Consider the following 53,473-nt stretch of genomic DNA (forward strand, 5'->3'; position numbering starts at 1 on the left):
AACAAGTTGGATAGCAATATGAGTATCCGTACATGAGATGACCTCCTTTATCATTTCCCGCTAATACTGCGGTTACTATAATGTATGGAAGAGAGGGTAGAAATGTATAGGTATTTACCTAAAAAAGGAAGAGTAGTTTGTATATTTTTGTTACGAAGAGAGAAAAACTAAAGAGAATTAAATCGTTTACATATTATTCTAAGAGAAAAATAAGTGAAAAAGGGAATAATATAACAGTAGGTCAATGCTTACTAATACAGATGTAAAAATAAAAACACGTTTGTGTAGTAGAAACCTGCATATTATTTATAAAAAAACGTATTCAAAGTAATTGACATCGTAATTAGAATAGTTGTAAACTAAAAAACGTGATCAAGATTGTATTAATATGTTTCTGAAAAAACATTAGTACAGATTGTTAGGTACACAAAATTATTCTCAACCGACATACAAACATGTTGGTTTACATCGTTGCGCTTTTTAAACTGGAAAATAGCCAGTGAAAGCGTTTCAGAATATGGTTCAAGAGAGGAAGAGGTGAACGGAATGGGTACTAAAACAAAAAAGACCCTATTTAATGTTGATGAGCAAATGAAAGCTATCGCAGCTCAATTTGAAACATTACAAATTTTAAATGAAAACGGTGAAGTTGTGAATGAAGCAGCTATGCCTGAATTATCTGATGATCAATTAAAAGAATTAATGCGTCGTATGGTGTATACTCGCGTATTAGATCAACGTTCTATTTCTTTAAACCGTCAAGGACGTTTAGGTTTCTACGCACCTACAGCTGGACAAGAAGCTTCTCAATTAGCAAGTCATTTCGCACTTGAAGCAGAAGACTTCATCTTACCAGGATACCGTGATGTACCACAATTAGTATGGCACGGATTACCATTATACCAAGCATTCTTATTCTCTCGTGGACACTTCATGGGTAACCAAATGCCTGAGAATGTAAATGCATTAGCTCCACAGATCATTATCGGTGCGCAAATCATCCAAACTGCTGGTGTTGCGTTAGGTATGAAACTACGTGGTAAAAAATCTGTTGCAATTACTTACACTGGTGACGGTGGTGCTTCACAAGGTGACTTCTACGAAGGTATGAACTTTGCAGGTGCATTCAAAGCTCCAGCAATCTTCGTTGTTCAAAACAACCGTTATGCAATCTCTACTCCAGTAGAAAAGCAATCTGCAGCTAAAACTGTAGCACAAAAAGCAGTAGCAGCAGGTATTTACGGAATTCAAGTAGACGGTATGGATCCATTAGCTGTATACGCAGCAACTGCTTTCGCTCGTGAGCGCGCAGTAAATGGCGAAGGCCCTACTTTAATCGAGACTTTAACATTCCGTTACGGTCCACATACAATGGCTGGTGATGACCCAACTCGTTACCGTACAAAAGATATCGAAAACGAATGGGAACAAAAAGACCCAATCGTACGCTTCCGTAAGTTCTTAGAAGCTAAAGGCCTATGGTCTCAAGAAGTTGAAGAGACAGTAATCGAAGAAGCAAAAGAAGATATCAAACAAGCAATTGCTAAGGCTGACCAAGCTCCAAAACAAAAAGTAACTGATTTAATGGAAATCATGTACGAAAAAATGCCTTACAACTTAGCTGAACAATATGAAATCTACAAAGAAAAGGAGTCGAAGTAAGCCATGGCTCAAATGACAATGATTCAAGCAATCACTGATGCTTTACGCGTTGAAATGAAAAATGACCCTAACGTACTTGTATTTGGTGAAGACGTTGGTGTAAACGGCGGTGTATTCCGTGCTACTGAAGGTTTACAAGCTGAATTTGGTGAAGATCGTGTAATGGATACTCCACTTGCAGAGTCTGGTATTGGTGGACTTGCAGTTGGTCTTGCACTTGAAGGATTCCGTCCAGTTCCAGAAATCCAATTCTTCGGTTTCGTTTATGAAGTAATGGATTCAATTTCTGGTCAATTAGCTCGTATGCGTTACCGTTCTGGTGGACGTTGGACTGCTCCAGTAACAGTTCGTTCTCCATTCGGTGGTGGTGTTCATACTCCTGAACTTCATGCTGATAGCTTAGAAGGATTAGTGGCTCAACAACCTGGTCTAAAAGTTGTTATTCCATCTACTCCATACGATGCTAAAGGTCTTTTAATCTCTGCGATTCGTGACAACGATCCAGTTATCTACTTAGAGCATATGAAATTGTACCGTTCATTCCGTCAAGAGGTACCAGAAGGTGATTACACAATTGATTTAGGTAAAGCTGATATCAAACGTGAAGGTACAGATGTATCTGTTATCGCTTACGGTGCTATGGTTCACGCTGCATTAAAAGCTGCTGAAGAACTTGAAAAAGAAGGTATCTCTTTAGAGGTTGTTGACTTACGTACAGTTCAACCATTAGATATCGAAACAATCATCGCTTCTGTTGAAAAAACAGGTCGCGTAGTTGTAGTTCAAGAAGCTCAAAAACAAGCTGGTATTGCAGCTAACGTTGTAGCGGAAATTAACGACCGTGCAATCTTAAACTTAGAAGCTCCAGTTGTACGTGTTGCAGCTGCTGATACAGTATTCCCATTCTCTCAAGCAGAGAGCGTATGGTTACCAAACCACAAAGATATTGTTGAAGCTGTAAACAAAGTAATGAACTTCTAATTTTTAGCTTTTCATGTGCAAAAGAAATCAGCACATGCTGGTTTCTTTTGTACATATTCCATAATAATGAAATGAATCAGGGGGCTGAATTCCGTGGCATTTGAATTTAAACTACCAGATATCGGTGAAGGTATCCACGAAGGTGAAATCGTAAAATGGTTTATTAAACCAGGCGATGAAGTAAACGAAGACGATGTACTTCTTGAAGTACAAAATGATAAAGCAGTAGTAGAAATCCCTTCTCCTGTTAAAGGTAAAGTACTTGAAGTACTTGTAGAAGAAGGAACAGTTGCAATCGTAGGAGATACATTAATTAAATTTGATGCTCCTGGATACGAAAACCTTAAATTTAAAGGTGACGATCATGATGAAGCTCCAAAAGCTGAAGAAGCAGCAGTAGAAGCTCCAGCAGCGGAAGCTACTCCAGCAGCAACTGCAGAAGTAGTAAATGAGCGCGTAATCGCTATGCCATCTGTTCGTAAATACGCTCGTGAAAAAGGTGTAGACATTCATAAAGTAGCTGGTACTGGTAAGAATGGCCGTATCGTAAAAGCTGACATCGATGCATTTGCAAATGGTGGACAAACTGTAGCAGCAACTGAGGCTCCAGCAGCAGTAGAAGCTACTCCAGCAGCAGCGAAAGAAGAAGCACCAAAAGCACAACCAATCCCAGCTGGTGAATATCCAGAAACTCGTGAGAAAATGAGTGGTATCCGTAAAGCGATTGCGAAAGCAATGGTTAACTCTAAACACACAGCTCCTCACGTAACATTAATGGACGAAGTAGATGTAACAGAACTTGTTGCTCACCGTAAGAAGTTCAAAGCAGTAGCAGCTGACAAAGGTATTAAATTAACTTACCTTCCGTACGTTGTTAAAGCTTTAACATCTGCATTACGTGAATACCCAATGTTAAACACTTCTTTAGACGATGCATCTCAAGAAGTAGTTCATAAACATTACTTCAATATCGGTATCGCAGCTGATACAGACAAAGGTCTATTAGTACCAGTTGTTAAAGATACAGATCGTAAGTCTATCTTCACAATCTCTAACGAGATCAATGATCTTGCTGGTAAAGCACGTGAAGGTCGTCTAGCTCCAGCTGAAATGAAAGGTGCTTCTTGCACAATTACAAACATTGGTTCTGCAGGTGGACAATGGTTCACTCCAGTTATCAACCACCCAGAAGTAGCAATCCTTGGTATCGGCCGTATCGCTGAAAAACCAGTTGTGAAAAACGGTGAGATCGTTGCAGCTCCAGTATTAGCATTATCTCTAAGCTTTGACCATCGTTTAATTGACGGTGCAACTGCTCAAAAAGCGTTAAACCAAATTAAACGTCTATTGAATGACCCACAATTATTAGTAATGGAGGCGTAATAACAATGGTAGTAGGAGATTTCCCAATTGAATTAGATACAGTCGTTGTTGGTGCAGGTCCTGGTGGATACGTTGCGGCAATTCGTGCAGCACAATTAGGTCAAAAGGTAGCAATCATTGAAAAAGCTAACCTTGGTGGCGTATGCTTAAACGTTGGATGTATTCCTTCAAAAGCGTTAATCAATGCAGGTCATCGTTATGAGAATGCAATGCATTCTGATGACATGGGTATTACTGCAGAAAACGTAAAAGTTGACTTTACAAAAGTTCAAGAATGGAAAAACGGCGTAGTTAAGAAATTAACTGGCGGTGTTGAAGGCCTTCTTAAAGGTAACAAAGTTGAAATCATTCGCGGTGAAGCTTACTTCGTAGATGCTAATACATTACGCGTTATGACTGAAGATGCAGCTCAAACTTATACGTTTAAAAATGCTGTTCTTGCAACTGGTTCTACACCAATCGAAATTCCAGGATTCAAATACTCTAAACGTGTTATCAACTCTACAGGTGCTTTAAGCTTACCTGAAATTCCTAAAAAACTTGTTGTAATCGGCGGCGGTTACATCGGTATGGAATTAGGTACTGCATATGCTAACTTCGGTACAGAAGTTACTGTAGTAGAAGCTGGCGACGAAATCTTAGCTGGTTTCGAAAAAGCTATGAGCTCTGTTGTTAAACGTGCTCTACAGAAAAAAGGTAACGTAAATATCCATACAAAAGCTATGGCTAAAGGCGTTGAAGAAACAGAAACTGGCGTAAAAGTTAGCTTTGAAGTTAAAGGTGAAATCCAAACTGTAGAAGCAGATTACGTATTAGTAACTGTAGGTCGTCGTCCAAACACTCAAGAAATCGGTCTTGAGCAAGTTGGAGTTAAAATGACTGACCGCGGCATCATCGAAATCGATGAGCAATGTCGTACAAATGTACCAAACATCTATGCAATCGGTGATATCGTTCCTGGACCACCATTAGCTCACAAAGCTTCTTACGAAGGTAAAGTAGCTGTAGAAGCAATTAGTGGCCATGCATCAGCTATCGATTACATCGGAATTCCTGCAGTATGCTTCACTGATCCAGAATTAGCATCTGTTGGTTACACTAAAAAACAAGCTGAAGAAGCTGGAATGACTGTAACTGTATCTAAGTTCCCATTCGCTGCTAACGGTCGTGCATTATCATTAAACAGCACTGACGGTTTCTTACAACTTGTAACACGTAAAGAAGATGGTCTTCTTGTAGGTGCTCAAGTTGCAGGTGCAGGTGCTTCTGATATTATCTCTGAGATTGGTTTAGCTATCGAAGCTGGAATGACAGCTGAAGATATCGCTCAAACAATCCATGCTCACCCAACATTAGGTGAAATCACAATGGAAGCAGCTGAAGTTGCTCTTGGAATGCCAATTCACATTGTAAAATAATTTAAGTAATGTAAATAGCCCTTCTCTTATTGTAAGAGAGGGGCTATTTTTATTTTCATCAAATGACTTGCAAGGTCTTTAAACGTACTTGTCGAATGAATATATAATACTTTAACAAATGATTCCGGCTTAACTTACTTCAAAGGTAATATATATCATCCTATAATATGTAATTGATTCAAACGTACCCCATATATTAATAAAATAGAGCATGTCAAAGGAGAAGGTTCCATGAAAATATTACATGTTATATTTTATCATTTACTACTATGGAGTGGCTTTTCCACTGTATTAACATTATCGAATGGTGATAAGTTTCATTATAAAGTTATTCTTTTTTCGTATTTCTATATTTAGCCTATGTAATAGCATATTTTGTATTGCATGTAAGAAAGCAAGCTTTATTTCTTACATGTTCGAATTGTATATTATTTTTAATCATATTATCTATTTTTTAAATTAGCGTTTATAAAAATACATTGTTCGTCCATTAAATAATTGTAACTCTCCTTCTAATTTCTTCGCTAAAAAACGGCAAAATTCATTTGCTTTCCCTTTGTCACCAAATGTTGCATTAGGTGGTAAAGAAACTTGGATGAAAGATTGTTCATTTTCTATACCAACACCAATATAAATTGAGTCATACCGGTCGTGATTGGATTGAAGTTTTAATGTTGTTGTAGATGTATCTAAAATTTCATAAGGAAAAGCGGTATTTGTATACGTGTAATTAATTTGGGCACCAGTTTTAGAAGTAACTGTTTTATAATAATGAAAAAGTTGTTTTATATCATCTATTGAAACTGATTGTTGGTTGGATTTCGGTACAAGCGTAATAAAGGCGTGTTGCATATAAGTTCCCCCTAACTTAGTAGAATACTATCATTCTACATCCTACTGAATTTTTTGACAATTAAAAGGAGTATTACATGTTTTGTTTAATATACTATTAATGAAACGTGATGTAGAAAGGTGGAAACCAATGTTTGAAAAATTGTATGATGAGCATGAAAGTGTGAAGGTACGATTTTTAGGGTTTATGACACATGATACACGTTATGATTTTGGTGTTATTTATACAAATATGTTTTTTGGAAAGCCGCTCATTGTTTGTATGCAAACAGGAAGGTCTACTTTACTCGGACGAGATGATGTAGAGAATGTTCAATATATACAGGAGATTTTTAAATTAGGATCAGAAGAGGAAGCAAAGGAGTTAGCTCAGTTTTTCAAATTTCTAGTTCCGTCAACTTCTTTACATGCGGAATATGAAGAATAATTAATGTGAAACAGTCGTACTTATAAATATGGCTGTTTTTTATTTGAATATCGCATACTAATTTAAATTTAAAATATTTAATGTGTTATACTAAAAACCTATTGACGTAAAAAGTATAACATATTAAAATAAAGACAGAAAGTTAAGCGGTTACAAAAAGTTTTTGGGATTATAAACTTAGGGGGAAATGAAAAATGGGAACAATCGTATGTCAAGATTGTGAAGGTACAATTGCACACTTCGAAGATGAGAAAGTAACGGTACTTTACGGGAAATGTGGATCTTGCGGATGTGATCACACAGAGCATACAAAAGCCCAATAATTGATAGGAAATGGACAGCTAAAAGTTTTTAGGACCATAAACTTAGGGGGAAATGAAAAATGGGAACAATCGTATGCCAAGTATGTGAAGGAACAATCGGACATTTTGAAGATGAGAAAACGACGGTACTTTACGGAAAATGCGGAACAAATTGTGACTGTGCTAGAAAAGATAATGCGAAAGCTTAATGATAAATAAATAGATTACTATTGAAACTCAGGGGGAAATGAAAATGGGAACAATCGTATGCCAAGTGTGTGAAGGAACAATTGGACATTTTGAAGATGAAAAATCAACAGTACTATACGGGAAATGTGGATCTCATTGCGAATGTGACCATAAAGAACATACAAAAGCTTAATAATAAGAAAAAGCGCCTACATGTGTAGGCGCTTTTTTAATAAATTGTAGTTGTATGACCAACTGTTGCAACGATTGCATCATCCCTAATCGGAATAAAGCTTATGGAGGTCTGTGGTGTACTAGAAGAAGCGTATTGGCTCATTATACGACTATCGATACGGGTAATAGTATCGGTCAAGAAAGCTGAAATAAAAGCGTAAGGGACTCGTCGTTCATTTAATGAATAAATAATTTCTTCTTTTGTTTTTACACCTACGCCATGCCCGTAAAAAAAGAAATTTCCTAAATAGATTGTATTTTCTCCTTGCCATTCAATCGTAGCTGGATTTACTTGTGGGTTTTTAAAGTAAACGAGGTCACCTGGAACAAGATCGCCACCGTTTTTTGTTATGAGCCTTAGATCTTGGTCGTAGTCCCATGTATAAAGTAAAAGGTTTGCAAATAGACGATTGAAAGTTTCTTCCTCATACAATGATAGTAAAGCTTTATAAAAAATAATGATCATAGCGGTTGCGCATTCAGTTCCATATAGTTTTCCGTTTTTGAAAATATCCTGTATGGCAATAGAAGGTGGTATGTTTGGAAGAAGCTCGAATCCTCCAAGAGACGTTCTTTTCCAATACTGGGGGTTGCAAAAGGATTGCTGAAATGTACGAAACTGAAATCCACTTTGAAAAAGCTCTAGTGCAGAGATAATAATATTAACTCGTAAATTGAGATCAAAGCTGAGTTCATCAGCTGTTCGGAAGGAATAAACTTCTTGATTTCCTGCCATTATTGATAAAATTTGTTGTTTCTCTGCTGCAAATGGCTCGTATTCATTTGTAATATAAGGATGTACAATAGAACGGCCTATTACAATCATAATAGTATCCCCACCTATACGTTACATTCTTAAGTATCGTATGAAGAAAAGGAAAAAAGGTGAAAAAAAAGCCTATCAACTGATAGGCTTGTACTCTTTAATAACACGTAATGTTTGTAATGTCATATCTTCAGGACCTTGTACAGGTAAACCTGCTTCTAAGTTTTTACGAATATACTCTAAGTTTTCTTGTGTAATAATTTCCCCCGGAGTAAAGATTGGAATCCCTGGCGGATAAACCATAACAAAATCAGCTATAATACGACCCGCTGCATTTTCAAATGGAATGACTTCTGTTTCCGAATAAAAAGCATCTCGAGGAGAAAGTGCTAGCACTGGAATTTCTGGAATCTCTACTTGTACTTGAACACCTTTATCTGCCCTATTTCTAAATGTTGCTGCTAAATCTTGTAATGCTGCAATAAGTGTATTTGTATCACTTTCTGTATCTCCCAAAGTGATAAGACATAGTATGTTGTATAGATCTGAGAGTTCTACTTCAATGTTATATTGCTCTCTAAGCCATACTTCAGCTTGGTGGCCGGTAATACCTAAATCTTTTACAGATACAATTATCTTTGTAGGATCATAGTTAAAGGTAGCATCTGTACCTAACATTTCTTTTCCAGGACAGTAAAGATGCTCAATAGAATTTATGGCATCACGAACATGCTCAGCTAATTGTATTGTTTGTTCTATGAGTGCTGTTCCTTCTGTAGCAAGACGTTTTCTCGCAACATCAAGGGATGCTAACAAGATGTAAGAAGTTGATGTGGTTGTAAGCATGCTAATAATAGATTGGACATGCTTTACATTCACTAAGCCTTCTTTCACATTAAGAATAGAACTTTGAGTTAAAGAGCCTCCTAATTTGTGAACACTTGTTGCTGCCATATCCGCACCAGCTTGCATCGCTGACATAGGTAATTCATCGTGAAAATGAATATGAACACCATGAGCTTCGTCGACTAGTACAGGGATGTCATAAGAATGTGCTAATTGTACAATCTGTTCTAAGTCTGCAGCAAACCCAAAGTACGTTGGGTTAATAACAAGTAAGCCCTTTGCATCTGAGTGCTCTTCAAGTGCTTTTTTGACAGATTGAATTGTGATTCCATGAGAAATACCGAGCTTCGGATCGATTTCAGGATGCATGAAAATCGGTTTTGCACCTGAGAAAATAATAGCTGACATTACTGATTTATGCACGTTTCGTGGTACTAGGATTTTGTCACCAGGACCGCAAACGCTCATCACCATTGTCATAATAGCGCCACTTGTACCTTGAATAGAAAAGAAAGTATGATCTGCACCGAATGCGGCTGCTGCTAAATCTTGTGCTTCTTTAATCATACCTTTTGGATGATGTAAATCATCGAGTGGCGCAATATTAATTAAATCAATTGCTAATGCATTATGCCCAATAAATTCGCGAAATGTAGGATCCATGCCCTGTCCTTTTTTATGACCAGGAATATGGAATTGAATTGGATTTCGCTTACTGTGCTCAACTAAAGCGGTAAACAATGGTGTTTCGTATTGGGACAATCTATACACCCCTTCTTCTTCATAATATTTAGTGTAATTTGTTTTATATAATCCTGCTCTAAAAAAGTGTAGCCCTTTTTAGAATAAGGCTTGTTTTTCTGCCATTCAAAAAATCGTTTTTGAGATGGTAGCTTTACTTTATTTTCTATAAAACAAAAGCATTATATCACCAATAATTATAGATGTATAGAAAAAATCTTTTAAGGTGAGTATGTTTAATAGTTAGCCTCAACTAATGAATAGAGGAAGGCAATTCCATTAAAATGAATAAATAGTGTATAATGCAGAGTGGCTATAATGAAGAATAAAATATTCTCTTTAAGATAGCATAATGAAACAAGAAGAAATGATAAATGAGGTGCAAAATGGAATATCAATATCCGTTAGATTATGATTGGTCAAATGAGGAAATGGTTACAATGGTGAAGTTTTATGAAGCGATTGAGAAAGCTTATGAAAAAGGAATTATAAGAGAAGAGTTAATGGGTTTATATCGTCGTTTTAAAGAGATTGTTCCATCGAAAGCAGAAGAAAAGAAAATTGATAAAGAATTTCAAGAAGTAAGTGGATACTCTATATATCGTGCTATTCAAAGGGCAAAAGAAGTCGAAGAACAAAAGCTTGTAAAAATGTAAAAAATATTTTGAAAAATAAAAACTGAAGTGATATAATGTGATAACAACTAAAAACGGACAATATAAATTGTCCGTTTTCTACTATCGATTACAAAGTGCATATAAAGGAAGGAGTGATTGCATCGTAGATTCAATCTTAGCAAGGAATTGTTCGTTGGTCATTGCTGAAAACTCCTCTGGTGATATATGAATACCAACTAATAATTCTGCTTTTTTTACAGTAGCTAATCGTTCAATCATCTTTTGTAAGTCTTCGGTTTCAAGTGTTTTATGTAATTTCACACTTGGTTTAGTATGGTCAATGGACCAAACGAAGTCATTTGGAATATTTGTTTTTAAATCATTTAAATGTTCTAAGAAGGCATGAGCCGTCTCAACTTTTTGTGGACACTCATAGATTAAACCAAAGTATATGAAGGCATGAGTACCCCATAAGCCGATTTGGAAATGCGGTAGCATTTTATATCCTCGTTTATTTGTTGAAAAAGCAACCCAAGTATCGTTTGGTGGATTGACTTTGCGGCGTGCGTGTTTTGCAACATGATAAAAAAAGTTCTCATCAGTTTGTTTGGATAAGTATTCTGCAAATTGTTCCCCTAAAGCTTCTAGCTTAGGATGAATGTTCGTTTTAATTGCACTCATTCGTTCTTCGAGACCATCAACTGTAAAGACATCAAAATCAGTTGACTTGAATGTTTGTATTGTCATGATTGTTCCTCCAACTCCTATTTTGCTTTTATTTTAGCATAGCTTGTACTATTCATAAAAAAAACAGCACAAAAAAATTTAAATAAAAAAATATAATTTTGTTGCATAGATGATTTATCCAACATAGTATAGTATAAAACAAAAAATCAGAAAATTGAATTAATTCTAGTCCGAGGGCAGACGAATATTGGGAGGAGGCAAATAATATGAGACAGGTGATTAATGCGTTAAAGAGAACAGATGCTGAAAAGAGAATACCGGTGCTACGTTTGGAGCTAGATTATGAATTAGCAACTTTATATGATGCGATGATGGAAGATGATAACCAGAAAAAAGAAGAGTGTGTACAAAAGTTAGAAGTATTAAGACTTGAAATGATTCGTTTAGAAGCGTAATAATAGTATATGTATAAAAAATTAGTTGGTGCGAACCTTATAAAGGGTTCGTTTTTTCTGTGAACAGTATAGATCGGAGTGTTTAAACATGCAAGAAGTATGGAAAGACATCGATGCACACGCCAAACGGTGGATTCGGGATGCAGGAGAGCATTTAATGGCATCAATGAAAAAAGCACTTATTATAGAAACAAAATCAAATGCAGCTGACTTAGTTACAAATATGGACCGAGAGATAGAACAGTTTTTAATTGGGAAAATTAAAGAAACATTCCCGAATCATAATATTTTAGGAGAAGAGGGTTATGGAGACGAGATAACGTCTTCTGACGGGGTTGTTTGGTTAATTGATCCAATTGACGGCACGATGAACTTTGTTCATCAAAAAAGAAATTTTGCGATTTCAATTGGGATTTATGAGAACGGTATCGGAAAGATTGGACTTATATATGATCCAGTGCATGATGAGCTATATCATGCAGTCAAGGGATCTGGAGCTTTTTGTAATGATATATCAATTCCTCCATTGGAAAAAGGAACTGTAGAGCAAGGTATTGTAGCTTTAAATGCGATATGGCTTACAGATAATCCATTGCTTAATATGGAAAGTATGATGGCACTTGTTAAGAAAGCAAGGGGCACAAGGTCATATGGCTGTGCAGCATTAGAGATGGTATACGTTGCAACAGGAAGAATAGATGCATATGTAACGCCGAGATTATCACCATGGGATTTTGGCGGAGGGCAGATAATTGTAGAAGAAGTTGGAGGTAAGGTGACGACATTCTCTGGAGCGCCACTTTCTATCATAGAGAAGAGCAGTGTGTTAGTTGCAAAACCAGGAGTGTATGAAGAAGTGTTATCGTTTATATGAGAGCAACAAAAAAAGTAAGAGGCTGTGTATAAGCTTCTTACTTTTTAGCGTTATTGTGATTTACGCATTTTTCTTTTTGTTACAAAACCGTATCCAACTGTAACAAATGTGCCGATAATGCAAATAATAATACCGATTGGACTATTTTCAGCAATCATAATGCCGATACCGATTAAGAAAATAACACCGATAATTGCAGTTAATAAAAAGCGATATTGAATGTGTTCCATTTCTTCACCCTCCAATCTCATTTTACTTTCACAAAAGTAAGAATACAACTATATTTTCATTCTTGCTTTTATTTTAATTGCTATTGTATCCCCTTCGCTCTTATAATAGAGAAGGATTAAAAAGACATTAGGAGTTGGACATGTTGAAAAAACGACAAGATTTACGTAATATAGCAATTATTGCCCACGTTGACCATGGTAAAACAACACTTGTTGACCAGTTATTACGTCAAGCGGGGACTTTCCGTGCGAACGAACACGTTGAAGAACGCGCAATGGATTCAAATGATCTAGAAAGAGAACGCGGTATTACAATTTTAGCGAAAAATACAGCGATTCACTATGAAGATAAAAGAATTAACATTTTAGATACACCTGGTCACGCTGACTTCGGTGGAGAAGTAGAACGTATCATGAAAATGGTTGATGGTGTTTTACTTGTTGTTGATGCATATGAAGGTTGTATGCCACAAACACGATTTGTTTTAAAGAAAGCTCTTGAGCAAAACTTAACTCCAATCGTAGTTGTAAACAAAATTGACCGTGACTTCGCTCGTCCAGATGAAGTAGTTGATGAAGTAATCGACTTATTCATTGAGCTTGGTGCAAACGAAGATCAATTAGAGTTCCCAGTTGTATTTGCATCAGCAATGAACGGAACAGCAAGCTTAGATTCAAATCCAGCAAATCAAGAAGAGAATATGAAATCATTATTCGATACAATTATCGAACATATTCCAGCACCAATTGATAACAGCGAAGAGCCACTTCAATTCCAAGTAGCACTTCTTGATTACAACGACTACGTTGGACGTATTGGAGTTGGTCGCGTATTCCGCGGTACAATGAAGGTTGGACAACAAGTTGCTTTAATGAAAGTAGACGGAAGCGTGAAGCAATTCCGCGTAACGAAATTATTCGGTTACATGGGATTAAAACGTCAAGAAATTGAAGAAGCAAAAGCAGGGGACTTAGTAGCCGTTTCTGGTATGGAAGACATTAACGTAGGTGAAACAGTATGTCCAGTTGAACATCAAGATGCGTTACCATTATTACGTATTGATGAGCCAACACTACAAATGACGTTCCTTGTAAATAACAGCCCATTTGCAGGTCGTGAAGGTAAATACATTACATCTCGTAAAATTGAAGAGCGTCTTCGTTCACAATTAGAAACAGATGTAAGTTTACGTGTAGATAATACAGATTCTCCTGATGCGTGGATCGTATCTGGACGTGGGGAACTACATTTATCTATCTTAATTGAAAACATGCGTCGTGAAGGTTATGAATTACAAGTATCTAAGCCAGAAGTAATCATTAAAGAAGTTGATGGCGTAAGATGTGAGCCTGTAGAGCGCGTACAAATCGATGTACCTGAAGAATACACTGGTTCTATTATGGAATCTATGGGTGCACGTAAAGGTGAAATGTTAGATATGGTGAATAACGGAAACGGTCAAGTTCGTCTTACTTTCATGGTTCCAGCACGTGGTTTAATTGGTTACACAACAGAATTCTTAACATTAACTCGTGGTTACGGTATTTTAAACCATACATTCGATTGCTACCAACCAGTACACGCTGGACAAGTTGGTGGACGTCGCCAAGGTGTTCTAGTTTCACTTGAAACAGGAAAAGCATCACAATACGGTATTATGCAAGTTGAAGACCGTGGTGTAATCTTCGTTGAACCAGGTACAGAAGTATATGCTGGTATGATTGTCGGAGAACACACTCGTGAGAACGACTTAACAGTTAACGTTGTGAAAATGAAACAACAAACTAACATTCGTTCTGCGACGAAAGATCAAACTTCAACAATGAAGAAACCACGCCTAATGACTTTAGAAGAATCATTAGAGTACTTAAACGATGACGAGTTCTGTGAAGTAACTCCAGAATCAATTCGTCTACGTAAAAAGATTCTTGATAAGAGTGAGCGCGAAAGAGCTGCTAAGAAAAAGAAATCTGTTGAAGCGTAAAAATAAAAAAACAACGCCCTTTATAAAGGGCGTTGTTTTTTTATTTTGTTTATTTTTTTAGAATATTTACTCTTTTTTGTGGACAGTATTTTTTTTGCGAGTTACTCTTGTATTAAGTGTATAAAGAAAATTGCATTTTACTGCTAGGGGGGGAAGAGTGTGTTAGAAAGGATGTCTTTTTTTGCAAAATTGTGTAAGGTAGATGAAAATCCAGAGTTAGGAATGTGGTTACTTTATGGGACGATTATTATATTAAGTGCTCTCGTTTATAATTTAGGGTTTGCTAGAAAGTTGTCTGTACTAAAAAATATTGTGATATACATATCATTAGCAATTGGATGCACAGTATTAACCTTTTTTGCTGTGTTTTTACCTGTTGGAGAAGGACTTGTTGTAGCGGCAATTGTACTTGGAATTTATAGACTGCGTTTGCGTCAAGCGAAACAACAAAAAGCAGGATAAGAAAGGGGAGTTTTCATGCGTTCAGTACAAGATGCACTATATAATTGGTTAACAATTAAAACAGTTGCGGAAGCACGTCCAGATGATAGTGCTGCAAAAGAAACATATTTGTTATTTCAAAATATGGTATATGAAGAACATAAATTAAGAAATGTGGAAGTCGAAAAGAACGAGGAAATGTATTTAATTACATATGAAATAAATGGAGAACGGAAATCTGCAAGGTTTCCGTTAGAAGCCATTGATTGTTTTTTGGATCAGATGAATCGTGAACCAGAAAAATATAAATAAGTCCTTATCTATATGAGTAAGGACTTATTTACATTTTACCAATCATCTTCGATTTTTTTATCACGATATAATCGGAAATTACCACTTGCATGACGTTCCATTGTACGCTCTGCAATTCGTTCCGAACATTCCATGCACATATATGTATGAATAGGGCGATTACGCAGTTTTTTTGCCATAGGATTTTCATCATCTAACATATCTTTTTTATCACAAATCATACATTTGACTCTCATTTCGTCACCTCAATACGAATTCTATCAGTATAAGTATATCATGGAAGTATAATGTTTTTGAATAATAGTGGGAAAAAATAATATTTTCGCAATTCAAAAAATAAGTTATGATAAGGATATACCAAGTATATTTGGAGGTGAAAATATGGCGAATGTAGTAGAGCCTACCTTAACAGAGGATTTAGTACAAACGTTGCGTAAAGAGTGTATTGTTATGATAGCAACGACAGATTTCGAAAAACAAGTTCCTAACGTAAGTGCTATTTCTTGGGTGTATGCAGTGAGTGAAACTAGTATTCGATTTGCAGTAGATCAACGTTCACGTATTGTGGAAAATATACGTCATAATACAGGTGTGGTATTGACTATAATGGCGAATGAATCCGTATTTTCTATAAGTGGTGCAGGTGAAATTTTGACAGATAGAATGGAAGGTATTTCTCTAAAATTAACTGTAATAGAAGTAAAGGTGCAAGAAGTGCGTGATGTTATGTTTTATGGAGCGAAACTTGCAATTGAACCAACATATGAAAAAACATATGATCTTCGGGCAGCGAAAAAGCTGGATAACGAAGTGTTAGTAGGGATAAGAGAATTATAAAGATGCTAAATAAGAAATTCGTTTATTCACTTTTGTAGTCGGTTATTGTGATTTAACGTTAATAATTATAATAAAAAGTAATATATTGAATAGAAATGAATAAAGAATAAATAAAAGGTTTAATGACTATGATTTTCGATTCTACCTCGTTTACACGGTACATATAATTATAACAATGGTTCGTCCATATTTTATGGATGAAACCCTTGTTCTACAAATTTAAAAGTGGAGTCAGGGGGTAACAGGTTGGATAAAATTTATGTGTTAGATACGAATGTACTTTTGCAGGATCCTTTATCTATTTTTTCATTTGAAACCAATGAAGTAGTGATTCCAGCAGTTGTATTAGAAGAGGTTGATTCGAAAAAACGTTATATGGATGAAGTAGGAAGAAACGCTCGTTATGTATCTAAGTTAATAGATAAATTTCGTGAAATAGGAAAGCTGCATGAAAGTATCCCGCTAGAAAACGGCGGAACATTTCGTATTGAATTGAACCATCGTTCATTTGTGCAACTACAAGATATTTTTGTAGAAAAAACAAATGATAATCGAATTTTAGCTGTAGCAAAAAATCTATCTTTAGAAGAACAGGAAAAAGAGGACGGGAAGTCTGTTATTTTAGTAAGTAAAGATGTACTCGTAAGGGTAAAAGCTGATGCAATTGGTTTGAAGGCTGAAGATTATTTAAGTGATCGCGTAATTGAAGTAGAAAATATATATTCTGGTTTTTTAGAAGGATATATATCAAAAGAACAATTGGATTATTTTTATGAGAAAGGTGAATTGCCTCTATCTGAAATTGCGAATCATCCTTTTTACCCAAATCAATTTGTAGTAATGAAAGATGCATTAGGGGGCTCTAGTTCTGCGCTTGGCATTGTGGATCACTTAGGGAAGAAGGTAAAGAAACTTATTTTTCACAATGAACAAGTGTGGGGGATACGACCACGAAACGTGCAGCAAATTATGGGATTAGAATTGTTGCTTCGTGAAGATATTCCGCTTGTAACGTTAACGGGGAAAGCCGGAACAGGAAAAACGTTACTTGCGTTAGCTTCGGGACTTATGCAAACAGAAGACTTAGGGTTATATAAAAAATTACTTGTGGCAAGACCAATTGTTCCAGTCGGAAAAGATATCGGTTATTTACCAGGAGAAAAAGAAGAAAAATTAAGACCATGGATGCAGCCAATTTTTGATAACCTAGAGTATTTATTTAATACGAAAAAGCCAGGAGAGTTAGATGCTATTTTAGCTGGAATGGGTTCGATTGAAGTAGAAGCCCTTACTTATATACGCGGGAGAAGTATTCCAGATCAGTTCATTATCATTGACGAAGCACAAAATTTAACAAAGCATGAAGTGAAGACGATATTAACTAGGGTAGGGGAAAAGAGTAAGATTGTATTGATGGGAGATCCTCAGCAAATTGATCACCCATATTTAGATGAATATAATAATGGCTTAACGTATGTTGTAGAGAAGTTTAAAGAACAGCGTATTAGTGGTCATGTGAAGTTTGTTAAAGGGGAGCGATCTAATTTAGCTCAACTAGCAGCAGATTTATTGTAAAAAGGAGTGAGCTTAAGCTCACTCCTTTTCTTTAAATAATTGTAAATTTACGGATGTTACGGATTGGATTTTGTTGATTAGATCCATCGTTGAAATAGAGATGAACAGGCCCGTCTTCTTTTAATGGTTTTCCTTCTTTTGAAAAGCCTAGTATAGCATTTTTGACAGTTTCTAATGGAAGTGTCATTGTATGATCTACCGTTTCAATTTCAACTTGCGTAGCGTCCTCTAAAATTTCAGCGTTAGCAAGGAATGGATGAAATGGTATACCAAATGTTCCAGTAATCAGCTGTTCTTTTTTATATTTCTTCACACTTTGTTGTATTGGAGGAAAAGCGGCACCATCACGGATTTCGCGATCCCAATGTTCAGAAGTGTTTTTTAAATAAGTTTCTAGTTCAGACGTGTTTTCTCTAGTTTCATCAAAGTAAGTTGTCAAATCTACTTTTCGATCATCAAAGATCCAAACAGTTGGATCAATAGTGATTGGAAAACGTACTTTTCCGTTAATAAATAAAATTTCGCTCATTGTTGTTCCCCCATTTGTGTTATACTCCCACTTTTCAGTATAATAGTATTAGACACTGTTGTCACAAAAAATGTTTCTATTGCAATTTATTAAAACTATCGCTAATATTAATAGATAGGATAGAGGAGAGTAGGACGGAAACGGAGGGAATCAATTTGGCGTCTGAGACAGTAGCAAATCATCAGGAAAAGGCACTAGCCCTTCTACAAGCGGATGCAGAGAAGATTTTAAGACTTATTAAGGTGCAAATGGACCATCTTACAATGCCGCAATGTCCATTATATGAAGAAGTGTTAGACACACAAATGTTTGGACTATCCCGCGAGGTCGATTTTGCAGTTCGCCTTGGTCTTATTGCAGAAGAACAAGGGAAAGCAATGTTAGGTGAGCTCGAACGTGAGTTATCTGCACTTCATGAAGCATTTACAAACAAACAACAATAACGGGTTCAAATAAGGGGGCTCAAACTAAATTAGTTTGAGCTTTTTATTTGTATAATAAAGCAGGAAGAATCAATGTACATATGGAATACAACAATAATTAAATTGAAACAGAAAGAGGAAATGAAATGAAAAAAGTATGGAAATCAATGGATTATTCATTGTTACTTCCTCTTGTTATCTTATGTGTGCTGGGAGTAATAATGGTATATAGTTCTAGTTCCATTGTTGCGATTTCGCGATTTGATAAACCAGCAAATTTCTTTTTTAAAAGACAATTAATTACTTTAGTTGTTGGGACAATAGTATTAATAATTATTGCTACTATCCCATATAAAGTTTGGAGAAAACGAATTTTTTTGTTGGGGAGTTACGGTGCTAGTGTTGCTTTATTAGCTGCAGCTGCCTTTTTCACTAAGTCAGTAAACGGTGCAAACGGATGGATATTTGGAATACAGCCTGCGGAATTTGTAAAGATAACGGTTATCCTCATATTAGCTCATTTTTTTGCGAAAAGACAAGAAACGAATACACCTGTTTTCAAAGGGTCAGGTCCAGTACTCATTGGTGTTGGTATAATCATGTTTTTAATATTAAAGCAAAATGATTTAGGTACTGATTTGTTAATTGCAGGAACAGTAGGAATTATGTTCCTTTGTTCGGGAGTACAGGTTAACTTATGGATTAAACGAATTGCTTTAACTTCTATAGTATGGATTCCGGCACTATATCTTCTTGGCAATTATGCATTAAATCCATATCAAAAGGCACGTTTTTCTGTTTTCCTTGATCCGTTTAATGATCCTCAAAAGGATGGATTCCAATTGGTGAATTCATTTATTGGAATTGCTTCTGGAGGGCTTAATGGTAGGGGATTAGGAAATAGTGTGCAAAAGTATGGTTATTTACCAGAACCACAAACGGATTTTATTATGGCAATTATATCGGAAGAACTTGGTTTTATAGGCGTAGCAATCATTTTGATTTGTTTATTGCTTATAATTATTCGATCATTTAGAGTCGCACAAAAGTGTACAGATCCATTTGGAAGTTTAATAGCTATCGGAATTGCAAGCTTGTTTGGAGTTCAAACGTTTATTAATGTTGGTGGTATGTCTGGAGTAATACCACTTACCGGAGTACCATTACCGTTTGTCAGTTACGGTGGTAGTTCTTTATTAGCTAATCTACTTGCGATGGGGATACTACTCAATATTGCTAGTCACGTGAAACGACAAGAGAAACAACAGAATGGATTAATGAAAGAAAAAGAACAAAATGGACCACATCTTGTAGTTGTAAAATAAAAACACATTGTGCTTTAGAGCATGATGTGTTTTTATTTTTAAGTAGTTTTAAATGTGATGTATTAATATATCTTTCGTTAAACAATATATCACATTTAGTTTAATGTGATATACAATTGAGTTGTTAGAAAAGGAAGAGGTATGCTATACTATTTTTGTGAAACAAATTGCACAGAAAACTTATCATTTGTTAAAAAATAAGGTATGATGGATAAAAATAAAGTGAAGCTTTCTAAGTATAATATAATGTGGAAAGTGAAGAACTTCACGCTTTTTAAGGTGTGTATATATTTTATCTCTAGAGTGGTAGGAAAGTAGAGGGGGAAAATCATGACAAAGCTGCAACGTATTCAAAAAGTATTGGTAGCTAACCGTGGAGAGATTGCAATTCGTGTGTTTCGAGCTTGTTCGGAACTTGGATTAAAAACAGTTGCAATCTATTCTAAAGAGGATAGTGGTTCTTATCATCGCTATAAAGCCGATGAGTCCTATTTAGTTGGGGAAGGAAAAAAACCAATTGATGCTTATCTAGATATTGAAGGCATTATTGAGATTGCAAAAAGTAATCATGTAGATGCAATCCACCCTGGATATGGTTTCTTGTCAGAAAATATTCAATTCGCTAAACGTTGTGAAGAAGAAGGAATTATCTTTATCGGTCCGAAAAGTAAGCATTTAGATATGTTTGGAGATAAAGTGAAAGCAAGAACACAAGCGCAGCTAGCACAAATTCCAGTTATACCTGGTAGTGATGGTCCAGTAAATTCATTAGAAGAAGTCGAAAAATTTGCTGAAAAGTATGATTACCCGATTATTATTAAAGCATCCCTTGGGGGTGGCGGTCGTGGTATGCGTATTGTGCGTACTAGTGAGGAATTAGGAGAATCATATAATCGAGCGAAATCAGAAGCGAAAGCAGCCTTTGGTAATGATGAGGTTTACGTCGAAAAATTCGTTGAAAAACCTAAACATATAGAAGTACAAATTTTAGCAGATGAAGAAGGCAATGTTGTTCATTTATACGAGCGTGACTGTTCTGTACAACGTCGTCATCAAAAAGTTGTAGAAATTGCACCGAGTGTATCACTTTCAGATGATCTGCGTCAGCGTATTTGTGATGCTGCTGTGAAGTTAACGAAAAATGTAAATTATTTAAATGCAGGAACAGTAGAATTCCTTGTAAAAGATGATGAGTTTTACTTTATTGAAGTAAATCCACGTGTTCAAGTAGAACATACGATTACAGAAATGATTACGGGAGTAGATATTGTTCAATCACAAATTTTAATAGCTGATGGACATTCATTACATAGCAAAATGGTAGGTGTTCCGAAGCAAGAGGAAGTAGTTGTACATGGATTTGCAATTCAATCTCGTGTAACAACTGAAGATCCGCTAAATAATTTTATGCCGGATACAGGAAAAATTATGGCGTATCGATCAGGCGGTGGTTTTGGTGTACGTCTTGATACAGGAAATAGCTTCCAAGGTGCAGTTATTACACCGTACTACGATTCTTTACTTGTAAAAGTTACAACTTGGGCACTTACTTTTGAGCAAGCTGCTGCAAAAATGGAACGTAACTTAAAAGAATTCCGTATTCGTGGTATTAAAACAAATATTCCATTCCTAGAGAATGTAGTAAAACATAAAAACTTCTTATCAGGAGAATATGATACTTCATTTATCGATGCGTCACCTGAATTGTTCTTGTTCCCGAAACGTAAAGACCGTGGAACGAAAATGTTAAATTACATTGGTACAGTAACAGTAAATGGTTTCCCAGGAGTAGGTAAAAAAGAAAAACCAATATTCCCAGATGCTCGTATTCCATGTTTAAAACATTCAGAGCCAATCCAAAATGGAACGAAACAAATTTTGGACGAGCGTGGAGCAGACGGATTAGTAAAATGGGTACAGGATCAAAAACGTGTACTTTTAACGGATACAACATTCCGTGATGCACACCAGTCATTACTTGCAACTCGTATTCGTACAAAAGATTTACATCAAATTGCGGAGCCAACAGCGAGAATGTTACCGAACCTATTCTCAGCGGAAATGTGGGGCGGTGCAACGTTTGATGTTGCGTATCGTTTCTTAAAAGAAGATCCATGGGAACGATTACTAGATCTTCGTGAAAAAATGCCGAACGTTTTATTCCAAATGTTACTTCGTTCTTCAAACGCAGTTGGATACAAAAACTATCCAGATAATTTAATTCAAAAATTTGTGGAATGTTCTGCTCAAGCAGGCATTGATGTATTCCGTATTTTTGATAGCTTAAACTGGGTGGAAGGCATGAGAGTTGCAATTGACGCTGTACGAGACACTGGTAAAATTGCAGAAGCAACAATGTGCTACACAGGGGATATCCATGATCCACTGCGTAGTAAATATGATTTAAATTACTATAAAAATTTAGCAAAAGAGTTAGAAGCATCAGGAGCTCACATTTTAGGTATTAAAGATATGGCGGGCTTATTAAAACCAAATGCAGCATATGATTTAGTTTCTGCATTAAAAGAGACAGTGTCGATTCCGATTCACCTGCATACGCACGATACGAGTGGAAATGGTATATTAACGTATACGAAGGCAATTGAAGCGGGTGTTGATATCGTCGATGTAGCAGTGAGTTCTATGGCTGGTCAAACGTCACAACCAAGTGCGAACACGCTATACTATGCATTAGGTGGAAACGAAAGACAACCAGATGTTAATATAGATTCTTTAGAAAAACTATCTCATTATTGGGAAGATGTACGCAAATACTATGCACCGTTTGAAAGTGGTATGAATGCGCCTCATACAGAGGTATATATGCATGAAATGCCGGGTGGGCAGTATAGTAATCTTCAGCAACAAGCGAAGGCGGTTGGTTTAGGAGATCGCTTCGATGAAGTGAAAGTAATGTACCGCCGTGTGAATGACATGTTTGGAGATATTGTAAAAGTAACGCCATCATCAAAAGTTGTTGGTGATATGGCATTATTTATGGTTCAAAACCATCTGACAGAACAAGATGTTTTAGAGCGTGGACATGCTATGGACTTCCCAGGATCTGTTGTTGAAATGTTCTCTGGTGATTTAGGTCAACCGTACGGTGGTTTCCCGAAAGAATTACAAAAGATTATTTTAAAAGGGAAAGAGCCATTAACAGTAAGACCAGGTGAATTACTAGAGCCAGTAGATTTCGAAGCGTTAAAAGAAGAATTATTCCATAAACTTGGACGCGAAGTAACGATTTTTGATGTAGTTGCATATGCTTTATATCCAAAAGTATTTATGGATTATGAAAAAGTTGCTGAGCTTTATGGAAATGTATCTGTACTTGATACACCGACGTTCTTCTATGGTATGAGACTAGGTGAAGAAATTGATGTAGAAATTGAACAGGGTAAAACATTGATGGTTAAACTAGTATCAATTGGAGAACCTCAGCCGGATGGAAATCGTGTCCTTTACTTGGAATTTAACGGTCAACCACGTGAAATTATCGTGAAAGACGAGAGTGTAAAAGCAACAGTTGCACAACGTGTGAAAGGAAACCGTGAGAATCCAAATCATATTAGTGCAACGATGCCAGGAACGGTAATTAAAGTAGTTGTAAAAGAAGGCGATGAAGTGAAAAAAGGCGATTCTATGGCAATTACAGAAGCGATGAAAATGGAAACGACAGTTCAAGCGCCGTTCAATGGTAAAGTGAAGAAAGTATATGTTAACGATGGTGATGCGATTCAAACGGGTGATTTACTTATTGAATTAGATCACTAAAATAAAAAAAGAGCTGTGTAAAATACAGCTCTTTTTTTATTGCAAAAAATCCCTTGCCGAATTGGCAAGGGATTTTAGTTTTAAATTATTTTGTTTGTTTAGAAGTTAATTCGGCTTCTTTTGCATTCACTTTACTTCTTGTTCCTAACATAACTAAATAGCATAGTACGGCAAACAAGCAAGAAATGAATAGAGAATGTAACAATGCCATTGCTAAACTAGCGTTTGTAAATACAACTAAAACTCCTACTACAGCTTGAAGTGTAACAAGGATAAATGAAATGATCCATCCCCAATATACGACAGGTTGCTGTTTGTAATGGCGAATAGCGAGAATCATCGCGTATAGTATCCAAGCGAAAATTAACATCGCTGCAACTCTATGGCCCATTTGAACCCATTCATGTAGTTGAGTTGGCATAGGTCTGTTTTTGCTACATAAAGGAAAGTCTGGACAGGCTAAGCTAGCTCGTTCGTGACGTACTAAAGCACCTGTGTAGACGACGATATAACTGTAAATTGTTACACCATAAATATGAAATTTCATTTTTTTGTCCATAATAAGTGAACGTGCATCAAATTTTTGGTCAATTTCAAAGATAAGACACGTTAATAAAATGACAGAAGCAAATGAAATTAAGGAAATACCGAAGTGGATAGCAAGTACAGCTGGCATTTGGCCCCAAACAACTGCTGCTGCTCCCATTAATGCTTGTGCAACTAAAAATACGAAGGATAAAATTGCTAACGTTTTTGTTTCACGCACATGTTTATAATATTTCCAGGACAAAATACAAAGGAGAGTGACAAGAATTCCAGCTGATCCGGATGTTAATCGGTGGCTAAGTTCAATAATAGTTTCCATTGATAAATTAGATGGAACAAATTCACCGTTACAAAGTGGCCATGATTTACCACAACCTTGACCAGAACCTGTTTTTGTAACTAAAGCGCCTCCTAATAAAACTATTAATAAATCAAGGCTTGTAATGACTGCTAACCATTTAATAAAGCGTTGCAATCTCTTTCACCATCTTTCTGCTATGAAGTTATTGCGAAATATTTTCATTCCATTATGTATAGAATAAAACGCGCTAGTTCCTATGATATATAAAAAATAATAAAATAGCAAAGAAATGGAGGGGGAAGGAAAGGGGGAGAAAATAGGTGTAAAAACAGGGTTCATAAGGAAAATTTTAGGTGAAAAATCGGCTATTTTGAAAAGAAATGGGGAGAATACGTGTTAAATAAGACAAAATAGTTTATTATAGAAGGTAACATCATGTTATGATAAGGACAAGTCAGAATGAAGTTTTTTATATTCGACACAAAAAGTTCATGTTTTCTTCACAAAATGTTCGGGAAATATGATTTAATATATTGGAGTATGGGCGTAGATTAGTAGTAGAATGGGTTAACAATGTTTCTACTGTAATAATATTGCTATATAGAAGCGAATTATTTCATTTGAAATATGCGCAAAAAGAAAGATGAAAGTTTTAAGAGGGGGTTAGAGTGATGAACCATGCAACAAGTGAGCTGCATGATGAGTCCGCTGTTACAAGTGTACCGGAAACAACTCGGTTACAAGATTTAAAAGCACTCGTTAAAATGGGGATTGTAAACTCAAATACACTTACTGTATTTACAGGATTTTGGTTGGCATTACACTTTAATGGATTAAGTGTAATGGACAATCTGGATAAGTTATTCTTTACAATCGTTGGTTCTGGATTAGTTATGGCAGGGGTATGTTGTTTAAACAACTACATTGATCGAGACATCGATCCATTAATGGAAAGAACAAAGACCCGTCCAACGGTTACTGGAAAGTATAAACCAGGATTTGCACTTACATTTGGACTAGTCATATTACTTCTTGGTTTTGTATTTTTATTATTAACAACACCAATGGCAGTCTTAATGGGATTTATTGGTGCTTTCACATATGTTGTTCTATATAGTTTATGGACAAAGAGAAAGTATACACTAAATACTGTTGTAGGTAGTATATCTGGTGCAGTTCCTCCTTTAATTGGATGGGCAGCAATCGATCCATCTTTAGGCCATCCAATTGCTTGGATGTTATTTTTAATTATGTTTATTTGGCAAATCCCACATTTCCTTGCATTAGCAATGAAACGTGTTGATGAATATCGAAATGCAGGAATTCCAATGCTTCCTGTAGTTCATGGATTTGAAATTACGAAACGCCAAATTATGATTTGGACAGTATGTTTATTACCACTACCATTTTATATGAGTGGACTAGGGATAACATTTATGGTAATTGCAACACTGCTTAACATCGGATGGATCGTTTTAGGATTTTATGGCTTCCGTAAGAAAGATGACATCAAATGGTCCGTGCAAATGTTTGTTTATTCCCTAAATTATTTAACAATCTTATTTGTATCAATGATTGTAGTTACATTCTTCTAAGACAACGACATAATTGGATTTCTTTACGTTGAGATTTACTTTACTTAACTATAAAGTACAATCTAATTCACAAGGAAAGTGGGGGTTGTTTGTATGAAGAAACAGTGGCGACTGCTTTCGTTCGTTTCACTGCTGGCTTTACTGTTAGGGGGATGCGGTAAAGCCTTTCAATCTACTTTAATTCCGCAAGGAGAAGTAGCAAAAATGCAATATGATTTACTTCTACTGGCGAGTGCAATCATGGTAGGAGTAGTACTAGTAGTTACTATTATTTTCTTATATGTAATTGTGCGTTTCCGACAAAAGAAAGGTCAGGAAGATTATATTCCAGAGCAAGTTGAAGGGAATCACAAGCTAGAAATTATATGGACAGTTATTCCGATTATTCTTTTACTAATCTTAGCTGTTCCAACAGTTACATATACATTCAAACTTGCTGATGTAAGTGCGATGGAGAAAAAGAATATTGATAAAGATACTATCGTTGTTGATGTAACAGCGAATCTTTATTGGTGGGAATTTTCTTATAAATCAGAAAAGATAGTAACTTCGCAAGATTTGGTCATCCCCACAGGTAAGAAAGTGTATTTAAATTTGAAGGGTGCCGATATTAAACACTCATTTTGGGTTCCATCTTTAGCAGGGAAAATGGATACAAATACAGACAATGTGAACAAAATGTGGTTAAAGGCAGATAAATCGGGCACTTATAATGGTTTTTGTACAGAATTTTGCGGCCCATCACATTCTTTAATGCAATTTAAAGTGAAAGCTTTAGATGAAAGCGAGTACAAAAAATGGCTTGCTGATATGAAGAAGATTGATGGGAAGAAAGAAGTAGCTTCAACAAAGGCGCAAGAGGGCCAAGAAATATTTAATAAAAGCTGTATTGGTTGTCATGCAGTTGGATCTAATGATAGTAGACCACCTTCCGCTCGTATCGCACCAAACTTAGCAAACTTTGCGGATCGCGATATGGTTGCCGGTATTGCCGAAAACAATGAAGAAAACTTAAAAAAATGGCTGAAAGATCCTGAAAATATGAAGCCAGGAAACAAAATGACTGGCAAATATGGCAACTTAACGGATGATCAAATTGATGCATTAAATGCATACTTACAAACGTTAAAAGTTGAAAAGTAAAGAGGGATTATTCGCGAAGGGGAGGTTGAAAACGTGAGTTCTGTAGCAAAAAAACAGGGGATGGGTGCTGTCATATGGGATTATTTAACGACAGTAGACCATAAAAAGATTGCCATTCTCTATTTAATTGCAGGTGGATTGTTTTTTGTAATAGGCGGAATAGAAGCTCTATTTATTCGCCTTCAATTAGCGATTCCTAACAACGCTTTTCTTGTTGGGGATGCTTATAATCAAGTATTAACGATGCACGGTACAACAATGATTTTCCTCGCAGCTATGCCACTCGTGTTTGCATTTATGAACGCCGCTGTACCACTTCAAATTGGTGCACGTGATGTAGCGTTCCCGTTTTTGAATTCACTCGGATTTTGGTTATTTTTCTTTGGTGGAGTATTTTTAAATTTAAGTTGGTTTTTAGGTGGAGCACCTGATGCAGGATGGACATCTTATGCATCTTTAGCTTTAGCCTCTAAAGGTCATGGTGTTGATTTCTATGTACTCGGCTTGCAAATCTCAGGTATTGGTACATTAATTGGAGGTATTAACTTCCTTGTAACCATTATTAATATGCGGGCGCCAGGAATGACGTACATGCGTATGCCGATGTTTACATGGACGACATTTGTAACATCTTCGCTTATATTATTCGCTTTTCCGCCGTTAACTGTAGGATTAGGACTTTTAATGTTAGATCGTTTATTTGGAACAAGTTTCTTTAATCCGGCATTGGGCGGGAATACAATTATATGGGAGCATTTATTCTGGATTTTCGGTCATCCAGAAGTATACATTCTTATACTCCCAGCTTTCGGAATATTCTCAGAAATCTTCGCGACATTTTCGAAAAAACGATTGTTTGGTTATTCATCGATGGTGTTTGCGACTGTATTAATTGGATTTTTAGGATTTATGGTATGGGCGCACCATATGTTTACTGTTGGACTTGGTCCAGTTGCTAATGCTATTTTCTCGGTCGCAACAATGGCGATTGCGGTTCCAACTGGTATCAAAATATTCAACTGGCTCTTTACAATGTGGGGCGGAAGTATTCGTTTTACGACACCAATGATGTGGGCAGTAGCTTTCATTCCATCATTCGTAATGGGTGGAGTTACAGGGGTTATGCTAGCATCTGCACCAGCTGATTATCAATTTCATGATAACTATTTCGTAGTAGCGCATTTTCATTATGTAATCGTTGGCGGTGTTGTATTTGGTTTACTTGCAGGAGCTCATTATTATTGGCCACTGATGTTTAATAAAGTATTAAATGAAACATTAGGAAAGATAACGTTCTGGCTATTCTTTATCGGCTTCCATTTAACGTTCTTTATTCAGCATTTCCTTGGCTTGATTGGTATGCCACGCCGTTACTACACATATCTTGAAGGGCAAGGGTTGGAAATGGGGAATATGATTAGTTCCATCGGAGCGGTGTTTATGGCTCTTGGAACGATTGTTCTTCTATTCAATGTAATTAAAACGACAGTATCAAAAGAAAAAGCTGGTCGTGATCCGTGGGATGCACGTACATTAGAATGGACAATGCCAGCACCGACACCAGAATATAACTTTAAACAATTACCATTTGTTCGCGGATTAGATCCGTTTTGGATTGAAAAACGTGAAGGTAATAAAGAGATGACAGCAGCGGAACCAGTTGGTGATATTCATATGCCAAATCCTTCGTTTTCACCATTTGTCATTTCTTTCGGATTGTTTATAGCGGCATTTGGTGCGATGTATATGCAGGGCGGAAAAGATAAGTTCTGGTTATTAGTAGCAATTATTGGTTTAATCATTACATTTGGCGCAATGTTCCTACGTTCAGTAATTGATGATCATGGGTATCATATTCATAAAGAAGATTTAGAGGATAAGGGGGGCAAGGCATAATGCATGTAGATGAAAAATTAACGAATGAAACATTTCCAGCAGAGCCTGAAAAAGCAACCCTTGAAGGGAAAAATAAGTTTGTCGGTTTTTGGTTATTTCTTGGAGGCGAAACAGTGTTGTTCGCTTCCTTATTCGGAACATATTTAGCGTTAAAAAATTCTACAAATGGTGGACCAACATCTCAAGAGATGTTCCAAATGCCACTCGTTTTCATTATGACGATGCTTTTATTAACGAGTAGCTTAACGAGTGTATATGCGATGTATCACATGAAAAACTTTAACTTTAAGAAAATGCAGCTTTGGTTACTAGTAACAGTATTGCTAGGTTTAGGGTTTTTAGGGTTTGAGATATATGAGTTTTATCATTATACACATGAATTTAAGCATACTATGAGAAGTAGTGCGTTTGGCTCTGCGTTTTATGCTCTTGTTGGTACACATGGACTCCACGTATTGTTTGGGTTATGTTGGATTCTAACATTAATCTTTAGAAATGCGAAGAGAGGTCTAAATTTATACAATGCACCGAAGTTTTATGTTGCATCGATTTATTGGCACTTTATTGACGTAGTTTGGGTGTTTATTTTCACTGTAGTATATTTAATGGGAATGGTGGGATAAACAATGGCGATAAAGCAAACGAATAATCCTAAAGTTGATCTTGTTTATCGGAAGAGAAAAAGTGCGGAGGAAATGAGGCATCAAGTTATTACGTTTGCATTAATGATTTTTTTAACATTAGTTGCATTTGTAGCGGTGGCGTATCCAAAAACTTTTAGTCCGATTTTCTCTGTACCGTTTATTTTACTATTAGCAGTGGTACAAGTAATTTTTCAATTGTATTATTTTATGCATATGAGTCATAAAGGACATGAAGCAGCAAGTTTCTTTCTTTACTCTGGTCTGCTAATAGGGTTAATTACAATTTTAGCTTTTATGACAATCGTGTGGATTTGAAAAGTGAAAAATAAGGGAGCTTGTGTTGTCACAGCTCCCTCTTCATATTATGAGATAACCTTACGAAGGTAGGTGTGAAAATGAGTAACTTGTGGATATTTGGTTTTCAGGCTTTATGGAGTCCAATCTTTTTATTATTTATGCTTTCGATTCTTATTGGGTACTTCTTAATTATTGGGCCATATAGAATGCGATTTGAAAATGCGACGAAGGTAAGTAAGAAGCAAATTTTTTATTTTACGACTGGTATTGTTCTTTTGTATTTTGTAAAGGGAGGGCCTATTGATTTAATTGGCCATATTATATTTAGTGCTCATATGTTTGAAATGGCAGTCATGTATATTGCAGTTCCACCGTTACTGTTGCTTGGTATACCAATTTGGTTATATCGTTACATTACTTCTTTTAAGTTTGTTCAAATTATATTAAAGGCATTTGCTAAACCGCTTATTGCGTTATTTGTATTTAACGGCCTGTTTTCTTTTTATCATTTACCAGTTGTTTTTGATACGGTAAAACAAAGTCAAATAGCTCATCCTATTTGTCTCGCTATATTGTTTTTTACAGCAATCATGATGTGGTGGCCGATGTTAAATCCATTACCAGAATATCAAACATTAAGTGATATAAAGAAACTTGGTTATATGTTTGCTAATGGCATATTATTAACGCCTGCTTGTGCGTTAATCATTTTTGCGACAGCCCCGTTATTTGCAACGTATACGGATCCGGCTGCTTGGATGAAAGCGATGGAATTATGTGTACCAGCGGGCACTTTATCAGATTTAAATATAACGGGACCAGAATTTTTGCACTGGATGCCAGTCGTACAAGACCAGCAAACTGGTGGTATCATAATGAAAATTGTCCAGGAAATAGTGTACGGTACAATTATAGGCTATGTATTCTTTAGATGGGCACGTAGAGAACGTGAAAAGGATAAGGAGCAGTTGCAACAATTGCCGCCGTATTTACAGACTAAGTAAAAAAAGTGTATGGGATTCCATGCGCTTTTTTTACTTAGTTTTAGCTACCTTAAAAAGATTGAATCTTCTAATTTTTTATGTTAAATTAGTGTAGGCGTGTACTAAAAGTGGAGATAAAATTTACTACTAGCTTTCATGCGTAATAATTCCATATGTAGTGCAAGTTTTTTAGAGAGTTACAAATATATATTGTTATCTTTAATAAACACGAACTATTTTAAGGGGGAGTTTAAATGGGTAGTAGTGGAAGTATGGTAAAGCCGATTAGTGGTTTTTTGACAGCACTAATTCAATATCCAGTACCAGTAGTAGAATCGCGTGCAGACATTGATAAACAAATTCAACAAATCATAAAAACAATTCATTCGACCAAATCAGGTTACCCTGGTTTAGAATTGATAGTATTTCCTGAATATAGTACACAAGGGCTCAATACAAAAAAATGGACTACAGAAGAATTTTTATGCACAGTGCCTGGGCCAGAAACAGACTTATTTGCTGAGGCATGTAAAGAATCTAAAGTATATGGTGTTTTTTCAATAATGGAGAAAAATCCTGATGGTGGAGAGCCATATAATACAGCAGTTATTATTGATCCACAAGGTGAAATGATTTTGAAGTATCGTAAGCTAAATCCTTGGGTGCCAGTCGAGCCTTGGAAAGCTGGAGATTTAGGCTTACCTGTTTGTGATGGACCTGGAGGAAGTAAATTAGCTGTTTGTATTTGTCATGATGGCATGTTCCCTGAAGTAGCTCGTGAAGCGGCCTATAAAGGTGCAAATGTCTTAATTCGTATTTCTGGATATAGTACACAAGTTAGTGAACAATGGATGCTAACCAATCGTTCAAATGCATGGCAGAATTTAATGTATACATTGTCGGTAAACTTAGCGGGTTATGATGGCGTATTTTATTACTTTGGTGAAGGACAAGTATGTAATTTTGATGGGACTACTTTAGTACAGGGACATCGAAATCCTTGGGAGATTGTTACTGCTGAAGTATATCCAGAACTAGCAGATCAGGCTAGATTAGGATGGGGATTGGAAAATAATATATATAATCTAGGTTCAAGAGGATATGTAGCAACTCCTGGTGGGGTGAAAGAAAATCCATATACGTTTGTAAAAGATTTAGCTGAAGGTAAATATAAGGTTCCTTGGGAAGATGAGATTAAAGTAAAAGATGGATCTATTTATGGATATCCAGTAAAAAAAACGATTCATTCTTAGGGAAGGGAAATAAAACAAGCGCATCATATTGATGCGCTTGTTTTTGTTAATCAATAATTTGAAATTCTTTTAACTCTTTTTCGACATTTTGTAGGAGTTGTTCGCTTTTTTGAAGTACATTCGTTGGGAAAGTCTCATCATCACCATATTCAACGCCGTGAGGATAATAATGTTTTCCTAATAAGGGGGGAAGTAGTTTTACTTCAGCGTGTCTACTGCCAATGTCACCTTCAACAGCAACTCCTTGCACTCGTAAATAATAAACATCCTTTAATATTTCAAATTTATAATCGTATGTAACTCGCTCATAATCCCACTGTCCGGCAAGTACGAAGTGGTTGTTTTCCATGATTTCAGTTAAAAGAGTTAATTCAACGACGGCTCCATTAAATTGCGTATTTGTAAATTGCATATAATACCTCCTTTTTTAATGTTACACCATTATTTTTATAATAGTATGAATAATAAGAAAGTGCAATTCATATTGAGAGAAAAGGGATAATCCAGACTTTTTTCACAAAAATATGATATAGTGAAAAGAGTACGGTACACACAAAAAGAAAGAAAAGGATTTGTGTATATCTCAATTTTATGTTTTGTTCAGGAGGTATATCGTTTGAAGAAATTATTGCGTATCGTAATGATTACATTTTTAATTTTAGCTGTTGATTTATACGGGAAATTACTCGTTTCACAATATATATTAACCCCATCTCAATCAAAGCAAGAAAATAAAATTGTGAAAAAGAAAAAGCAAATTAAGGAAGACTCCTCAGACACTGTTTTAAATATGATTGGTGAAGACTCTGAAAACTTATTAGCGAAGTGGGGAGAACCCTCTCGAATAGAGCCATCTGCATACGGATATGAATGGTGGGTATACAACCAGGATTTAACTCAGTATGTTCAATTTGGAGTTTCTGAACGTAAAGTTGTAACGGCATACGCAGCTGGTGAACAAGTTAAGGTTCCACCTTATTATATAAATGAAAAATATGAAGAAGTATATAAAAAAAGTCCGCTTTCGCATGAAATTTCATTAAAAAGAGGGAAAAATAGTTATCAATTTGAGCTATCTGATACCGAAGTCATGGAACAACCGTTAATACCTGTAGAAGATGGATGGGCGCAATTGTATTTTGATCAATTTACACATGAGCTTATTGGTGTTCGTTATATGGATGATGAAACTTTATTACGCCAAAGACCGTATCAGCTCGTTTATTCAGGTGAATTAATAGCAGAACAACCATTGACTCCAGAAAAAATAAAACAAGTAGAAAATGGGAATATGCAACAAATTTTTGATTTAACAAATATCATTCGAAGTCGTCATAAATTACCATTATTAACATGGGATCAGGAAACAGCAGATGTTGCTGTTGGTCACAGTAAAGATATGAAAGACAATAATTATTTTTCTCATGACTCACCTACATTAGGTACGCTAGGAGATCGTTTGCAGCGCGGGAAAGTAGGATTTCAACTTGCTGGTGAGAACATAGCGGCGCAACATAGTGATGGAATTGCGGCAGTGCAAGGTTGGTTAAATAGTGAGGGGCATAGAAAGAATTTATTAAATGAACAATTTACAGGATTAGGTGTTGGTGTATACGATAAATTTTATACACAAAACTTTATTCGAAAATAAAGTGAAATTGTAAGCGGTGGGGTGTTAACATCACCAAATTAGTTACTTCGTATTCACTGAATTGTAGGTGGGAATCTGACCGTATGCAAATAGCAGAAAAAAAGGTGCATGAATCGTCTAAAAATAGGCGAACCATGCGCCTTTTTTTTCTTACTATATAGTAGATATACATGGAGAGGTGAGGATTATGCCAACAACAAAAGGACCGTTACATCCATCGGTTCAACAGTTTAAAGAATTTGTAAACCATCACCCTAAAATGGTTCATGAGGTTAGAAGTGGTCATAAAACATGGCAACAATTTTATGAAGAATGGTACTTACTTGGTGAAGAAGATCCAATATGGGCAACTTATAGACCGGATGGAGCGCCTGCGTTTTCTTCGGTAAAAGAAAATAAAAAAGAAAAAGATAATCGAACTGAAGAGGAAAAAACTGCTGATGTGATGGGGCAAATGCTTTCTTTTTTTAAAAAGTTGGACGTGGAACAAATGCAGAACCATTTAGCCAATGTGACGAGTGCAATCGGGAGCGTGCAACAAGTTATTCAGCAATTTCAAGGTAACCGTACGCAACAAGAGCAAAGTACTTCAGAAAATAACCCATTTTTCTTTCAAAAGGATTAGGGGGAAAGATGATGAGAGCAGAAATTATGGAGTTTATAATGGCTGATGAGGATTTATCTCGCTATATTAGAGAGCAACCGTACTGGTATAGAAAATTAACACGAAATCCTGAAGAAAAAGAGGCTTTTGAGTTAGCGGCGATGCAACATTTCAAAAAAACAATACCAGATAAAGTGGAAAAGTTTCAAAATCAATTGGCCGTTGCTTCGATCATGATTGATATGTTTCAGTATATGAAGCAACAAAATGCAACCTAATTGGAAGTGAAAAATATGTCCGTCATGCAGAACTTTTGTTACAATAGAGGTTGATTATTTAAAAAGGAGTTGCAGCATGACGGAAATTTGTTTAGTACGACATGGACAAACTGATTGGAATTTTCAAGAAATTATTCAGGGGCGAGAAGATATTCCGCTTAATGAAGTTGGTAAGAAGCAAGCGAGTCAGAGTGCAGCTGCTTTACAAGAAGAAACGTGGGATATCATTATAAGTAGCCCGTTAATTAGAGCGCAAGAAACGGCTAATGAAATTGCAAAGACAGTTGGATTACAATCGATTTTATTAGATGAGCGATTTGTTGAACGGAATTTTGGAGAAGCTTCAGGGAAGCCGGTTGCGGCTGTTAGAGAGTTGATTGCTGAAGGTAAAGTAGAAGGTATGGAGCGAGATGAAGAGATTGTAGCTCGTTGCTTTGCTGCTTTAGAAGATGTTGCGACAACTCATTTTGGCAAACGTATTATTATTGTTGCTCACTCACACGCGATAAAAGCGATTTTACATGCCATTGAACCAGATGAAATTACATTTAAGACACCATTAAAAAATGCGTGTATTAGTTATGTGAAACAAAATAGTGGAAAGTGGGATGTTCTTAAATATAATATAGCGGAACATATTAATGTATAAGTGTGTACGGATATAGTGTAAAAATAGTTTCATTATATCTTTCTTTTGAGTAAGTCACTTCAATTAGTAGTTCTAATCTAAATGTGGTATGATGGATACTCGGAGGTGTCTCTCATGATTGTAGCGACGCTAGAAAGCGTATTAATATTAGATAAGGCAGAGCAGCTTGCAAAAGCGATTATCTGTTCAGATATAGCAGAAGATTATCGTAAGTATTATAGAGAATTACATGAAGATATGGAACTTCAGACGCTCATTCAGCAATTTACAGCGATGAAAGAACGGTATGAGGAAGTACAGCGTTTTGGAAAATACCATCCTGACTATACTACCGTGTCAATGAAAATGAGAGAATTAAAGCGTTCTGTGGACTTACATGATAAGGTTGCAGCTTTTAAAAGAGCAGAAACTGCTTTGCAGAAGTTATTAGACGAAGTTAGTGTAGCAATCGGTTCGGAAGTGTCTTCTTCCATTAAAGTGCCAACAGGAAATCCATTCTTTGATGCTGGTGGCTGTGGTGGAGGTTGTGGTACTGGCGGAGGTTGTGGTTGTAAAAAAACGGGGTGATGTACCCCGTTTTTTAGAAGTTGGAAGAAAACGTATACAGAGTTTGTCCTGTAATGTTATAAATTTCTGATTGGTTTTCATAGAATATAAAATATATGTTTTTAAAAGGAGAAGATGGAGAAGATTATGTTCGGGCAACGACAAAGTATGATTGTTTATTTACATTCATTGAAACATGCCAAGATTTTAAGGAAATATGGTAACATACATTACATATCAAAACGATTAAAATATGCTGTAGTATATTGTGATATGGAACAAATTGAGCATATGATGCATAAGTTGAACAAACTTCCTTTTGTGAAAAAGATAGAACAGTCGTATCGCCCGTATTTAAAAACGGAATTTGAAAATTCCCGTCCTGATCGAGCAAAAGAATACGATTATAGCTAATAGAAAAAATCCCCGGCTAAATTTAGCCGGGGATTTTTCACTTGGAATAACGTGTTATTTCATCGGAGGAATGAAATTGTTCATTCGTAAAATACCAATTAAATGATTAAAAAATAGTTCTTTTTCTGGGAAAGTTGTAGATGGTTTTACAGTAAAGGTAGCCACTTTTTTTCCGAGTTGTTCTGCCGTTTCTTCAAATAAAATGACACGTTTACTTTTTTTATTTTCAAATACAGGAATGCCTTCACGACATATGTATAATGGTTGGAAATCACCAGTAGTAGTTGGTTTTAATATTACAACAAGCGAACATACTTTTTTATCGTTTTTTATCGTTTCAAATTGTAACATATGTGCTATACGTTCTTGATTTGTTTTGGCAATTTCAAGTAATTCATATAAATCAGAGTAGCCTTCTCCGAGTTCTATAAAGCGTTGAATCATATCTTTTCCTCCTCTTTCTTTTACTGTACCATTTCACTTTTTAAATGAAAAGCACACAAAGAAAAAAACCCTGCATAGCAGGGCCCTTCTTATACTAGCATGTACTAGTAAGAAGGCAAAGGGAGAGGAGAAACCGGAGGAAGAACTTATGGGGAAACGTAAGTCTTCTCCGCGGTTGGCAACAACATCGAAGGTGATGTTGTTATAATTATTTATGTCCAATCTAAATGAAGATATACATAATGAAATTAAATTTTATGTTGGGCTTTTTATTTTTCTTTTTTTTATTTTGTGATAGGATAAAAAAGATAAAGTGGAACTAATATACATATTGGGTTCATATTAGTGAATGATGAGATGAATACATAAAAATAACGAGAGGTTATTTGAGGCCGAGTTTTCCTATAGTTAGGTGAATGTGGTTTGTTAACGGTTACCGAAGTGGGAATGGCTTTCTATAATCGCTCGATAGATTGAAATAAAGGTAGTGACAACAGATGAGAGTAGTTTCAGGAAAATGTAAAGGACACCCACTTAAAGCGGTTCCTGGTAATACAACACGTCCAACGACAGATAAAGTAAAAGAATCTATTTTTAATATGATAGGTCCTTATTTTGATGGTGGTATCGCCCTTGATTTATTTGGTGGTAGTGGTGGTCTTGGAATTGAGGCTTTGAGCAGAGGGATTGATAAAGCAATTTTTGTTGATCGGGATAGTAAAGCGATAAAAGTAATTCATCAAAATTTAGAAAGTTGTAGAGTACAGGAACAAGCTGAAGTATATCGAAATGATGCGGAACGTGCAGTAAAGGCGCTAATAAAACGTGAAATGTCATTCGATCTTATATTGATAGATCCTCCATATAAAGAGCAAAAAATTGTATCTTTAATTAGTATAATGGATCAACATGGATTGCTACATAGTGATGGATTAATTATGGCAGAGCATGGTAATGATGTAGTTTTACCTAATTCAATAGGAAGGCTTGTAAAAGTACGAGCTGAGAATTATGGGATTACTGCAATATCGATTTATAAGTATGAAGGTGAGGGGACAGAATGACAAGTATAGCTATTTCTTCAGGAAGTTTTGATCCAATTACCCTTGGGCATCTGGATATTATTAAAAGGGGAGCAAAAGTATTTGATGAGGTGTACGTAGTCGTTTTAAACAATTCATCAAAAAAACCATTCTTTTCAGTTGAAGAGCGATTAGAATTAATTCGAGAAGCGACAAAGGATATCCCGAATGTAAAAGTAGATTCGCATAGTGGGCTATTAGTAGAGTATGCAAAAATGCGTAATGCAAATGCAATATTACGTGGTTTACGAGCAGTTTCTGATTTTGAATATGAGATGCAAATTACTTCTATGAATCGAAAATTAGATGAAAATATTGAAACATTTTTTATTATGACAAACAATCAATATTCATTTTTAAGCTCGAGTATTGTAAAAGAAGTTGCGAGGTATGGAGGAAGTGTAGTAGATCTTGTACCTCCTATTGTAGAACGTGCTTTAAAAGAAAAGTTTCAAACCCCGTTAAAGTGAACGGGGTTTTTCTTTATATGTGCGCAAAAATAATAAAATAACATATAAGTATAGACAAAATAATGTGAAAATTGGTCCGTAATGTATAAAAGATGTCCAAATTTCATGTAGTATAGAAGGATGCTCGGATAAAAATACAGGAATATCTTTTGGCATAGGCGAGAAAGAACTCACTTTCTCATAAAATGGTGTCCAAAATACAAATGTAAAAATAGGGGCAAGAATACTTTGAATAATTCGTGCGAAAAAATAGGGTTTAAATCGGATATCTGTTTCAGCTAATATGCTAGCAACTTGTGCCTGAATAGAAAGACCACTAAATGCTAAAATGAAGCTTGTTACCATAGCTTGTTGTAAGAGCGGTGTTTCATTTATTTGACTAATCATTTGGCTTCCGAGTGTCATTTCGAAAATACCTGATAATATAGGTATACTAAAATCTGTACTTAGTTGGAAGAATGATAAAATATGTTGCATAATAAAAGAAAGAGTTGCTGTAATGTGAAATACAGTAATCATTTTATTTAACACAGAGAATAAAATAATAAATCCGCCAATCATAAGTAATGTTTGAATAGAAGAAACAATGGCATCCCCAAGTAATTTACCAATTGGTCTTTTTTCTTGTAAGCGTGTCTCGTGAAGGATTAAAAAAGGGTTTTGAAAGCGACGTTTTTTTGTAGTGTGTGTATTAATTTTGTAAGCGGTATTATCGCCGTAAAAACGCATAATTAATCCGACAGCAAAGTTACTGAAATAATGGGCAGCGGCTAATATAATTCCTAATTTCGGATTATTAAAAAAACCGATAGACACAGCACCGAAAATAAAAAGTGGATTAGAAGAATTTGTGAAAGAAACGAGGCGCTCCGCTTCAATCTGAGTTAAAAGATTGCTTTTTCGTAGTCTAGCGCTTAATTTGGCGCCTGCAGGGAAACCAGAAGCCATTCCCATCGCCCAAACAAATCCGCCTATCCCTGGAACGCGAAAAAGTGGGCGCATGAGTGGTTCTAATATAACGCCAATAAATTTTACAACACCGATACTAATTAGAAGTTCCGCAATGATGAAAAACGGTAGTAGTGAAGGGAATACAACTTCCCACCATATATTTAACCCGCGAATAGAAGCTTGCAAAGCGGCTTGGGGGTGGAGTACAAGAGAAAAGGTTAAAAATAGCGTTGATATGGTAAGGAAAGCGGTTTTCCATTTTTCATACATGTAAGTAAATCCCCCTTTGTCCCAAAAAACGTTCATTTCAGTATACGTGGATACGTAGTGAATTTAGACCATAAGTATGAAAAAGGAATGAAAAAAATTAAAGGGTGAGAAAAATGAAAGAACCAAAGATTGGTTTAGCACTTGGGTCTGGAGGAGCGAAAGGGTTTGCTCATATTGGTGTAATAAAGGTTTTAAGGGAAGCGGGTATCCCTATTCACATGATTGCAGGAAGTAGTATGGGGGCGCTAATAGGTACGTTTTATGCGGCAAGTAGTAACGTTGAAAGATTGTATAAATTGGCATCTGTTTTTAAGCGGAAGTATTATTTAGATTTCACGGTACCGAAAATGGGATTTATTGCTGGAAAACGTGTCAAAGATATGATTAAAATGTTTACATATAATAAAAATTTAGAAGAGTTAGATATCCCGACGGCTGTTGTGGCTACTGACATATTGAAGGGGGAAAAAGTGGTTTTTACAAGTGGGCCAGTTGCAGATGCGGTGAGGGCTAGCATATCTGTTCCTGGAGTGTTTGTACCAGAAAAAATAGATGGAAGATTATTAGTGGATGGTGGAGTCATTGATCGCATCCCAGTATCGGTTGTGAAAGAGTTAGGGGCCGATATTGTTATCGCTGTTGATGTATCTCCAATTAAGGTAAATGGCGATGTTACGTCCATTTATGACGTAATCATGCAAAGTATTGAAATTATGCAGCATGAGCTTGTAATGAATCGGCAAATTGCATCGGATTTAATGATGCGACCAGCTGTAGAGCAATTTAGTTCACGTGCTTTTACAAACATTGAAGACATTATTCGAGTTGGAGAAGTAGAAGCAGAAAAACATATTTCAAATATTTATTTATTAATTGAGCAGTGGAAGGAGAAACATAATGTTTAAGCGTTTTCGGTTTATATATGCAATCTTAATAGGGGTTATATTGGCGATGTTACTTGTTTACGTACGTTTACCGTATTATATAACAAAACCAGGAATGGCTGCCAAATTAGAGCCTTATGTTCAAGTTGAGGGTGGAACGAAAGAATCTGGTGATTTTATGCTTGTTACGGTTTCAATGGGACCAGCAAATGTGGTGAATTTAATAGCGGCACAGTTTAATAAATATACACATATTTCGAAAGCGGAAGAAATATTGCAAAAAGGTGAGAGTGATGAAGAATATCAATTTCGCCAAAATTATGCGATGAAAGATTCACAAAATGCAGCGATTTATAATGCATATAAACGTGCAAATCGCTCAGTATCTTTTGAAAATAAAGGTGTATTAGTTGCTGGTGTGGCAAAAGGAATGCCGTCAGAAGGAAAGCTTAAGCTTGGTGATGTTATTATAGCTGTTGACGGAAAAACATTTGAAAAGACGGAGCAATTTATTGAATATATGACAGGGAAAAAAGAAAATGATGCTGTAAGTATTGAGTACATGAGAAATGGAAAACAATTGAAAGAGAATTTAAATGTAAAGACGATTCCTAATGGGAATGGACGTGTCGGTATAGGTGTTTCTATCGTTACGGAAAGAGAACTAGTGGTCGATCCGAAAGTGAAAATTAATTCTAATGAAATTGGTGGACCATCCGCAGGTTTAATGTTCACATTAGAAATATATAATCAACTTGTGGAAGAAGACTTAACGAAAGGACATGAAATAGCTGGAACAGGTACAATTAATGAAAAAGGAGAAGTGGGCCCGATTGGTGGTATAAATCAAAAAGTGGTGGCTGCTAGCGATGCTGGGGCTGAAGTGTTCTTTGCGCCAAATGAAAAAGGTGCGGAGAAATCGAACTATAAAGATGCACTTGAGACTGCAAAGGATATTAAAACAAAAATGAAAATTGTACCAGTGGATACGCTGGATGATGCGTTAACATATTTAGAAAAGATGGATAAGGAAAAAACCTCTCTGAAATAGAGAGGTTTTTTATAGGAATTTTGTAGTTGTTTCATCATAGCGAATAGGATGGTGTGTTATATCCTGTTTTAATAGTTGTGTGCGTAACGGTTCGTGCATGATGGAGAAATATACAGAGTTTGCTTTTTTCTCTATATCTAAAGCGGCATGGTCGAATGTTTTTGTATGAGTAAGGATTGGAAGTTCGATTTTTTTCTTATTTTTTGAAAGGTAAGTTTGTCCTTTTTGTGACATGCCTAGCAGGCGAATATATGGTGCGTGTTGTTCTATATTTGCGCTACGTATATCCTCTTTTGTTGTGTTTGTTAAAATGTGTGTACAAGCTCTTTGTAATCTAGTCCATGTATAACGTTTTGTTTTTAATGCTTCCATGAATGAATAGAAGGAGGAACTGTTTTGTATTTTTGATAAAATACGATGCTCTAAACCTTCTTCTATTTCATATATATGTCGTAAGTCCTCTGGAGACATCGTCATGAGTCTATATTTAAAAAATGAAAAGTATTGTTCCCAATTATGTAATATCCCGTAGTTTTGTTTGTAATTTGCTAAAAGCGAAGTGGTTGCCTGTGGGAGAAAAGGTTCAATTGTTGTAAATGATCCTTCTTCGCTAAAGAGTTGTTTTCGGATGCTTGTCGCGCTTGCAATATGTTGGTCATTAAATGTTTCATCATGATAATGAGAGGCAAATCTTTTTATAGTTTGAGCTTGTATAGAGCTATTTTGTGACAGAATTGCTTTCATATATTGGAAGCCTAAAATATTATTTGGTTGTGACATATCTATGTTTTTTTCAGATGTTAAAATGTGTGAGAAAGCATCCGATGTTGCTTTTGCATAACTATTACCAGCGTCCATGAATTGTTTTACAAGGCAGTTAAAAGTCTCTTCTTCGTTTTTTTGTATGGAGATGGTATTATAAAAATTTTCGATTTGTCCATCCTCACTACCGAAACAAATTTCGGAAACACGTAGGGCATTTAAAATGGAAATAGCACCATTTGCGAAGGTTTCAGCCTTTTGTGTTGCAAAGACGTATGGAAGCTCTACAACAAGGTCTACGCCGTTTGCTAAGGCCATTTTAGTGCGATACCATTTGGAAATGAGTGCGGGCTCACCACGCTGTAAAAAAGGACCACTCATAACGGCAATTATTATATCGGATTGTGTTAACTTTTTTGTCTGTTGCACATGATAAAGATGACCGTTATGAAAAGGGTTATATTCAACAACAATACCACCAGCTTTTATGGTAATCTCTCCTTTCGATGTAGCATCTTTTTGAAAAACGTGATACTCTATATATTATTTACTATGATGACTTCATTATAGTGTAAAGAAAAAACTTACACTATAAATGCATTATACCACTTATACTGTGGGGTTTAATCCTCTTGTTTTTCTTCACTGACCACTTTTTGACCACATCGACCACTTTTTAACACATTTCCTAGCATTTCAGTTACCTCAATTTGACGTTCTTCATAAACATCAGTATAAATATTTAAAGTTGTAGAAACATTTGTATGACCAAGTAATTTTGAAACAACCTTTGCATTTGCACCAGAATCGATTAAAATAGTTGTAAACGTTCTTCGGATATCGTGGAATCTAATATACGGTACGTCAATTGCTTCGCATAAAGCTTTCATTTGGTAACGTATCGTATATGGATGCACGATTTTTTTATTTCTTGTACAAATCAATAGGTCGAAAGAATTATCTTTTTTATGACATTGATATTCTAACAGCTCTCCCATTAATTCTTCAGTCATTGGAATCATACGATTAGATGCTTCGGTTTTTGTCTCACCTAATTCATACTTACCATCTACAAGCGTTAATGTTCTTTGTACATGAATAGTCTTGTTTTCGAAATTAATATCATTCCACTGTAAAGCTAATACTTCACCGATACGCATACCTGTATGCAAAGCTAAAACGAATGCAATATAATAGCTTCCTTGTATTTTTGCATACTCCATAAACTTCATTGCTTCTTCAATTGTCCAACTAGCTTGCGCTTTCTTTTTAACTTTTGGCCGCTTTGCTTTCTTAGCAGGATTAGAGTTAATCATTTCTAACTCTACGCCTTTATCTAGGATTTGTTTTAACATAACATCAACGGATGAAATGTATTTTGTTGTTAAACCCTCCTTAAGTAGCTTCTGGTGGAAATTATGCACTGTTAGAGGTTTTATATCAGATAGTCTCTTTTCGGCAAATTCAGGGTTGACACGTGAGCGTAGAATACGTTTATATTGATACAACGTTGATGGTCTACATGATGCTTCTTTCTCTTGCATCCAGATTTCTACGAGCTGAGAGAAGCGAATATCACTATTCTCATAATCCCCATTTGCTAAATCATTCGTTACTCTAGCCACTTCTTCTTGAGCAGCTTTCTTTGTTTTAAACCCACCTTTAGTGATTTGTTTTCGTTTACCTGTGATAGGGTCTTTGCCGATGTCCATAGTAAAAGACCACTTCTCACCACGTTTACGAAAGTATGCCATGATTTTTTCACCTCGTCATAGTCGTTTTCTAGATACAAGTTGTGATATGTGGTATGTGGTATAAGAAATGATAGCATGTAAGCCTAATTTCTGTAAAAGGAAATATATATAGGGTATTAACGTAAAGAAATATAATCTTTAAAAAAGTTAAAAATGGTTAATTTTGCAGGGTTCTGTGCATATTAAAAATAATATCTATATAAAAGAACAAAATTGCCATATTGACACTATTGGTAATGGAGGAGATAATTGTGATGAGGAGGATGGACAATATGGTTAAGTTGATGAGACAAGATAGTGAATTACTTTTAAAATTATCTGCAGTTTCAATGGGATTGTCTATGTCTGTGGCGAAATTGGCTGCTTACAAACGAGAAATATTATTGGATGCTAAAAGAGAAGTGGATTATTTTGAATTACTTAAGCAGTCATACATTGCATCTTATGAAGATGATATTAAATATTCTGAAGAATTTTCTGGAGTTTCCGCTGAGGCAGATGATATGGAGATGGAGATGATTTTACGGGATGGCTTCTAATGTTAAACGAGGGGATATATACTGGGCAGATTTGAGACCGGTCGAAGGCTCCGAACAAGGGGGCACTCGACCGGTTTTTGTCATTTCTAATAATCTTATGAATAAGTTTGCGAGTGTTGTAAGTGTAATCCCGATGACCAGAGGGCATGAGAAAACTAAAAGAACAATTTTTAATGTTCCATTTGCAATTGCCGATGCTAATTTGGACCTAGAATCAATTAAAAAGTTAACAGACTCAGGTCATCATTTCAGCATAAAACAAGATGGTTTGTTTCTTTGTAATCAGTCTCGTACAATAAGTAAAAATAGATTATTAGGTAAGATTGGTAGATTTAACGAGGATACATATAAAACCTATTTATATAGAATAGAAAATGCATTAATTGATACCTTTGCGCTAAATGCATGTAGTGATTGTGAAGTTCCTTTAGGGCCTGAAGCGATGTTCTGCAAAGCATGCAGTAAGGTTTATAGAATCAAATGTATTGGTTGTGGAAAGATAAACAGTTTAGAGGATAATTTTTGTTCGAACTGTGGAGGGAAGGTGTTAAAAAGTGAATAATGATACTAACAATGAAATTATAGAAGTACTGTTAGAATATCTCCCGAAATTATCAGTGTCGATGAATACGATAATGAATTATATCAATAATGCATTGTTACAAGAAGATGATAGTCAGTTATCGAAAGCGAAAGAGCAAATAAATGATGAATTGAAAGTAGTCATACCAAGTCTAGCGGAGTTTTATGAAGGTCTTACATATGATAAATTGACTAAAAACATTACTAGTGATGAAATATCAATGATGAAATCGTTTGATGGTGCAATGAATGATGTGCTAGCTGGATTAGGAATCATGTTGGATTGGGTTCTTGGAGATACTGATGATGATGATGATATAAAACGTGCAATTAACTGCATGTATTTAGGAACTCAAGGAATTATGAAAGTTGTAAATGAAATTACAGATGAAAAATAAAAAGAGCCATTAGGCTCTTTTCTTGTATAATTTACAGGTATAGAACAAGTAAGCTACAATATTTGTATACAAAAAGAAAGGGGGATAAAAATGGGAGAGTTCACAAAAGAACCTGGTGGTCACAGAGTAGCTGATCCTGGTGTAGGTTGGCATAACGAACCAGGCGGTGGCGGTTGGAAATATGACGAAGATCCAGGAACAGGGTGGAAACCAATTTATGGTCCGGGGACAGGTGTATAAAAGAAAGGGGAGAGTGAGATTATGAAAAGCTACATAAAAGACCCAGGAGGTTCAAAGGTAATTTCTGATCCAGGAGGAGCAGGTGGAAGTCCATTAGTACTTGATCCAGGTAATGGGGGCGCAGGATTAAAAATAGAACCAGGTGGACATAGAATGAATGAGCCAGGTGGTGGAGGTTTAAAAAATAATACTGATCCAGGAGGATGGTAATTATGTTATTACACTCTAAAGAATCACAGGAACCTGGTACAGGGTGGAAGTTATACGATCCGGGGACAGGAGTAGGTGTGGGTATTTTCGATCCAGGACCAGGCGGGGGATATACAACTGATCCAGGTGGTGGATGGCGAAAAGAACCGGGAGGCTTAAGAAAATGAAACGAGATAACTATGATCCAGGCGGTTTAGGTGGAAGTCAATTGAAGTATGACCCAAATCCGGGTGGAGGGTATTGGAAAGATCCAGGTGGCGGAATGGGGATGTATGATCCTGGGGCAGGTGGAGGATACATAAAAGATCCAGGCACAGGAATATAAAAAAGAGAGCCAAGTGCTCTCTTTTTTTGTGAAAATTTGTTAATTTTTACCGTTGCGATTGGAAATGTTTTCTACTACAATCGACTCATAACAATTCTTTTTTCTCGTTTAAGAATTGCGTGTAAAACTTGAGTTGTTTACAGAATTGTTCTCGTTGGGATTCATCTAGGCCTGCGAAAACCGTTTGAATTTCATCGAGAACATTTTCTAAGTGCTTTTCACTTGTCGTGAATTTTCGGCCCATTAGTGTATCGACAGAGATATCAAAAAATGACGCGATACGATCTAGCGAATCCAAATCCGGCTCATTAAAATTAGTTTCCAAATTACTAATCTGACTACGGCTTAATTGGACTTTATCGCCGAATTCGGCTTGTGTTAAAGTGCGAGCATTCCTAAATTTTTTTAAATTTTCTCCAAATGTATTCATGCCTTTATTATAAATAAGGCAATATTTTTAGACTATATATACCAAATAATTTGCCTTAAATATTATATTTGCTTAATTTTTTGGACTATATTTAAAAATAAACTAGAACAAGTGTTCTTTTGATGGTAAAATATTCTTAGTGAAAAAGGAATTTTCGAAAAAAACTTTCTCAACATGATTTGATAATAAACTGAATGGAAGATTCTAAATCTTGTGATAAACTGATTTTAAATATAAAAATAAGAACAAAAAAGACCCATAGCGCAGCAAAAGTAGTGTGCAGCCACTCTTATGCTGTTCCCCTAATACGGTAGGGAAAATACTTGCCATGAGTCAGCACAAGTATAACATATAAACTTAAAAAAAACTTGAATGGTATAGGTTTTCTATTGAGAAAGTTCAGGGAAGGTGTCTCGCGTTCAAAGGAGGCTTCGTTATGAATAAAGTATCTAGTTTAAGTGGTATTGTTTTAGATGATGAATTAAATTCAGTAAAGCTTTCAAAAATCACAAATTTATCACAGTCAAATTTATGGAAAACATTGAATGGAAAAGTACCTATGACTTTCGCAAAATTAGTTAAAATATTGAGTGGTCTTGACTCTGAAGAACAGAAGATGGCAGTGGTTCAAGAATTTTTAAAGTATACAGATAAAGAAGCTGATATAAGAACTGCAATGTATTATTTATATCAGTCAGGTTATACGGAATTACTTCATGATCTTGTTGAGAACGATTATAAACAATCTGTAACTAATAATTATAGAGATATATTCCGAGTTTGTTTAGATAGACAAACTCAATCATTGAGATCGGGAGCGTTTCTTAAAGAAATTGAAACATTACGTACAAAAGTTAATTTAAATAAAACAGGTGTGAATATTCTTGTGAATACCTTAAGTGTATATGGTTATTTTGATTTAGGGGCATATAATGTATTAACTGTTCTCCAAGGAATTATTCAGGAGAAAATTGATAAAATGCCAAAAGGCTTAGAAAAGACATTAAACGAAGTAGAATTAAATATAATATGTGCATATGCAAGTTTAATGCAAGACGAAGTAAAAACGGCAAGGGAATTATTACAGCATGTACTAGAGAAACAAGAGATTCCGCGTTTATTGAAAGCTACAGCACTTAGTATTTTTGCTGAGAGTTATATTTTCAGTAATCCTGATAAAGCATTGTATTTTTTTGAATTATCGCTTTCAGAATTAAGAAAGATTAAGAATAACAAATCATTACTAAAAAGAAAATTAGTGGAAAATACAACTGCTTTCTGTTGTATTATTCATAATATTCCTGTAAAATTAGAATATATACATGACGACGCTGAAATTGCGTTACAGTGTATTCGTCAAAACAAGAACAGTGAAGCTTGCAAAATATTAAATCAAATCAGCAATCGAACTGCAACTCAAGATTTTTATTTATCGATTGCGATGAATGATGAAGAATTGAGAAAAAAGGCATATCACCGGTTCTTAAAGGACGGAAACTTATTCTACATAAAAATTTTTGATATCTTAAAGTGAGGGACAGTGAGAATGAAAAAAATAATTGCTAGTGTAGTTATTGCATGTACGCTCGCATTATCAGTGTTATCGATTAGTTCGGTACCAACTAAAGATAATCAAGCAACAGGAAAAGCAAAAGAAGTACAACTAATGAAAATGGATCCAGGTACTTTAGGATAACAAATAAATTAAAATGCCATTGCATCTAAGGGTGCAATGGCATTTCGTACGTTTAAGGGGTTATTCATTTTCTACAATTTGATATTTTTGAATAATTAAGGATGATGGGGGAACCGAGGATGGAAAATGTACTAGAGAGCACTTTATGGGAAATGTTAAAATTAGGAGCATTAACTACAGATGAGAATGAAAAAAAATTGGTAGAGAATATAAAAAACATAGTAAAAAAAGAAAAAAATGATTGTTAGCCCAATTGCTGACAATCATTTTTTATTATGGCCTACAGCAGCCTTCATCATATCCAGTAACATATCTTGTTTTTCTTTTGGCATCTTCTCTAACATATCAATTAGTTCGTTAAATTCTTTTCTTAATTCAGTGAACTGAACTGCATTTAATTCCGGATCATCAGATCGGCCTAATAAATAATCGACAGATACGTTTAATACATCTGAAATGATAACTAAAGTTTCGTTAGATGGTGAACTATAGCCTGTTTCATAATTAGAAATTGTAGTTTTAGTTACTTTAGTTTCCGTATCCAACTTTTCTTTTATTTTTAATGCTAATGCATCTTGTGTTAATCCACGTTTCTTTCTAGAAAGTTTTATTCTTTGCCCTAAAATAGTCATAAATTCACCCCATATATATTATATCCAAAACTGTAAACTGTTTTCTAATTTAAAAGTACAATTAAATTGTACTTTGTTTGTAAAAGTTTTGCATTAGTTTTTAAAATTTTGTTTAAAAATCCAAAAAACTCAAATATTATTATTGACAGTACAAAAAACTTGGATATATAATGAGTGTAACAAGTTCAAGAAAGTTGGATTTTAGGAGGTGTCATCATGGGAAAGAAACGACACAATTTAATTAAAGCTCGTAAACGTAAAAACTTTACCCAGGAACAACTAGGAGCATTGATAAATAAACAGAAAACGGTAATCAGTAATTGGGAAACTGGCTACGCAACTCCAACATTAGATGATGCAATGCAAATAGCGCAAATATTAGAAGAAGACATATATAATCTTTTTTTAGGTGTTGAGGTTCAAGAAAATCAAACTTTTTTTAAAAAAGTTCAATTGTAAGATGGCTTAAATAAAAAATGAAAAGGAGCTAAAAACATGTACCAAATAAAACAGTTACCATTCTCACTGAAAGCAGAGGATGTACAAGAATTCTTAAATATTTCTCGATCAGCAGCATATGCACTTATGAAGAGAAAGGATTTCCCAACAATTGTGATTGGAAAAAGTAAACGGGTTAAAGCGGAAGATTTTCTTAAATGGGTAGAAGCACAAAAGGTGGGAGCAAATGCTAGTTAAAATTAAATTTCGGATTTTTAACAAAATTACCGTTTGATAAATAAGGAGGTGATTTAGTGGAAGATACAACATCATTAGTCATATTTGCAATGTTAATCGCATGCGGTTCATGGTTACTTTACATCACTTATGAGCCAATAAAACAATGGGCTTGGAGTGACGTAGAACAAAATAAAAAGACCCATGGCAGTGGGTCCTTTAAGAAAAAACACTTGTTATAAGTATATCACGGAAAGTAGGGAAATAGTACATGCGTTTAACTGAATATCAAGTGCTATTACCTAATAAATTCTGGAACTTAGCAGAGAGCAAGGACGAATTAAAGGAAATGATTGAACAGTATTTCAAAGTTGGTTATCCACATTATGAAATTCAACGAATAATCAAAAGTGGACAAGCATATGTGGCAGTTTGTATTAGGAGGTAAATTTTTATGGTAAACGTAGTAACTGAAATTGGTGGATTAAATTTCAAAGGTAATGTAGTGGATCATGAATGGTTTAATTACATCACTTTTAGTAATGGTAAGCCTCACATTGTAGCAATTATGGTATTGAGTGAAATCGTCTATTGGTATCGTCCTACAGTTATTCGAGATGAATATACTGGCAAGGTTACTTATAAGAAAAAATTCAAATCAGATAAGTTACAAAAGAGTTATCAGCAATTAGCAGAAACATTTGGGTTTTCAAAACTACAAGTTAAACGAGCTTGTGACTTATTAGTGGATATGAACTTAATCGTAATCGAATTTAGAACAATTATTGTAAATGAAATCACTTTAAATAATGTAATGTTCGTTGAGCCTAAAGTAAGTGAAATAAAAAGCATATCAAGTATGTATCAACAAGTCGAAGAAGACCCTGTTGACTTTGAAGTAAAGAGGGTAGTTATTTCAAAATCAGGTACCTCTTCACATGAAAGTAATGAAGCTCCTGACTTTAAAGTAAAGACAAATACAGAGATTACTACAAAGAATACTACAGAGAATGTAAGTAGTAGTAGCATCTTCTCTTTCTACGAAAATAATTTCGGGATTTTAAATTCATTCATAGCCGAAAGTATTTCGCAATGGGTAAACGATACAAGCGAAGAACTTGTAAAGGCAGCTATGGAACGTGCTTTGAAACATCAAAAGAAATGGAATTATGCTGAGGGCATTTTAAAACAGTGGGTTAATAAAAACATTCGTACTTTAGCTGATGTTAATGCAGCAGAAATAGAGTTTAAAAACAAAGGTAAAAAAGGAGAGAAAAACAATGCAAGCGTTAGGAAAAACAGTAGCTTCATCGAAAAATACGATTTTGAGTAAATTTGCTCAAAGTTATGTGTTGTCTCCTAATAGATGTACAAATGTTTTCTTGGTCGGCAAAGACAAAATTAAAGACGTTTGTAATAAACGCTTACTTATAGATACAAAAACGAATGAAGAGTTTTGTCCACAATGTAGATCGGTAGAGCAAGAGGATCAGCAACTTGCAAAAGAAACATTGGCCATTAAGAAGAAGAACGAAATTATTCATTTATACGATTCGTTTTCAGATAACAGCCTTATAAATCCTAAGTTGAAGCAAGCAACATTTGATAGCTATGAACCGCCTACCAAAGAATTAGCAAAGGCTAAAGAAGTAATGATGGATTTTGCTAAAAACTTTGATCCTAACAAGTCAGAAAGTATTGTAATTACAGGTGACTATAGAGTCGGAAAGAGTCATTTATGTGTAGCAGCTACAAAAGAAATTATGAGAAAAGGCTACAGTGCAATGTTTATTGAAATGAATGCACTCTTCACAAAAATTACATCTACATGGAACAAAAATAGCGAATTAACAGAGGACAAGCTAATGTCTATTCTCGCAAATGTGGATGTACTTGTATTAGATGACTTTGGAGCCGAGTTCACGGAAAAAGATGCTGAGGGAGTTACTTGGAAGAAAACGAAAACAAAGGATATTCTCGAGCGTAGGCTAGGCAGAACAAACTTATTTACAACAAACTTTAGAGTTATGGAGTTAGCTGGAATGTACGGAGAACGTGAGTTTAGTCGGATTATGGAAGATACTCAAGTATTGAAAATGTATGGTGAAAATTACAGTTTGCGTAACTTCAAAAAGGAGGAATAAGCATGTGTGCATTATGTCATGATACAGGAATTATTCGTAAAGAAACTTATCCAGGTGTCACTATAACAGAAGGCTGTAACTGTGAATTAGCCAAGCAACAGCAAAAAGAAAACGATAAGCGTTGGCAAGCGTGGTTAATTAAATTTGAATCAATGAAACAAGAGTTGCAACAGAATCAACAACAAAAAGTTAGCTAACAAGAAAAAGGGGGATTTCAGTCGTATGAAGCCTACGAAAGTTGAAATCGATGTTACTGATAATAAAATTTATGTGGTCAAGAATGGTGAGGTTACGCCACTGAATCCTCCAGTAACAGGGTTCGGGGAACAAGTAATCACTTGGCAAGGCGGAAAAGTTGATCGTGTTTCAACTACGATCACAGAAAAAATTAAATAACTGGGGATACGATTATGAAGCAATTAACAATCGATGATGTTATAGGTAGTTTCAATTACAACGCGATAAGCACCAGTGAAAAGTTTTTGAATCCAAGCTATGAGGTCCATTTTTACGATAAAGAGGAACGGCAAAAGCTGGATTGTTTTGATGCTAAAACTGAAACTGACGCTTGGAACGCAACAATAGAAGAGCATGGAAAAGGTATTCAGAAGATTAGGATAACTCATTCAAATCGTACCAGAGCTGAATTTCTAGCACTGGATTAGGAGGAAAAGTGATGGCTTTCAATCGTTGGTTAACTGATGAGGAATATCAGCAAGCTGAATCAAACGGTATTAGCAGAAGGGTTCTTTACATGAGAATGTACAGATACGGTTGGGAACTACAAGAAGCATTGACCACACTGCCAAGAACATATTGGCATATGAACGAAGGGAAAAGCAATAAGTGGTTGGAATTGGCAACGGAAAACGGAATCAATTCAAGTACTTTTTATAGCAGGGTAAATAATGGTTGGGATCCTAAAGATGCAGCAAGTATTCCGACGCGTAAACAAATGGACAGGAAGGAACTTGTTAAGATTGCTGAATCCAATGGCATCAGCGTAAGTACTTTCAGATCTAGATTGAGTTATGGATGGGAACCGATAAAAGCAGCTACAACACCAGCTAAGGCAAAAAAGAAAAATATTATTTAAGAGGAGTAGATGAAAATGAAAATAATGGGAAACGGTGTATTAGAAGCAACGAAATTAATGAGCAAAGCAAAGGAAGGACAAGCCTTAATGAACAACAATCAAATTTCTGAATTAGATCAATATCAAGAAGCGGCATTACGTACATGGAATACAAATCAGGATTTTGGTGGA

General features: G+C 35.5%; 73 protein-coding genes and 2 pseudogenes (2 of these 75 cut by a window edge). 59 read left to right on the forward strand and 16 right to left on the reverse strand.

Features of this window, described 5'->3' with window-relative positions:
* Positions 1-34 carry the 5' portion of a YjcZ family sporulation protein gene (locus IQ781_RS23265; RefSeq protein WP_000274562.1) on the reverse strand. 113 nt of this gene lie to the left of the window's left edge, so only the first 34 of its 147 coding nucleotides appear in the window; it begins with the start codon at positions 32-34; its stop codon lies off the left edge, out of view.
* A 512-nt stretch (positions 35-546) separates the two neighbouring features.
* On the opposite strand from IQ781_RS23265, the gene pdhA reads away from it, so the two are divergent.
* The 5 genes and pseudogenes from pdhA to IQ781_RS23290 all read left to right on the forward strand — a co-directional run bounded on the left by pdhA (position 547) and on the right by IQ781_RS23290 (position 5,902).
* Positions 547-1,662, forward strand: coding sequence for a pyruvate dehydrogenase E1 component subunit alpha (pdhA, locus tag IQ781_RS23270; protein ID WP_000536895.1), 1,116 nt, complete (start codon positions 547-549; stop codon positions 1,660-1,662).
* Positions 1,663-1,665: 3 nt separating this feature from the next.
* Complete coding sequence (gene pdhB, locus IQ781_RS23275; protein ID WP_000068168.1) at positions 1,666-2,643, forward strand: pyruvate dehydrogenase complex E1 component subunit beta; 978 nt, start codon at positions 1,666-1,668, stop codon at positions 2,641-2,643.
* Between the two features lie 93 nt (positions 2,644-2,736).
* Complete coding sequence (pdhC, locus tag IQ781_RS23280; protein ID WP_000863419.1) at positions 2,737-4,026, forward strand: pyruvate dehydrogenase complex dihydrolipoyllysine-residue acetyltransferase; 1,290 nt, start codon at positions 2,737-2,739, stop codon at positions 4,024-4,026.
* 5 nt (positions 4,027-4,031) lie between these two features.
* Complete coding sequence (lpdA, locus tag IQ781_RS23285; protein WP_000260104.1) at positions 4,032-5,444, forward strand: dihydrolipoyl dehydrogenase; 1,413 nt, start codon at positions 4,032-4,034, stop codon at positions 5,442-5,444.
* A 231-nt stretch (positions 5,445-5,675) separates the two neighbouring features.
* Positions 5,676-5,902, forward strand: a pseudogene (locus IQ781_RS23290) (hypothetical protein).
* A 1-nt stretch (position 5,903) separates the two neighbouring features.
* Here the strand turns inward: IQ781_RS23290 and IQ781_RS23295 are convergent.
* Positions 5,904-6,296, reverse strand: coding sequence for a DUF1885 family protein (locus tag IQ781_RS23295; protein ID WP_001163299.1), 393 nt, complete (start codon positions 6,294-6,296; stop codon positions 5,904-5,906).
* 130 nt (positions 6,297-6,426) lie between these two features.
* Between IQ781_RS23295 and IQ781_RS23300 the strand changes: the two genes are divergently transcribed.
* From IQ781_RS23300 to IQ781_RS23315, 4 genes are all read left to right on the forward strand, one after another.
* Positions 6,427-6,723: a DUF3055 domain-containing protein gene (locus IQ781_RS23300; protein WP_000462038.1), complete on the forward strand. Its 297-nt coding sequence runs from the start codon at positions 6,427-6,429 to the stop codon at positions 6,721-6,723.
* A 194-nt stretch (positions 6,724-6,917) separates the two neighbouring features.
* On the forward strand, positions 6,918-7,046 hold the full coding sequence (locus tag IQ781_RS23305; protein WP_000536778.1) for a GapA-binding peptide SR1P: 129 nt from the start codon (positions 6,918-6,920) through the stop codon (positions 7,044-7,046).
* Between the two features lie 59 nt (positions 7,047-7,105).
* Entirely contained in the window at positions 7,106-7,234 is a 129-nt protein-coding gene (locus IQ781_RS23310; RefSeq protein WP_000536803.1) for a GapA-binding peptide SR1P, read from the forward strand.
* A gap of 44 nt (positions 7,235-7,278) precedes the next feature.
* Complete coding sequence (locus IQ781_RS23315) at positions 7,279-7,407, forward strand: GapA-binding peptide SR1P (protein ID WP_000536796.1); 129 nt, start codon at positions 7,279-7,281, stop codon at positions 7,405-7,407.
* Between the two features lie 36 nt (positions 7,408-7,443).
* Here the strand turns inward: IQ781_RS23315 and IQ781_RS23320 are convergent, their stop codons facing one another.
* Together IQ781_RS23320 and speA are read right to left on the reverse strand one after the other, a co-directional pair.
* Positions 7,444-8,274: a protein-glutamine gamma-glutamyltransferase gene (locus tag IQ781_RS23320; RefSeq protein WP_000635337.1), complete on the reverse strand. Its 831-nt coding sequence runs from the start codon at positions 8,272-8,274 to the stop codon at positions 7,444-7,446.
* 75 nt (positions 8,275-8,349) lie between these two features.
* Entirely contained in the window at positions 8,350-9,822 is a 1,473-nt protein-coding gene (gene speA, locus IQ781_RS23325) for an arginine decarboxylase (RefSeq protein WP_000084899.1), read from the reverse strand.
* Positions 9,823-10,187: 365 nt separating this feature from the next.
* Between speA and IQ781_RS23330 the strand changes: the two genes are divergently transcribed.
* On the forward strand, positions 10,188-10,457 hold the full coding sequence (locus IQ781_RS23330; RefSeq protein WP_000456562.1) for a UPF0223 family protein: 270 nt from the start codon (positions 10,188-10,190) through the stop codon (positions 10,455-10,457).
* Positions 10,458-10,538: 81 nt separating this feature from the next.
* Here the strand turns inward: IQ781_RS23330 and IQ781_RS23335 are convergent, their stop codons facing one another.
* The gene (locus tag IQ781_RS23335) at positions 10,539-11,165 is read right to left on the reverse strand and encodes a YktB family protein (protein ID WP_000155317.1); all 627 of its coding nucleotides are present in this window, start codon (positions 11,163-11,165) and stop codon (positions 10,539-10,541) included.
* A 206-nt stretch (positions 11,166-11,371) separates the two neighbouring features.
* Here IQ781_RS23335 and IQ781_RS23340 point away from each other — a divergent pair, with 206 nt between their 5' ends.
* Both IQ781_RS23340 and IQ781_RS23345 read left to right on the forward strand, forming a co-directional pair.
* Positions 11,372-11,560: a hypothetical protein gene (locus tag IQ781_RS23340; RefSeq protein ID WP_001250165.1), complete on the forward strand. Its 189-nt coding sequence runs from the start codon at positions 11,372-11,374 to the stop codon at positions 11,558-11,560.
* An 88-nt stretch (positions 11,561-11,648) separates the two neighbouring features.
* Positions 11,649-12,434, forward strand: coding sequence for an inositol monophosphatase family protein (locus IQ781_RS23345; protein WP_001158701.1), 786 nt, complete (start codon positions 11,649-11,651; stop codon positions 12,432-12,434).
* Between the two features lie 50 nt (positions 12,435-12,484).
* On the opposite strand, the gene IQ781_RS23350 is transcribed toward IQ781_RS23345, so the two are convergent.
* A complete protein-coding gene (locus IQ781_RS23350; RefSeq protein ID WP_000400127.1) occupies positions 12,485-12,664 on the reverse strand; it encodes a DUF5325 family protein in 180 nt (59 codons plus the stop codon).
* 140 nt (positions 12,665-12,804) lie between these two features.
* On the opposite strand from IQ781_RS23350, the gene typA reads away from it, so the two are divergent.
* From typA to IQ781_RS23365, 3 genes are all read left to right on the forward strand, one after another.
* Positions 12,805-14,649, forward strand: a complete 1,845-nt coding sequence (gene typA, locus IQ781_RS23355; RefSeq protein WP_000914762.1) for a translational GTPase TypA — start codon at positions 12,805-12,807, stop codon at positions 14,647-14,649.
* A 159-nt stretch (positions 14,650-14,808) separates the two neighbouring features.
* The gene (locus IQ781_RS23360) at positions 14,809-15,111 is read left to right on the forward strand and encodes a YlaH-like family protein (protein WP_000893662.1); all 303 of its coding nucleotides are present in this window, start codon (positions 14,809-14,811) and stop codon (positions 15,109-15,111) included.
* 15 nt (positions 15,112-15,126) lie between these two features.
* Positions 15,127-15,402: a hypothetical protein gene (locus IQ781_RS23365; RefSeq protein ID WP_001258151.1), complete on the forward strand. Its 276-nt coding sequence runs from the start codon at positions 15,127-15,129 to the stop codon at positions 15,400-15,402.
* Between the two features lie 35 nt (positions 15,403-15,437).
* Here IQ781_RS23365 and IQ781_RS23370 read toward each other — a convergent pair whose 3' ends face one another.
* A complete protein-coding gene (locus IQ781_RS23370) occupies positions 15,438-15,638 on the reverse strand; it encodes a YlaI family protein (RefSeq protein ID WP_002082250.1) in 201 nt (66 codons plus the stop codon).
* Positions 15,639-15,783: 145 nt separating this feature from the next.
* Between IQ781_RS23370 and IQ781_RS23375 the strand changes: the two genes are divergently transcribed.
* Entirely contained in the window at positions 15,784-16,239 is a 456-nt protein-coding gene (locus IQ781_RS23375) for a pyridoxamine 5'-phosphate oxidase family protein (RefSeq protein WP_000024593.1), read from the forward strand.
* Positions 16,240-16,485: 246 nt separating this feature from the next.
* Positions 16,486-17,814 (forward strand): PhoH family protein, encoded by a 1,329-nt coding sequence (locus IQ781_RS23380; RefSeq protein WP_000358083.1) that lies wholly within the window; start codon positions 16,486-16,488, stop codon positions 17,812-17,814.
* A gap of 31 nt (positions 17,815-17,845) precedes the next feature.
* Here IQ781_RS23380 and IQ781_RS23385 read toward each other — a convergent pair whose 3' ends face one another.
* Positions 17,846-18,343: a molybdopterin-binding protein gene (locus tag IQ781_RS23385; protein WP_001289809.1), complete on the reverse strand. Its 498-nt coding sequence runs from the start codon at positions 18,341-18,343 to the stop codon at positions 17,846-17,848.
* Positions 18,344-18,498: 155 nt separating this feature from the next.
* Here IQ781_RS23385 and IQ781_RS23390 point away from each other — a divergent pair, with 155 nt between their 5' ends.
* From IQ781_RS23390 to pyc, 3 genes are all read left to right on the forward strand, one after another.
* Complete coding sequence (locus tag IQ781_RS23390; protein ID WP_000135694.1) at positions 18,499-18,786, forward strand: Fpa/YlaN family protein; 288 nt, start codon at positions 18,499-18,501, stop codon at positions 18,784-18,786.
* A 125-nt stretch (positions 18,787-18,911) separates the two neighbouring features.
* The gene (locus IQ781_RS23395) at positions 18,912-20,090 is read left to right on the forward strand and encodes an FtsW/RodA/SpoVE family cell cycle protein (RefSeq protein WP_000758402.1); all 1,179 of its coding nucleotides are present in this window, start codon (positions 18,912-18,914) and stop codon (positions 20,088-20,090) included.
* Between the two features lie 330 nt (positions 20,091-20,420).
* A complete protein-coding gene (gene pyc / locus IQ781_RS23400) occupies positions 20,421-23,867 on the forward strand; it encodes a pyruvate carboxylase (RefSeq protein ID WP_000164087.1) in 3,447 nt (1,148 codons plus the stop codon).
* Positions 23,868-23,952: 85 nt separating this feature from the next.
* On the opposite strand, the gene ctaA is transcribed toward pyc, so the two are convergent.
* The gene (gene ctaA / locus IQ781_RS23405) at positions 23,953-24,888 is read right to left on the reverse strand and encodes a heme A synthase (protein ID WP_001188743.1); all 936 of its coding nucleotides are present in this window, start codon (positions 24,886-24,888) and stop codon (positions 23,953-23,955) included.
* Between the two features lie 497 nt (positions 24,889-25,385).
* Here ctaA and ctaB point away from each other — a divergent pair, with 497 nt between their 5' ends.
* From ctaB to IQ781_RS23440, 7 genes are all read left to right on the forward strand, one after another.
* Positions 25,386-26,309: a protoheme IX farnesyltransferase gene (gene ctaB, locus IQ781_RS23410; protein ID WP_001015058.1), complete on the forward strand. Its 924-nt coding sequence runs from the start codon at positions 25,386-25,388 to the stop codon at positions 26,307-26,309.
* A 93-nt stretch (positions 26,310-26,402) separates the two neighbouring features.
* Entirely contained in the window at positions 26,403-27,452 is a 1,050-nt protein-coding gene (gene coxB / locus IQ781_RS23415) for a cytochrome c oxidase subunit II (protein ID WP_000745268.1), read from the forward strand.
* Positions 27,453-27,512: 60 nt separating this feature from the next.
* On the forward strand, positions 27,513-29,348 hold the full coding sequence (gene ctaD, locus IQ781_RS23420; RefSeq protein WP_153579316.1) for a cytochrome c oxidase subunit I: 1,836 nt from the start codon (positions 27,513-27,515) through the stop codon (positions 29,346-29,348).
* Positions 29,348-29,971: a cytochrome c oxidase subunit III gene (ctaE, locus tag IQ781_RS23425; RefSeq protein WP_000557861.1), complete on the forward strand. Its 624-nt coding sequence runs from the start codon at positions 29,348-29,350 to the stop codon at positions 29,969-29,971. The genes ctaD and ctaE overlap by 1 nt, the downstream gene beginning before the upstream one ends.
* 3 nt (positions 29,972-29,974) lie before the next feature.
* Positions 29,975-30,307 carry a cytochrome c oxidase subunit IVB gene (gene ctaF / locus IQ781_RS23430; RefSeq protein WP_000985706.1) on the forward strand — a complete coding sequence of 111 codons (333 nt, stop codon included), beginning with the start codon at positions 29,975-29,977 and terminating at the stop codon, positions 30,305-30,307.
* An 80-nt stretch (positions 30,308-30,387) separates the two neighbouring features.
* Complete coding sequence (ctaG, locus tag IQ781_RS23435) at positions 30,388-31,293, forward strand: cytochrome c oxidase assembly factor CtaG (RefSeq protein WP_000069023.1); 906 nt, start codon at positions 30,388-30,390, stop codon at positions 31,291-31,293.
* A gap of 233 nt (positions 31,294-31,526) precedes the next feature.
* A complete protein-coding gene (locus IQ781_RS23440; protein WP_000535802.1) occupies positions 31,527-32,525 on the forward strand; it encodes a formamidase in 999 nt (332 codons plus the stop codon).
* A 46-nt stretch (positions 32,526-32,571) separates the two neighbouring features.
* Here IQ781_RS23440 and IQ781_RS23445 read toward each other — a convergent pair whose 3' ends face one another.
* Positions 32,572-32,937, reverse strand: coding sequence for a YugN family protein (locus tag IQ781_RS23445; protein ID WP_001160952.1), 366 nt, complete (start codon positions 32,935-32,937; stop codon positions 32,572-32,574).
* A 204-nt stretch (positions 32,938-33,141) separates the two neighbouring features.
* On the opposite strand from IQ781_RS23445, the gene IQ781_RS23450 reads away from it, so the two are divergent.
* The 6 genes from IQ781_RS23450 (at position 33,142) to IQ781_RS23475 (ending at position 36,667) form a co-directional block, all read left to right on the forward strand.
* Positions 33,142-34,176 (forward strand): CAP domain-containing protein, encoded by a 1,035-nt coding sequence (locus tag IQ781_RS23450; RefSeq protein WP_000735375.1) that lies wholly within the window; start codon positions 33,142-33,144, stop codon positions 34,174-34,176.
* A 187-nt stretch (positions 34,177-34,363) separates the two neighbouring features.
* Entirely contained in the window at positions 34,364-34,801 is a 438-nt protein-coding gene (locus IQ781_RS23455) for a YlbD family protein (protein WP_001143346.1), read from the forward strand.
* An 11-nt stretch (positions 34,802-34,812) separates the two neighbouring features.
* The gene (locus IQ781_RS23460) at positions 34,813-35,058 is read left to right on the forward strand and encodes a YlbE-like family protein (RefSeq protein WP_139846724.1); all 246 of its coding nucleotides are present in this window, start codon (positions 34,813-34,815) and stop codon (positions 35,056-35,058) included.
* Positions 35,059-35,134: 76 nt separating this feature from the next.
* Positions 35,135-35,707 carry a histidine phosphatase family protein gene (locus tag IQ781_RS23465; RefSeq protein ID WP_000134946.1) on the forward strand — a complete coding sequence of 191 codons (573 nt, stop codon included), beginning with the start codon at positions 35,135-35,137 and terminating at the stop codon, positions 35,705-35,707.
* Between the two features lie 114 nt (positions 35,708-35,821).
* Positions 35,822-36,274, forward strand: a complete 453-nt coding sequence (locus tag IQ781_RS23470; RefSeq protein ID WP_000634366.1) for a YlbF/YmcA family competence regulator — start codon at positions 35,822-35,824, stop codon at positions 36,272-36,274.
* Between the two features lie 126 nt (positions 36,275-36,400).
* Positions 36,401-36,667 (forward strand): YlbG family protein, encoded by a 267-nt coding sequence (locus IQ781_RS23475; protein WP_002082261.1) that lies wholly within the window; start codon positions 36,401-36,403, stop codon positions 36,665-36,667.
* Between the two features lie 54 nt (positions 36,668-36,721).
* Here the strand turns inward: IQ781_RS23475 and IQ781_RS23480 are convergent, their stop codons facing one another.
* On the reverse strand, positions 36,722-37,111 hold the full coding sequence (locus IQ781_RS23480) for a DUF7147 family protein (protein WP_000616017.1): 390 nt from the start codon (positions 37,109-37,111) through the stop codon (positions 36,722-36,724).
* A gap of 497 nt (positions 37,112-37,608) precedes the next feature.
* Between IQ781_RS23480 and rsmD the strand changes: the two genes are divergently transcribed.
* Both rsmD and coaD read left to right on the forward strand, forming a co-directional pair.
* Entirely contained in the window at positions 37,609-38,175 is a 567-nt protein-coding gene (gene rsmD, locus IQ781_RS23485) for a 16S rRNA (guanine(966)-N(2))-methyltransferase RsmD (RefSeq protein WP_001266978.1), read from the forward strand.
* Positions 38,172-38,663, forward strand: a complete 492-nt coding sequence (gene coaD / locus IQ781_RS23490; protein ID WP_000200601.1) for a pantetheine-phosphate adenylyltransferase — start codon at positions 38,172-38,174, stop codon at positions 38,661-38,663. The genes rsmD and coaD overlap by 4 nt, the downstream gene beginning before the upstream one ends.
* Here coaD and ylbJ read toward each other — a convergent pair.
* Positions 38,655-39,884 (reverse strand): sporulation integral membrane protein YlbJ, encoded by a 1,230-nt coding sequence (ylbJ, locus tag IQ781_RS23495; protein ID WP_139846725.1) that lies wholly within the window; start codon positions 39,882-39,884, stop codon positions 38,655-38,657. The genes coaD and ylbJ overlap by 9 nt on opposite strands.
* A 113-nt stretch (positions 39,885-39,997) precedes the next feature.
* Between ylbJ and IQ781_RS23500 the strand changes: the two genes are divergently transcribed.
* A complete protein-coding gene (locus IQ781_RS23500) occupies positions 39,998-40,789 on the forward strand; it encodes a patatin-like phospholipase family protein (RefSeq protein ID WP_000662588.1) in 792 nt (263 codons plus the stop codon).
* Positions 40,782-41,819 (forward strand): SepM family pheromone-processing serine protease, encoded by a 1,038-nt coding sequence (locus IQ781_RS23505; protein WP_000476281.1) that lies wholly within the window; start codon positions 40,782-40,784, stop codon positions 41,817-41,819. The genes IQ781_RS23500 and IQ781_RS23505 overlap by 8 nt, the downstream gene beginning before the upstream one ends.
* A gap of 9 nt (positions 41,820-41,828) precedes the next feature.
* On the opposite strand, the gene IQ781_RS23510 is transcribed toward IQ781_RS23505, so the two are convergent.
* Together IQ781_RS23510 and IQ781_RS23515 are read right to left on the reverse strand one after the other, a co-directional pair.
* Complete coding sequence (locus tag IQ781_RS23510) at positions 41,829-43,010, reverse strand: nucleotidyltransferase (RefSeq protein ID WP_063220783.1); 1,182 nt, start codon at positions 43,008-43,010, stop codon at positions 41,829-41,831.
* A 194-nt stretch (positions 43,011-43,204) separates the two neighbouring features.
* Entirely contained in the window at positions 43,205-44,335 is a 1,131-nt protein-coding gene (locus tag IQ781_RS23515) for a site-specific integrase (protein ID WP_242808161.1), read from the reverse strand.
* A gap of 254 nt (positions 44,336-44,589) precedes the next feature.
* Between IQ781_RS23515 and IQ781_RS23520 the strand changes: the two genes are divergently transcribed.
* The 8 genes and pseudogenes from IQ781_RS23520 (at position 44,590) to IQ781_RS23550 (ending at position 46,629) form a co-directional block, all read left to right on the forward strand.
* The gene (locus IQ781_RS23520; protein WP_242808162.1) at positions 44,590-44,874 is read left to right on the forward strand and encodes a hypothetical protein; all 285 of its coding nucleotides are present in this window, start codon (positions 44,590-44,592) and stop codon (positions 44,872-44,874) included.
* Positions 44,864-45,175: pseudogene (locus IQ781_RS28490) on the forward strand (type II toxin-antitoxin system PemK/MazF family toxin); the annotation flags it as partial. The gene IQ781_RS23520 and the pseudogene IQ781_RS28490, both read left to right, overlap by 11 nt.
* A 141-nt stretch (positions 45,176-45,316) precedes the next feature.
* Positions 45,317-45,436 carry a double zinc ribbon domain-containing protein gene (locus IQ781_RS28495; protein WP_481748671.1) on the forward strand — a complete coding sequence of 40 codons (120 nt, stop codon included), beginning with the start codon at positions 45,317-45,319 and terminating at the stop codon, positions 45,434-45,436.
* Positions 45,429-45,854, forward strand: coding sequence for a hypothetical protein (locus IQ781_RS23530; protein WP_242808164.1), 426 nt, complete (start codon positions 45,429-45,431; stop codon positions 45,852-45,854). Before IQ781_RS28495 ends, IQ781_RS23530 begins: the two co-directional genes overlap by 8 nt.
* Before the next feature lie 90 nt (positions 45,855-45,944).
* Positions 45,945-46,094 carry a hypothetical protein gene (locus IQ781_RS23535; RefSeq protein WP_242808165.1) on the forward strand — a complete coding sequence of 50 codons (150 nt, stop codon included), beginning with the start codon at positions 45,945-45,947 and terminating at the stop codon, positions 46,092-46,094.
* 21 nt (positions 46,095-46,115) lie between these two features.
* Positions 46,116-46,304, forward strand: coding sequence for a hypothetical protein (locus IQ781_RS23540; protein WP_029438037.1), 189 nt, complete (start codon positions 46,116-46,118; stop codon positions 46,302-46,304).
* Positions 46,305-46,306: 2 nt separating this feature from the next.
* On the forward strand, positions 46,307-46,471 hold the full coding sequence (locus tag IQ781_RS23545; RefSeq protein WP_192797195.1) for a hypothetical protein: 165 nt from the start codon (positions 46,307-46,309) through the stop codon (positions 46,469-46,471).
* Positions 46,468-46,629, forward strand: a complete 162-nt coding sequence (locus tag IQ781_RS23550; RefSeq protein WP_175423370.1) for a hypothetical protein — start codon at positions 46,468-46,470, stop codon at positions 46,627-46,629. Before IQ781_RS23545 ends, IQ781_RS23550 begins: the two co-directional genes overlap by 4 nt.
* An 85-nt stretch (positions 46,630-46,714) precedes the next feature.
* Here IQ781_RS23550 and IQ781_RS23555 read toward each other — a convergent pair whose 3' ends face one another.
* Positions 46,715-47,059, reverse strand: a complete 345-nt coding sequence (locus tag IQ781_RS23555; RefSeq protein WP_001091277.1) for a helix-turn-helix domain-containing protein — start codon at positions 47,057-47,059, stop codon at positions 46,715-46,717.
* A 436-nt stretch (positions 47,060-47,495) separates the two neighbouring features.
* Between IQ781_RS23555 and IQ781_RS23560 the strand changes: the two genes are divergently transcribed.
* The 3 genes from IQ781_RS23560 (at position 47,496) to IQ781_RS28200 (ending at position 49,003) form a co-directional block, all read left to right on the forward strand.
* Positions 47,496-48,593, forward strand: coding sequence for an AimR family lysis-lysogeny pheromone receptor (locus IQ781_RS23560; RefSeq protein ID WP_089148318.1), 1,098 nt, complete (start codon positions 47,496-47,498; stop codon positions 48,591-48,593).
* Between the two features lie 12 nt (positions 48,594-48,605).
* On the forward strand, positions 48,606-48,755 hold the full coding sequence (locus IQ781_RS23565; protein WP_100618357.1) for a hypothetical protein: 150 nt from the start codon (positions 48,606-48,608) through the stop codon (positions 48,753-48,755).
* Positions 48,756-48,874: 119 nt separating this feature from the next.
* Positions 48,875-49,003, forward strand: a complete 129-nt coding sequence (locus IQ781_RS28200) for a hypothetical protein (RefSeq protein WP_000432511.1) — start codon at positions 48,875-48,877, stop codon at positions 49,001-49,003.
* Positions 49,004-49,018: 15 nt separating this feature from the next.
* Here the strand turns inward: IQ781_RS28200 and IQ781_RS23570 are convergent, their stop codons facing one another.
* Positions 49,019-49,387, reverse strand: coding sequence for a helix-turn-helix domain-containing protein (locus IQ781_RS23570; RefSeq protein WP_000153812.1), 369 nt, complete (start codon positions 49,385-49,387; stop codon positions 49,019-49,021).
* 216 nt (positions 49,388-49,603) lie between these two features.
* On the opposite strand from IQ781_RS23570, the gene IQ781_RS23575 reads away from it, so the two are divergent.
* The 11 genes in view from IQ781_RS23575 to IQ781_RS23625 are tightly spaced (at most 56 nt apart) and all read left to right on the forward strand, a layout consistent with a single transcriptional unit that may run on beyond the window.
* Complete coding sequence (locus IQ781_RS23575; protein ID WP_000516833.1) at positions 49,604-49,846, forward strand: helix-turn-helix transcriptional regulator; 243 nt, start codon at positions 49,604-49,606, stop codon at positions 49,844-49,846.
* Between the two features lie 36 nt (positions 49,847-49,882).
* Positions 49,883-50,083, forward strand: a complete 201-nt coding sequence (locus IQ781_RS23580) for a helix-turn-helix domain-containing protein (RefSeq protein WP_000284332.1) — start codon at positions 49,883-49,885, stop codon at positions 50,081-50,083.
* Positions 50,084-50,139: 56 nt separating this feature from the next.
* Positions 50,140-50,304 carry a hypothetical protein gene (locus IQ781_RS23585; RefSeq protein WP_000390305.1) on the forward strand — a complete coding sequence of 55 codons (165 nt, stop codon included), beginning with the start codon at positions 50,140-50,142 and terminating at the stop codon, positions 50,302-50,304.
* Positions 50,305-50,333: 29 nt separating this feature from the next.
* Positions 50,334-50,510 (forward strand): hypothetical protein, encoded by a 177-nt coding sequence (locus IQ781_RS23590; protein ID WP_001241124.1) that lies wholly within the window; start codon positions 50,334-50,336, stop codon positions 50,508-50,510.
* Between the two features lie 6 nt (positions 50,511-50,516).
* Positions 50,517-51,395 (forward strand): DnaD domain-containing protein, encoded by an 879-nt coding sequence (locus IQ781_RS23595; RefSeq protein ID WP_242808166.1) that lies wholly within the window; start codon positions 50,517-50,519, stop codon positions 51,393-51,395.
* Positions 51,343-52,206 carry an ATP-binding protein gene (locus IQ781_RS23600; RefSeq protein ID WP_119683346.1) on the forward strand — a complete coding sequence of 288 codons (864 nt, stop codon included), beginning with the start codon at positions 51,343-51,345 and terminating at the stop codon, positions 52,204-52,206. Before IQ781_RS23595 ends, IQ781_RS23600 begins: the two co-directional genes overlap by 53 nt.
* A 2-nt stretch (positions 52,207-52,208) precedes the next feature.
* Complete coding sequence (locus IQ781_RS23605; RefSeq protein ID WP_242808167.1) at positions 52,209-52,403, forward strand: hypothetical protein; 195 nt, start codon at positions 52,209-52,211, stop codon at positions 52,401-52,403.
* A gap of 25 nt (positions 52,404-52,428) precedes the next feature.
* Positions 52,429-52,602 (forward strand): DUF3954 domain-containing protein, encoded by a 174-nt coding sequence (locus IQ781_RS23610; RefSeq protein ID WP_000805174.1) that lies wholly within the window; start codon positions 52,429-52,431, stop codon positions 52,600-52,602.
* Between the two features lie 14 nt (positions 52,603-52,616).
* On the forward strand, positions 52,617-52,871 hold the full coding sequence (locus IQ781_RS23615; protein WP_242808168.1) for a hypothetical protein: 255 nt from the start codon (positions 52,617-52,619) through the stop codon (positions 52,869-52,871).
* A gap of 11 nt (positions 52,872-52,882) precedes the next feature.
* Positions 52,883-53,302 (forward strand): hypothetical protein, encoded by a 420-nt coding sequence (locus IQ781_RS23620; RefSeq protein ID WP_242808169.1) that lies wholly within the window; start codon positions 52,883-52,885, stop codon positions 53,300-53,302.
* A 15-nt stretch (positions 53,303-53,317) separates the two neighbouring features.
* A protein-coding gene (locus tag IQ781_RS23625; RefSeq protein ID WP_242808170.1) for a nucleoside triphosphate pyrophosphohydrolase family protein crosses the window boundary here: on the forward strand, positions 53,318-53,473 show its start. 300 nt of this gene lie beyond the right edge of the window; only the first 156 of its 456 coding nucleotides appear in the window; the start codon lies at positions 53,318-53,320; the stop codon falls past the right edge of the window.

This window comes from Bacillus sp. N447-1 (assembly GCF_022701035.1).
GTDB lineage: Bacteria > Bacillota > Bacilli > Bacillales > Bacillaceae_G > Bacillus_A > Bacillus_A cereus.

Coding starts and splice junctions, on each gene's coding strand:
- pdhA (WP_000536895.1), top strand. CDS start 547: ATGGGTACTAAAACAAAAAAGACCCTATTTAATGTTGATGAGCAAATG.
- pdhB (WP_000068168.1), top strand. CDS start 1,666: ATGGCTCAAATGACAATGATTCAAGCAATCACTGATGCTTTACGCGTT.
- lpdA (WP_000260104.1), top strand. CDS start 4,032: ATGGTAGTAGGAGATTTCCCAATTGAATTAGATACAGTCGTTGTTGGT.
- IQ781_RS23295 (WP_001163299.1), bottom strand. CDS start 6,296: ATGCAACACGCCTTTATTACGCTTGTACCGAAATCCAACCAACAATCA.
- IQ781_RS23300 (WP_000462038.1), top strand. CDS start 6,427: ATGTTTGAAAAATTGTATGATGAGCATGAAAGTGTGAAGGTACGATTT.
- IQ781_RS23305 (WP_000536778.1), top strand. CDS start 6,918: ATGGGAACAATCGTATGTCAAGATTGTGAAGGTACAATTGCACACTTC.
- IQ781_RS23310 (WP_000536803.1), top strand. CDS start 7,106: ATGGGAACAATCGTATGCCAAGTATGTGAAGGAACAATCGGACATTTT.
- IQ781_RS23315 (WP_000536796.1), top strand. CDS start 7,279: ATGGGAACAATCGTATGCCAAGTGTGTGAAGGAACAATTGGACATTTT.
- IQ781_RS23320 (WP_000635337.1), bottom strand. CDS start 8,274: ATGATTGTAATAGGCCGTTCTATTGTACATCCTTATATTACAAATGAA.
- IQ781_RS23330 (WP_000456562.1), top strand. CDS start 10,188: ATGGAATATCAATATCCGTTAGATTATGATTGGTCAAATGAGGAAATG.
- IQ781_RS23335 (WP_000155317.1), bottom strand. CDS start 11,165: ATGACAATACAAACATTCAAGTCAACTGATTTTGATGTCTTTACAGTT.
- IQ781_RS23340 (WP_001250165.1), top strand. CDS start 11,372: ATGAGACAGGTGATTAATGCGTTAAAGAGAACAGATGCTGAAAAGAGA.
- IQ781_RS23345 (WP_001158701.1), top strand. CDS start 11,649: ATGCAAGAAGTATGGAAAGACATCGATGCACACGCCAAACGGTGGATT.
- IQ781_RS23350 (WP_000400127.1), bottom strand. CDS start 12,664: ATGGAACACATTCAATATCGCTTTTTATTAACTGCAATTATCGGTGTT.
- typA (WP_000914762.1), top strand. CDS start 12,805: ATGTTGAAAAAACGACAAGATTTACGTAATATAGCAATTATTGCCCAC.
- IQ781_RS23365 (WP_001258151.1), top strand. CDS start 15,127: ATGCGTTCAGTACAAGATGCACTATATAATTGGTTAACAATTAAAACA.
- IQ781_RS23370 (WP_002082250.1), bottom strand. CDS start 15,638: ATGAGAGTCAAATGTATGATTTGTGATAAAAAAGATATGTTAGATGAT.
- IQ781_RS23375 (WP_000024593.1), top strand. CDS start 15,784: ATGGCGAATGTAGTAGAGCCTACCTTAACAGAGGATTTAGTACAAACG.
- IQ781_RS23385 (WP_001289809.1), bottom strand. CDS start 18,343: ATGAGCGAAATTTTATTTATTAACGGAAAAGTACGTTTTCCAATCACT.
- IQ781_RS23395 (WP_000758402.1), top strand. CDS start 18,912: ATGAAAAAAGTATGGAAATCAATGGATTATTCATTGTTACTTCCTCTT.
- pyc (WP_000164087.1), top strand. CDS start 20,421: ATGACAAAGCTGCAACGTATTCAAAAAGTATTGGTAGCTAACCGTGGA.
- ctaB (WP_001015058.1), top strand. CDS start 25,386: ATGAACCATGCAACAAGTGAGCTGCATGATGAGTCCGCTGTTACAAGT.
- coxB (WP_000745268.1), top strand. CDS start 26,403: ATGAAGAAACAGTGGCGACTGCTTTCGTTCGTTTCACTGCTGGCTTTA.
- ctaD (WP_153579316.1), top strand. CDS start 27,513: ATGGGTGCTGTCATATGGGATTATTTAACGACAGTAGACCATAAAAAG.
- ctaE (WP_000557861.1), top strand. CDS start 29,348: ATGCATGTAGATGAAAAATTAACGAATGAAACATTTCCAGCAGAGCCT.
- ctaF (WP_000985706.1), top strand. CDS start 29,975: ATGGCGATAAAGCAAACGAATAATCCTAAAGTTGATCTTGTTTATCGG.
- ctaG (WP_000069023.1), top strand. CDS start 30,388: ATGAGTAACTTGTGGATATTTGGTTTTCAGGCTTTATGGAGTCCAATC.
- IQ781_RS23440 (WP_000535802.1), top strand. CDS start 31,527: ATGGGTAGTAGTGGAAGTATGGTAAAGCCGATTAGTGGTTTTTTGACA.
- IQ781_RS23445 (WP_001160952.1), bottom strand. CDS start 32,937: ATGCAATTTACAAATACGCAATTTAATGGAGCCGTCGTTGAATTAACT.
- IQ781_RS23455 (WP_001143346.1), top strand. CDS start 34,364: ATGCCAACAACAAAAGGACCGTTACATCCATCGGTTCAACAGTTTAAA.
- IQ781_RS23460 (WP_139846724.1), top strand. CDS start 34,813: ATGAGAGCAGAAATTATGGAGTTTATAATGGCTGATGAGGATTTATCT.
- IQ781_RS23465 (WP_000134946.1), top strand. CDS start 35,135: ATGACGGAAATTTGTTTAGTACGACATGGACAAACTGATTGGAATTTT.
- IQ781_RS23470 (WP_000634366.1), top strand. CDS start 35,822: ATGATTGTAGCGACGCTAGAAAGCGTATTAATATTAGATAAGGCAGAG.
- IQ781_RS23475 (WP_002082261.1), top strand. CDS start 36,401: ATGTTCGGGCAACGACAAAGTATGATTGTTTATTTACATTCATTGAAA.
- IQ781_RS23480 (WP_000616017.1), bottom strand. CDS start 37,111: ATGATTCAACGCTTTATAGAACTCGGAGAAGGCTACTCTGATTTATAT.
- rsmD (WP_001266978.1), top strand. CDS start 37,609: ATGAGAGTAGTTTCAGGAAAATGTAAAGGACACCCACTTAAAGCGGTT.
- coaD (WP_000200601.1), top strand. CDS start 38,172: ATGACAAGTATAGCTATTTCTTCAGGAAGTTTTGATCCAATTACCCTT.
- ylbJ (WP_139846725.1), bottom strand. CDS start 39,884: ATGTATGAAAAATGGAAAACCGCTTTCCTTACCATATCAACGCTATTT.
- IQ781_RS23500 (WP_000662588.1), top strand. CDS start 39,998: ATGAAAGAACCAAAGATTGGTTTAGCACTTGGGTCTGGAGGAGCGAAA.
- IQ781_RS23505 (WP_000476281.1), top strand. CDS start 40,782: ATGTTTAAGCGTTTTCGGTTTATATATGCAATCTTAATAGGGGTTATA.
- IQ781_RS23515 (WP_242808161.1), bottom strand. CDS start 44,335: ATGGCATACTTTCGTAAACGTGGTGAGAAGTGGTCTTTTACTATGGAC.
- IQ781_RS23520 (WP_242808162.1), top strand. CDS start 44,590: ATGAGGAGGATGGACAATATGGTTAAGTTGATGAGACAAGATAGTGAA.
- IQ781_RS28495 (WP_481748671.1), top strand. CDS start 45,317: ATGTTCTGCAAAGCATGCAGTAAGGTTTATAGAATCAAATGTATTGGT.
- IQ781_RS23535 (WP_242808165.1), top strand. CDS start 45,945: ATGGGAGAGTTCACAAAAGAACCTGGTGGTCACAGAGTAGCTGATCCT.
- IQ781_RS23540 (WP_029438037.1), top strand. CDS start 46,116: ATGAAAAGCTACATAAAAGACCCAGGAGGTTCAAAGGTAATTTCTGAT.
- IQ781_RS23545 (WP_192797195.1), top strand. CDS start 46,307: ATGTTATTACACTCTAAAGAATCACAGGAACCTGGTACAGGGTGGAAG.
- IQ781_RS23550 (WP_175423370.1), top strand. CDS start 46,468: ATGAAACGAGATAACTATGATCCAGGCGGTTTAGGTGGAAGTCAATTG.
- IQ781_RS23555 (WP_001091277.1), bottom strand. CDS start 47,059: ATGAATACATTTGGAGAAAATTTAAAAAAATTTAGGAATGCTCGCACT.
- IQ781_RS23560 (WP_089148318.1), top strand. CDS start 47,496: ATGAATAAAGTATCTAGTTTAAGTGGTATTGTTTTAGATGATGAATTA.
- IQ781_RS23565 (WP_100618357.1), top strand. CDS start 48,606: ATGAAAAAAATAATTGCTAGTGTAGTTATTGCATGTACGCTCGCATTA.
- IQ781_RS28200 (WP_000432511.1), top strand. CDS start 48,875: ATGGAAAATGTACTAGAGAGCACTTTATGGGAAATGTTAAAATTAGGA.
- IQ781_RS23570 (WP_000153812.1), bottom strand. CDS start 49,387: ATGACTATTTTAGGGCAAAGAATAAAACTTTCTAGAAAGAAACGTGGA.
- IQ781_RS23575 (WP_000516833.1), top strand. CDS start 49,604: ATGGGAAAGAAACGACACAATTTAATTAAAGCTCGTAAACGTAAAAAC.
- IQ781_RS23580 (WP_000284332.1), top strand. CDS start 49,883: ATGTACCAAATAAAACAGTTACCATTCTCACTGAAAGCAGAGGATGTA.
- IQ781_RS23590 (WP_001241124.1), top strand. CDS start 50,334: ATGCGTTTAACTGAATATCAAGTGCTATTACCTAATAAATTCTGGAAC.
- IQ781_RS23595 (WP_242808166.1), top strand. CDS start 50,517: ATGGTAAACGTAGTAACTGAAATTGGTGGATTAAATTTCAAAGGTAAT.
- IQ781_RS23600 (WP_119683346.1), top strand. CDS start 51,343: ATGCAAGCGTTAGGAAAAACAGTAGCTTCATCGAAAAATACGATTTTG.
- IQ781_RS23605 (WP_242808167.1), top strand. CDS start 52,209: ATGTGTGCATTATGTCATGATACAGGAATTATTCGTAAAGAAACTTAT.
- IQ781_RS23610 (WP_000805174.1), top strand. CDS start 52,429: ATGAAGCCTACGAAAGTTGAAATCGATGTTACTGATAATAAAATTTAT.
- IQ781_RS23615 (WP_242808168.1), top strand. CDS start 52,617: ATGAAGCAATTAACAATCGATGATGTTATAGGTAGTTTCAATTACAAC.
- IQ781_RS23620 (WP_242808169.1), top strand. CDS start 52,883: ATGGCTTTCAATCGTTGGTTAACTGATGAGGAATATCAGCAAGCTGAA.